This is a genomic window from Salibacterium halotolerans (assembly GCF_900115625.1).
GTDB lineage: Bacteria > Bacillota > Bacilli > Bacillales > Marinococcaceae > Salibacterium > Salibacterium halotolerans.
The window spans coordinates 57672-112732 of sequence record NZ_FOXD01000006.1 but is presented as its reverse complement, the minus strand read 5'-3'; the positions used below and the strand labels follow the sequence as shown (position 1 = coordinate 112732).

Below are 55061 nucleotides of genomic sequence, written 5' to 3'. Positions count from 1 at the left end.
TCGGTTTATACTTACGTTTTCGGTATCGTTCTGCCGCTTTTTGACCGTATGATAAGAAAAGCCGTCTGCTCTTCCACCGCCGTATCCACTAGATTAATAAATGCTTCACATGCCGCCTGCGAATCTCATCAACAGGCGCGCCTTCATATCGTTCAAGCCCTCGAAACGGACTGTCCAAATGAATATCCGCCGCATGAATAAACATATAGTCCTCCCCAACATTCTCTCCTCACAAATCCGTTTCTTTTTCCTTTTCATTAAGGTCCTTTCTTTAGCCGATGAACCTTCAAATGTCCCCACCCTCCACTTATGCCTGAGTTACATTTTCTTTTTCATAGGAAAGGGACTGTACTTCTTGATACAGCCCCAATGAAAGTCCTAGTCAATATATCGTCTTGCCCCGGCGAATTCTATTTCATAATTCGAAGCTTCCCAGTCCTCAATAATTTCTACCGTACTGCTGGAGTTTGGAGAATGGATCATGCTCCCGCCACCAGCGTACATGCCGACGTGATGGACATTTCCTTCACCTTCTTCATAAGCGAAAAACAACAGGTCGCCTTTTTGCAGGTTATCCCGGTCCACAGCCTCACCTTGGGTGGCTTGAACGGAAGAATCACGCGGAATCGTAATCCCGTAAGAATCATAGATGGTGTGGGTAAATCCGGAACAGTCAAAACCGAATCCAGAGGTTCCCGCCCATAAATAAGGAAGACCGAGAAACTGTTTTCCTGTTTCCACTAGATCACTGCCTTCCGGTGCCGGAATATCTTCTTCAGATTCATAGATAGAAACATCTGACGCCGGAATCCATTTATTTCCGTCGCTTGGAGTAGCAACCAGCACAGCTTCCTTTTTTTCATTTATGACGGGAAGCCGTGTATTATAGCTGAGTTCTTTAAAGTCGGAACGGAGTTTTTTATTCGTGTGAAGCTGAGTAGTTGGCTCTGTAACAAGGGCAAATGGTTCTTTGTCGGTATTATTAAATCGTTGATTATCCGCTAATTGTTCTTTTGGCATCCAAGCTGGGTACCCTGATTCATTTTTAGGGGTGGGCTGGCCGTCTGCTGCTACCTTCACCCAATCCTCATTTTCTTCTATAATTGTTACTTTACTTCCATACAACGCCTGGGTTTGCAGTTCACCGACAAGCCAAAGTTTTTCATCCAATGACATGCTTTCGGTCCAGGTCCATAAATCCGCAGGGTTGGATATGGCTGGTTCATCAACATCACGTAAATCTCCAGGAGTGGTCCAAAGGGAAGCCGCAGAAACATCAATATATGCTTCTTCCCCCTCATTAAATTTTTCTTTGGCACTTACATTTGCGTAAAATAGCATACTTGTTGTGACAACAGCGATCAGAGGAAAAATCAATGACTTAAAGAAATTTTGCATTAACAGCACCTCCAAGAATTAATGTAATCCAAGTCCCGGCCTATTAGACAGTTCAGCGGTGTTTCCCTGCCACTTCACCCCCCCTTGTACGACTTGATCCTGCAGCCAGAGCGCTGCATCAAGATCGTATCTTGTAATATTACTGTGGGCGTAAGCCAGATGGGCAGCCGCTGTAACGGATAGATGCGATTCCATCATGCTTCCGATCATACATTCCACACCAGCGCTTTGAGCCATATCTGCTATCTGCCTGGCCCTGCGGAGGCCTCCGCATTTCATCAGTTTAATATTAAGCAGATCCACCGCTTCTTCTTTTATTAATCGAAAAGCATCTGCCGGCGAAAAAACACTTTCATCCGCCATGATCGGAGTATTAACTCTTTCGCGGATATATTTTAAACCGGCTATATCACCGGCAGGGACCGGTTGTTCCACTAATTCAAGATTTGTTTTTTCTTCAAGAGCGCGAATAATTTTGACAGCATTCTTACTACTCCATCCCTGATTAGCATCCAAACGAAGCTTCACGCTGTCTCCGACCGCTTCGCGAATCTTTGTGATACGCTCGATATCCAGTTTTTCCTCATTGCCGACTTTTATTTTTAATACATCAAAACCCTGTTCTTTGGATAGTTTTGCACTGTCCTGCATTTTTTCAAGATTATCGATACTGATTGTCATATCGGTGACGGGAAATAGTGCACCCCCGCCAAGGTATTGATGGAGGGGCAGACCAAACATTTTACAATAGGCATCATGCAAAGCGATATCAACCGCGGCTTTAGCACTTGTGTTCGCTGCGCAGCTTTTCTGCACAGCTGTTAAAATGTCTTCCAACTGTTCAATATCCCGTCCAAGTAAAGCTTGTTTCATCGGCCCCTTCATGGCCGCTTCGATACTTTCCAGTGATTCTCCGGTGATCTGCCATGTGGAGGAGGCAGATCCGAGGCCGCTCTCCTCGTTTTCAAGCTGGATGGTTACATCCACCACTTCAATGGAGTTGATACTCCGAAGAGCTGTTTTAAAAGGCTTTTCCAAAGGCAGTGATGTTTTTTGTGTCAATAATTCAGTGATTTTCACGATGTCTGACTCCTTTTTTCCGATATCACCCACTCGGGCTTGAAGCTTGTTTACAAAAGGGACAATAATTGTGCGGTAAGCAGGCCGAAATAAGTACCAAAGAAGGAACCGGCCAGGGCCATTACCACCCCGATGGGAATGAGTGCACGGTTATAGGCACCGGCAAGCAGCGGGGCAGAGGCCATACCGCCGATATTGGCCAGGCTTGAGACACCAAGTGTAAATAAATCCAGCTTAAACACCTTCGCGGCCAAAGCCATGATAAGTCCATGGATAGCCAAAATGATAAAACCGGAGAGAATATAAACAGGCGCCTGCCAAAAATCAGAGAAATCAGCTCTGGACGCAATCAGAGCAATCACAATATAAAGAAAGACATTGGCTATATCCATGGACCCTGGGATTTTGGATACTCTCGTCATGGCAAGCAGCACCCCTGCTATAGAAACAATGAAAATAGTCCATGTGAGCGAACTGACGATATCACCGTAGGAGGGGAGCAAACCGCCAATACTTGCAGCAAGAGCAGAGCCGAATATACCAATAGCAATTAATCCCATTAAGTGAACGAAGCTTGTTTTTTCATCCTGCTTTTGTTCCTCTTCTTCTATCAGCTCTTTGCTTACTTCATCAAGATGAGAGGTGTTTGCTTTTGCCCAGCGGTTAAAGATGGCCGCAAACGGAACAAGCCAGAACATAGCCATTACCCAGGTGGAATAGTTAATCGTATCCATCACCAGCGCATAACCAAAAATATTTTCCGGAATGTCCAGGACTCCCTGGATGATTGCCATATTGGCAGAGCCGCCGGTCCAACTTCCCGACAATGCACCTAATGCCTGCCAGGTGTCTGTGACATAAAGGCCTTTAAAGATGAGATACGTTACAACAAATCCGAGAATGATACTGAACACCGCAGTAAAGTAACCAATCAGCATTTTGGGACCCAGCTTGATAAGCTTTCGTAAATCACAGTTTAATAACATTAAAAGAATCAAAGCTGGTAAAATCGCATCTCTTACGGTACCGTACGTATTGTCAACGGATTCACTGTCCCCCAGCACACCGATGGTTTTTAAAAAAGCACCAGCAAAATAAATGAGGATAATACCAGGTACATACTTGAAAAACCTGCTGTCCGAGCTTTTTTCTATGTAAGCAATAAGCCCGGCCAGTCCGATCATGATCCCTAAATACAAAAAACCCTCCTGAATCATAGAAAAACTCCTTTCTTTATAAAAAGTGTAATAATATAAGAAAAACCCAGCCAATAGGAAAAATAATTCCTATCAGCTGGGTTTTATCTACGTATCAATAGATAAAGCAGCGTAGTTGAAGTTATTCTGATTCAAAGGCCTGCTCGTATTTTTTCCGGGCATGCTTAAAAGCGACTATAATCGCTTTTTGGGAAGAACCTAGATAACGATTCATCACACTGTTTGTTACAGCATCACTGTCCCAGATATTATGACCGGTGAACAGGGTTTGTACAAACTTTTTAGTCAGTCCCAAAACCGAAGTACAGTCTGCATCTACAATAGTGCCGTCGGTGCGATCAATGACAAATCCTACAAAAAAAGTGTCGTACTGCTTCATAATGGGGTTGTTTCCAGGAGATTTTGCTTCTCCCACAACGTAAACTGTTTTCTCGTCATACATGGGCTCGTGCTCCTGAAAAGTCAGTCAGACTCCATAAGGGGTTTTATCCGGGCAGGATAAAGTCACGAAATGGAATGAACTGCTTTTGGAGATTTTTTTAAATATTAACACATCTAAAAATTATCCTCAACAGTAAAATATCATGTCTTCTAATACTTTATGCCGGGGCAGTGATTTTAATGTTTATATCTACGATTCTGAATGAAGGTTCAACCTAGGGAAGAGAAAACCCTGCATATCAATGAAATATAGATATTTATCTTTTGACTTATTATAAAGACCGATTGTCATACGCCTTGAGTTTGTGGGTATAGTCCTTCGAACAATATTGCGATCCCCGATCGGAGTGAAGAAGAAGACGGGGCCCAGGAAAACGGGTAATGAAAGCTCGGTCTAACGCCGGAAGGACAAGCTCTTTTGTTATGTGGGAAGCCATATTCCAACCGGTAATTTTCCGGGAAAATAGATTCATGATCGTGGCCGGATAGATCCATATACTCTTATATGGCTTGTTCAAAGTTTCCACGTCCTTGTGAAATAGCATTTTCATTATAAAACAATTCTCTTAAGAACTTGTTTACCTTTTAGGCTGACTCTACTAAGATTCCCAATCAATCACTTAGTGTCCTCTTCCTCCCCCTATAAGAAAAGTGCAAGCGCCCTGGTTTGCCGCGACAGGTTCTGGACCAAACCCTGAGCAGCTGGACGCTAAAGCTGGATCCAAAAAAAGACAGCTTCTAAAGCTGTCTTCTTCGAAATACATTAAAACTGATTTGATCGGATTTGAAAAAGTTAATCGAGTACAGCACCGGCTCATCCGCCATATCATAATGGACCTGTTTCAATACGAGGAGCGGCGAACCATTTTCGCACTGCAGCATCGTACTGATTTCTTCATGATAGCCCATCGTTTCAATATTGGCTTTGGCGTAGCTGATTGTCACGCCGGCCTTCTTCTCCAGCGAGAGCAGCATCGATTCTTCATCCAGGTTGTAATCATCTTCAAGGAGCCCTGCTGGAATTTTGTCCACACAGTAGACAAGCGGATCGTCATCTGCGGTCCGGATCCGCTTTATCAGATACACCTGCTCCTGTTCATCGAGTGTGAGCTCTTTTTTATCATCGCCATGCGGCTCGGTGAATCCGGTGAATAAAATATCCGTTCCCGGTGTTTTTCCTTCACGTTCAATCATGTCGGTAATACTAAACAACTCTTCAATACCGCCCGAAAACACCGGTTTTTTATTCACAAACGTGCCGATTCCGTGTTTGCGGACCATGATGTGCTCTTCTTCAAGAATCCGCAGCGCTTCACGAAGGGTGTTCCGGGAAACATGGAGCTGTTTCGCATACTCGTTCTCCGACGGCAGGCGCTCCCCGGGTTCCAGTTCCCCGTTTCTGATTTTCTCTTTTATTTCTTCAATAACCGTCACGTAGCGGGGATGTTGAAATTGATTTGTCATGATAAGCCTCCAGCATTCTTCTATTTATTATAGTATCAGACAACTTCAACACCCGTCTATCAGATATCGGCGCGCATCGATGCATTCTTACATCGCATGCTTCACTCCCTTTTTCACAAGCAGCCAGTTTGCCGGATAACTCGTAAGAAAGCCGAGCATCATCGCGATCTGCATCATAAACCAGAACACCGCACCGCTTGGTTCCGGAGGCTGGGCAAACAGGAGATAGTGGGACACAGCCATCCATCCGAACATGCCGACTTCAAACGCAATAAGCGACCACGTGTCTGCTTTGACTGCGTTTTTCAGCCTTTCTCGGGGACTTCCTTTTCCATGGGCCCCCATGCCGTAGTACTGAAAAGCGATTCCGAAAATATAGGCCAGCACAAATTCCACCGCGTACTCCGCAAACAGCGTGCTGCCCGCGATAGTCAGCCCGGTAAAAACAACCACCGGCACGCCGATCATATCACCAAGTGAACAGCCGCTGCTACAGTGGGTCGTAGATACAAAAACACTCTGCCAAAAGGGCTTGTTTTGATGTTCGTGGTGCCCGTGATGGACGTGATGGCCGTGCTGATGATTATGAGGATGGTTGTTCCGCCCCAGTTTCCAGTACGCCAACAAGCCGACTACCGGAAAATAGAGTCCGGTCAGCGGCCAGACGATGTTCATGATCGGCATCATCTGCTGCGGGCGCCGCACCACGTCTATCGTGATATAGACGGCCTGCAGCACACCCACTATAATAAACAGCCAAGATATGATTTCCATCGTACTCATCGTCAAAACTCCTTTGCAATCAAAAGATGCAAGTAAACTCCGTAAGAACAGGATACCCGGAGAATCATAGGAGCAAACAGTCCAGGAAGGAAAAAATAAGCGGAGATACCGGCGTCGTTTCTGGATTCTTTGAGCAGACAAAACAGAGTGTATTGTATTTAATGCAGTAAAGTATAGGAAAGGGGCTTTTATAATGAGTAACCACGTGACAGCGGCGGTGTTCACTGAATTTGGAGGACCGGACGTCCTGCATCTGCAAAACGACGTACCTGTCCCTGATGTAAAGCCTGGACAAGTGCTGATACATGTAACGGCCGCATCCGTGAACAACACAGATATATGGACACGGGAAGGCGCTTAGGGTCTCCCGGGAGAATCGGGCGCCAAAGCCCGCCGTACGGGGTTATTCCCGTACAGCTTCTTTATGATAGTATGGGGTGAAAGCTTTTGTTTAAAGAGGAGGCCCTATCATGGATGATCGTTTAAATAACGAAACATCAAACTCCGTCAAAGTAGAAAATATGAAAATGAAAATAACCCTTCTTTCTTTATTTACATTTGGTATACACTTTATTCTTCTGTACATAAGCGGTTGGCATCAACCTTCCAGCCACTCTGTAATGGGATCTATTTTTTTCAGTGCTTTTGTTACAGCCGTGCCATACGTGATTTTTGTTTATATCCCCGCACGATTCATATTCACACGGCAGATACGGGGATGGATGAAACATGCTTTATTTCTTCTTATCTCGTACGGCTTGTTCTGCCTATTATCCATGATGAGTGAGGAACTGGGGGATTTGATGGGGATAGACTATATCCCATTCACCTTACTTTTATTTTCAGCATTTTTGCTATGGGACAATATATCAAAGGCGCTGGACGAAGGGGGATAGCTCTCCTCCGGCGCATGATGTCATCTCTCCATTTTTCATTACCGTAAATGTGCTATGATGTATACAGGCAATTTACAGTCGGGAGAGTATCGTATGAATCGGGAGGATATTCAAAAGATTATTAAAATGACAGGAGAACGGGCAAAAATTGATGCAAAATTCAATAACACCTATATTGTAGACAAAATGTAAAATGGAATAGAAATTACCGTGGCTGTTTAATATATAATAGGCGGGGGGGGTGTGATGATCAATACAATGGCAATGGAAGAAGAAACGCTGCCCATTATAATAGTCGGTTTCTCTATCATGATGCTGCTTTCATTCGTCATAGTAATCTCTTTGTTTATAAAAAGTCACACCATTCGTGAGAAAAAAGCTATGGGATATTTTCTCGGTTTTCTCCTTTTATTCTCTACTTCAGTTTTGATTGCTCTAACTGTCATTGGTCCACCGGGTAAACCATCTGCTGTTACATCTATGAGACTTGCTGCCAGCGGAATTTTATGGTTTTTCAGCATGTTATCCTTTTTAGGCGGTGTGTTATCCACAAGACAGGATTCCATCTAGCTTGTTTTAAATAGTAATACCACATCTATATTACTTTCTCCAGGTAGTATCTGCTGCAGATAATGTATTCGTGCTGTCCAAACATTTAGAGCTGCTGCTTCTACTTTTTGAATAATATTCCATTTTCAGATGAAATGCGGTATCCTTTTGTATAATAAACTACAATGTTGGATCTACAGCTTGTATAGAAAAGCCATAAAAACAACGCCGGGCCGAGGAAGTCCCTCAAACCGGCGTCATTGGCGGAATTATGTATGTGTACTCCGAAGTACAACATCGTTTGCTGTCATCGATAATGTCACGATACAGCAGGTTTATTGGTTGGTGGAGCATATCGGGCTCGAACCGATGACCTCTTGGCTGCCAGCCAAGCGCTCTCCCGACTGAGCTAATGCCCCGCATCAAAACGACAATTTTCATTATAAGTACATTTGCTGAAAGTGTCAACACAAAATCATAATAAAAGTATCAGATCGAAGGCAGCCCATCCTGCAGCGCCGACAACGCCGACGAGAAAGGATTCCGCAACTTTTTCTTTCCGCCACTGCTTTTCTTTGGCGTAGTCCAATACAAGCCAGCCGATAAAAATGGCCAGGCCGAAACTGATCGATTCGAGCAGTATCATGGCATGTCCTCCTCCGGCGCTTCTTTTCCCTACGATACCAGACCGTGAATGAAACGGCAATCCTTTGGCTATATTGGTACCAACAGGATTCTTTTTGTGGGGAGGTGTACGTTCATGCTACATGCGGCTGTCCGTTTTTACGACCGGATTCCGGTTCTGGTCCGTCTTCTTTTTATTATTATGTTGATTCTGACTACGTTTTCCTATGTGCTGCATGTGTTGGAGCCGGAGGCGTTCCCGACATTTTTTGATGCGGTCTGGTGGGCGGTTGTCACCTCCACGACAGTCGGCTACGGGGATTTTGTGCCGGAAACAGTGACAGGCCGGATTTTTGCGATGATTTTAATTTTGTTCGGCATTGGTTTTGTGCTGTTTTTCGTGACGAATCTCGCCTCCAGTACGGTAAATGAGCAGCACCGATGGCAGAAAGGAACACTGCCGTCGAGCTTTTCGAACCATTATATCATCGTCAACTGGAATGAGCGGGCCCGCCAGTTTATCGATCAGATTCAGCGCGCGTATCCGGAGCGTCAGATTCTGCTGATCGATGACAGGCTGGTGGAGTCCCCGTTTCACAACAGTGCCCGCCTTCAGTTTTTAAAAGGAAGCCCTACGATGCAGTCTGTCCTGCGGCAGGCCAATGTCAGACAGGCCCGGGCGCTTGTCATTACATCGGGGCTCGAGGGGACGGAGCAGCAGGCGGATGCGCAGACCATTTTGACACTACTTACGGCTAAGCATTACTGCGATGACATTTATACCACCGCTGAAATTCTGACGTCGGAACAGCTGCCCAACGCTCGTCATGCGGGAGCTGATGAAATCATTGCTTCCAATATGATTTCCAGTCTCTTAATGACCGAAAGTCTCGAGCAGCAGGGTATCGCCGAAACCATCACCCTGCTGCTGGATGTGGAAGCCACTCCCTATCTCCGTTCCATGCCGTGTCCGGAAGATTGGATTGGTAGAACGTTCGAAGAAGTCAGCCGGCTTGCCGCCTCGATGGATATTCTGCCGATCGGGATCAGCGGGGAAAAAAAGACGAACCTGCATCCGGACAAAGAAAGTGTGCTGCAGGAAGATCAGTCGCTGCTTGTGCTGGAGTCCTCACGATAACAGCAAGTCCTCGAGTTCTTTATTCAGCCTCTCTCCCTGCTCCACCCATGGTTCGGACACCTCAGCGTCTTTGTTCTGGGGAGTCTGAAACTGATTTACGACGGCATTATAAGGTTCTTCGATATGATCCGAGCCGCGTTTATATTCATGAGACAACACAAACGGACGGCCGACAGCGACTTTTACCCCTTTTTGTTCCAGCTCCCCGTCCACCGCCTCAAACGGCACACGGAAAAAACGATATTCTCCCTCACCCGACATTTTATAATCAAAGCAGCCGTGGTCGTACTCCCAGCCTCCGCCGATATCATAGCCGAGCGGTTTCAGCTTCTTCTCAAGATCTTGAAGCACAAATCGATGCCCTTCCACTTTTGAAGGTATTTCAATCATAAGCTTCCCTGCCTTCTTTTTTGTTCTTACTTTTTCCCGACTGCCGTTTTTCATGCAAAAATCCCGGAGAACATTTCTCCGGGATTGTGCTTATTGATTCAATCGTTTCTCGAGTTCCTGCTGCTGCGCTTCAAAGCCGGGTTTTCCGAGAAGGGCGAACATGTTCTTTTTATAGGCTTCCACGCCAGGCTGGTCAAACGGATTAACGCCGAGCAGGAAGCCACTCACGGCGCATGCTTTTTCGAAGAAATACACAAGATATCCAAAGTAGTATTCGTTCATTTCCGGAATGCGCAGGACAAGGTTCGGCACACCGCCGTCTGTGTGGGCGAGGAGTGTCCCCTGGAACGCTTTTTCGTTGACGAAATCCATGGACTGCCCCGCGAGATAATTCAAACCGTCGAGGTCGTCCTCCGTTTTGGGAATGGTAACGTCTTCACCGGCATGCTCCACCTGAAGTACAGTTTCAAACAAGTGACGGCGTCCTTCCTGCACGTACTGCCCCATCGAATGAAGATCCGTTGAAAAATTCACCGAAGCCGGGAAGAGACCTTTATGATCTTTTCCTTCGCTTTCGCCGAACAACTGCTTCCACCACTCAGAAAAGAAACCAAGGCTCGGCTCATAATTAACGAGCAGTTCAATGGCTTTTCCTTTTTGATAAAGTGCGTGGCGCACAGCGGCGTACTGATACGCTTCGTTTTTCATCAGGTCCGGCTCGGCATAGGTGTTTCGCGCGGCGTCAGCGCCCTGCATCATCTGCTCGATGTCGAGTCCGGCCGCAGCAATCGGAAGAAGACCGACAGCAGTGAGAACAGAATACCGGCCGCCGACATCATCCGGCACCCTAAAGGTCTCATACCCCTGCTCATCGGCAAGCGTCTTCAAGGCCCCTTTTTCTTTGTCTGTCGTGGCGTAAATACGTTTCGCCGCTTCTTCTTTCCCGTATTTTTTCTCCAGAAAGTCGCGGAAAATACGGAACGCAATCGCCGGTTCGGTGGTTGTGCCAGATTTGGAGATAACGTTGATGGAGACGTCTTTTCCGTCCAGCATATCCATCAAGTGGCGGATGTAGGACTGGCTGATGTGATGGCCCGCGAAATAAACCTCCGGCCCGCCGCGCTCATCGTTTCCACGCTGGTTGTCGAACGTGTGGGTGAGGCTTTCAATAGCAGCTTTGGCCCCGAGGTACGAGCCGCCGATGCCGAGCACGAGCAGTACGTCGGAATCACTTTTGATCTTTGCCGCGGCCTGCTGAATACGCGCGAATTCTTCTTTATCATAATTTTTTGGGAGATCCACCCATCCGAGAAAATCACTCCCTGCCCCGGTCTGTTCATGAATAGCCGTTTGGGCTGTATGTACCTGGCCTGCGAGCTGCTCCAGTTCTTTTTCATCAAAAAACGGCAGCGCACTGCTGTAATCAAATTGAATGTCTTTTGGCATAAGATTTCCTCCAAAGTATTAGTCTCTTCTTCCAATGTATAGAACGGCGCTTTGGAATTCAAGCTATTTTTATGGAAGGAGAGCTTTGCAAACTGGAATGATTTCTTTTCGTGTCCATCATGTATAAAGCATGCTTTCTTTTCTCATGATAAGTCGTAAGCGTGACACAGGTGAAGGGGGGTGAAGGAGTATGAGCGGCATACAGCGTACGGCTCTTGTTCTGACCATTATAGGTGCGGTGAACTGGGGGCTAATTGGATTTTTTGGATTCGATCTTATCGCAGCCATCTTTGGCAGCCAGGCCCAGGCAATGTCCCGGGTGATTTACGCTCTGGTTGGGATTGCCGGCCTTTACAGCATCTCCGTTCTGTTCAAACCGGATGAAGAACTGGAGAGGAGCCCCGAACCTCAGCGGTAAGCCTGTCTTTTACGTAAAAAAAGAAGGGGGTGTTCCGGCTGTTCCGGAATCCCCCTTCTTTTCTTTACTTACGGATGCGTTTATTCAGGTCCGCCTGAATTTCGTTCGACTGCTTGAGCCAGTCTTTCAACTTATCTTCGAGGGTATTGAACCCTTGGTTTTTCTGCTGGCCGCCTTTATTGGATCCGCCTTTCGGACCGCCGCTGTTATTTGGCTTTTTGTCTTCCCGCTCCGGCGCTTCCTGCGTATCACGGATGGAAAGCGAAATTTTACCGCTGTCCGCATCCACGGATTTGATTTTTACTTTGACTTCGTCTCCGACTGATAGTTCATCATTGATATCTTTTACATACCCATGAGCGACTTCAGAGATATGGACGAGTCCCTGTTTATTTTCATCAAGAGCGACAAAAGCCCCGAACGGTTTAATTCCTGTGACTTTGCCCTCAACGATACTGCCTACCTCGTATTGCTCTACCGACATTCAAACATCTCCTAAAAAGTTATTAGCTAACAAATTATATCACATCCTCCCCCATTCAGCAATTTATTTATTTATAAATCCTGCTCCGTTTTTTCCCTTTGGTTATGAAAATGCGAAACAAGTGCAGCAATCTTTGAATCCGGTCCCAGATTTCTTCTTGAAATGTCCCGGGTTTCATTGACAGTACTCCTTGTTTTCCGATATGGTTTTTGAGATGTTTACATCGTTTAATGAAAGGAAGGGGCAGGCATGAATAGAGATCAATGGCATTCAAAATTAGGCTTTATTCTGGCTGCGGCGGGATCGGCTATCGGTCTGGGCGCGGTCTGGAAGCTTCCATATGTGACCGGAACGAGCGGAGGGGGAGCGTTCTTTCTGGTCTTCTTGTTGTTTACGATTCTTCTTGGGACCTCGCTTATGCTGGCGGAATTTGTGATCGGGCGCCGGACACAGAAACCGCCGATCGAGGCGTACAAAGAACTGGCGCCAAAGAGTTCCTGGCACTTGGTCGGCATCCTCGGCATTATCTCCTCCTGTTTAATTCTTTCGTTTTACGCCGTGGTAGGAGGTTGGATTTTCACCTATTTCATCCGCAGCTTAACCGGCGGATTGACGAATCCACCCGGCGGCGATTTCGGGGCGTTATTTAATTCCATCATCTCGAATCAGTGGGAAGTCGGCGCGGCTCATCTGGCCTTTATACTTCTTACGATTCTTATCGTCCAGGGCGGCATCCAGAAAGGAATTGAACGGGCGAGCACGATTATGATGCCGGCTTTGTTTCTTATCTTTGCCGTTCTCGTGGTGCGTTCTGTCACCTTAGAGGGAGCAATGGAGGGCATCCGCTTTTTCCTTCAGCCGGATCTTTCCAGTCTTGACGGCGGGACGGTTCTGTTCGCCCTCGGACAGGCTTTCTTCTCGTTAAGTCTTGGTGTTTCCATCATGGTAACCTACAGCTCTTACCTGTCCAAAAAAGAAAGCCTGGTCCGATCGGCGTTTTCGATTGTCGGTTTAAGTATTTTTATTGCGTTTCTTGCCGGTCTCGCAATTTTTCCGGGCGTGTTTGCTTTCGGTCTGGAGCCTAGTCAAGGACCGGGACTTATTTTCGCGGTGCTTCCCGCTGTTTTCAGTGAAATCGCGTTTGGCTCTGTATTTTTCTCGCTGTTCTTACTGCTCTTGCTGTTTGCCACGTTAACGTCGGCATTCTCGCTGCTTGAAATCGTGGTATCGACGGCTTCCTACCAGCGTCCTGAAAGGCGCAGAAAAGCAGCATGGATTGCCGGCATCGCGATCTTTCTGCTCGGCATTCCGTCGAATCTTTCGTACGGCTTGTTATCCGAATGGTTGATCTTCGGCGATATCTTTTTCAATCAGGTCGATTTTCTCGTCAGCAACATTCTGCTTCCGCTTGGCGCCTTTTTGATCGCGGTCTTTGTATCGTGGCGCTTGAAGCCGGACGTCCTGCAGGAAGAACTTCTTCGCGGCTCCAGTCTCTCCACCGGTTTCTTCCGGGTATGGCTGTTTGTGCTCCGCTATATCACACCGGCTGCGATTCTCGCCGCTTTTCTCGATGTCCTCGGCGTTTGGTGACAGCGTAACGATAATCCGTAAAAAAAAGGCTGCCCGGTACGTTTCCGGTGCAGCCTTTTTATTGATTTTTCAGGATGAATGCCGGCGCAGAAAACGCCCCATGCGGTCGAGTGCAGTTTCCAGCGACTCCATGGAAGTCGCGTAGGAACAGCGGATATGTCCTTCTCCGCCTTCTCCGAATACGCCACCGGGAACTACGGCCACGTGCTCCTCTTTCAACAGCCCTTCGGCAAACTGCTCCGAGTTCATGCCGGTGCTTTCAATCGAAGGAAAGGCGTAAAACGCCCCACCCGGCACGTGACAGGACAAACCGATTTCGGCAAAAGATTTCACAATGTAATTGCGCCGCTGCTTGTAGCTTGTTATCATGCGTTCTACATCATCCCGGCCGCTCCGCAGTGCTTCGAGCGCTCCAAACTGGGCGGGAGTGGACGCACACATGAGAATGTATTGATGAATTTTCAGCATAGCGGCTGTGATATCAGCCGGAGCGCATACAAAACCGAGGCGCCAGCCGGTCATCGCAAACGCCTTAGAGAATCCGGAAATAAGAATGGTGCGGTCTTTCATCCCGGGAAGAGCGGCAAGACTGCAGTGCTCGTTATCATAACTCAGTTCGGCATAAATTTCATCCGAAAAAACGAGCAGGTCGTGACGTTCGATGACATCAACAAGCGGCTCCAGCTCTTCTTTTGTCATAACAGCTCCGGTAGGGTTGTTCGGAAAACTGATCATAACCGCTTTCGTGTTCGGGGTAACGGCCGCTTCCAGTTCTTCTTTCGTTAATTTGAATTCATTTTCCTTTTTCGTTCCGATGGAAACCGGTGTACCTCCGGCAAGCGACACAACCGGCGCGTAGGATACAAAACCAGGCTCGACGATAATAACTTCCTCTCCCGGGTTCACGGTGGAACGGACGGCGATATCTATCGCTTCGCTCGCGCCCGCCGTGACGATGATTTCACGTTCCGGATCATACGGGGTTTCGAAGCGTTCATTGAGGTACTTCGAAATTTCCTGCCGGAGTTCGGGGATGCCGGGATTGGCCGTGTAGGCGGTGTAGCCTCTTTCCATCGAATCAATGCTTGCCTCCCGCACATTCCACGGGGTTACAAAATCCGGTTCTCCGACGCCGAGTGAAATCACATCATCCATCGTAGACGCCATATCAAAAAAACGGCGGATGCCCGACGGCTGGATATGCTGCACCGCATCCGACAACCGATTGGTTTTTCTTACGGAAGGGGTGCTCATGGCGACACCACGATCCTTTTATCATCGTCTTCCCCGTCTTCAAATACCACACCGTCATGCTTGTAGGTTTTCAGACGGAAATGGGTGGTGGTGGAAATAACTGATTCGAGCGTAGACAGTTTTTCCGAAACAAAGCCGGCTATTTCAGACATCGTTTTTCCATCAATAACGACGGATAAATCGTAAGCACCGGAGACGAGATAGAGCGCTTTGACTTCCGGGAAGCGGTAGATCCGTTCCGCCACTTCATCAAAGCCGACTCCGCGCTGCGGTGTCACTTTCACATCAATCATAGCCGTCACGCCTTCCTGCTCTTCCACTTTGCTCCAGTTTACGACGGCCGCATAGCTTACAATCACATTTTCTTTTTCCAATTTATTTAATACCGCCTGCACTTCCTCTTCTTTGCGGTCCACCATCTTGGCGATGGCAGGGACACCGAGGCGGCCGTTATCTTCCACCAGCTTCAGTATTTCCAGTTCATGCTTTTCCATCTCTGCCTCTCCTTTCAAGCGTGCAGTACTGCATTCACTTTTCTCATTACCGTCTATCTTATCATATGATCAGCCGGGGTGACATTGCATTTTAGATTAAACATGGTGGTGGTGCGGGAATGATAACAAGGAAAAGAATGGAGGGTTGATGATGACGGACAAATTACTGCATGTAGCGGAAAAATCTTCGACAGCGTTAATTGTACTGGACATGATCAATGACCTGGAATTTGAGGACAGGGATTATTTATTTCCGCATGCGCTGAAAGCCGCGGAAAACATCGCCTCGCTCAAAAAAAGAGTGAAAGAATACGGCATTCCCGTCATCTATGTAAATGACAATTACGGCCGCTGGCAGAGCGACTTTCAGGAACTTATCACCCACTGCAAGCGTGATGATGTAAAAGGAAAACCCGTCACGGAAATGATTGAACCCGACGATGACGACTATTTCGTGCTGAAGCCGCAGTTTTCCGGATTTTTTGCGACACCGCTTGATATTCTGCTTGATTACCTGGAAGTAAAAACATTGATTATTACCGGGGTGGCGGGAAACATGTGTGTCCACTTCACCGCCAACGACGCCTACATGAGGCATTATCAGTTATTTGTCCCCGGGGACTGCACCGCTTCCAACAGCTCCGAGGATAATGAGCTCGCTCTGCACTTGATGAGTCATGTGCTGAAAGCAGATATCACAAACAGCAGTGACTACAATGTAGAACACCTCATCGACCGCGCCCGGAAGTACGACCAGGAAAATCCATAATGACAGGGAGATGCCTATTTTGTTGACGACGTGCCGTCTTAGGAACACTGCACGTTTTCATCTCGTGTTTAGTGTCCGATAGAACGGTTCCAGGAGACACTGGAACACCGGAAGGAGCAGGTAGTGGACGATAGAAGCTTCTATCGTCCATTATGTTTTCATTTTCACCCGTTAGTGTCCGATAAACCGCTCCTACCGGACATCAGCTCCGGGAATTAATCTGACAGCGGACAGAGGCATAGATAGATTTCGTCCAACTAAAAATCCGAACGACAGAACAGGATGCCAAAGTGCAGCATCCCGTTCCACCATTCGGATGATCAATCGAGCGGTACTTTTTTGTTCCGGGCTCGTTTTCATTCTCTACTCTATTTCAATGAGTGTGCGGTGCCCTGATTCTTTAAAATACCTTTTTCAGTTCCTCTTTGTCCTGACCGAGCCAGTACTTCATCCATTCTTTGGCATTATCCAGATGATGGAGTCTTGCCTGCCCGCATTGTTCTTCGGTAGCGGCAGGTACTTCTTCGTACGTCAGCGAATCTTCCATTGTTTTCTCCAGAATATCAATCAACTCCGCTATTTCCGGTTCTCCGTTCATAATGAGATAGAAACCGGTCTGACATCCCATCGGTGACAGGTCGATTACTTCAAAATGGGAGTATTCTTCGGCGTATTTGCGGATGTTGATCGCAAGAAGATGTTCGAGCGTGTGAATAACCGGCGGCGTCATGTTTTCTTTGTTCGGCTGAGCAAACCTAAGATCAAATTTATTGACGATGCCGTCTGTACCGACCCGCTGAAATCCGGCGTGTCTGACGTATGGAGCTTTCACTTTGGTATGATCGAGCTCGAAACTTTCTACGCGTGCCATAAACCAACACTCCTTTATCATGTCTTTGTTCCATCATACAATGCCGGCGCTTCATTTGGCAATCCACAGCGGTTGTCAGATCAAGCGTTTCACCGCTTCCACATTGTCTGTAAAGACGCCGTCCACGCCGTATGTTTTTAATTTTTTCAGACGTCCCGGGTGATTGACCGTCCAGACATACACATGGTAGCCCTGCTCATGCAGCCGGGCTGTAAAACGCGGACCAGCCAGGCGGAAATGCGGACATACCATATCAGCCTGCGCCTCCTGCAGCCGTTTTTCAGGAAAATAGTCGCGCCACCATTGAAAAGGCCTTCTGCGCTCCTGCTGCAGATCAAACCTTCCAACAAGCAGAGCCGTGCGGCAGGAAGGGTCCAGCTGTTTGATAGTTTGGATAATCTCTTCATCAAAGGAAGAGAACAGAATATTGTCACGTTCAGGAATCTGTTCGAGCACCTTCTTTTCCAGGCCTTTTTCCTTCACTTCTACATTGAACGTATATTTTTTGTCGAGCAGAGGAAGAAGGTCCTGCAGCAGAGCCGGTTTCCAGCCTTCTTTCCGCTGTGTTTTTCTGCTCCACTCCTTGTAGGACATGTCCCGGATGGCTTTTCCCTGCCAGGAAGGATAGTGGACGCAGACCAGCTGTCCGTCTTTTGTCTGACGTATATCGGTTTCGATCATATCTGCGCCGAGTTGTACAGCCCGGTGAAAGGATTCGACCGTATTTTCTTTCATGCCGGTAGCCGGACTGCCCCGGTGAGCAATGATTATCATGCTGTGATTACGGACCATAACCGGTTTCCTCCGAATCATTAAGGTTGGTTACATACTATACAAACACCGCTTCGTTTCGTCAAGCTTTGTATTGTTAACCTATTTATATTTTAAGTTGACAAAAAAGGAACATTCGTTTATGATAATGACTCAGAAGAACAGATAATAGGAGGGCACATACGATGACATTTAAACCTTTTGAGATTGTTTCTGCGGCCCTTTTTGCCGCATTAATGGGAATCGGCGCCAACGTTGCCGCCTTTCTCGTCATTGGCGGAGTGCCTGTCACCTTGCAGCCGATCATTGCCATTGCGGCTGGTGCACTGCTCGGCAGCCGCCTCGGCGCTTTTTCCATGATTGTATACATGTTAATCGGTCTGGTAGGGCTGCCGGTATTTTCGGAATTTTCCGGAGGCTTCCGCGCGCTCGTCAGTCCTACGTTCGGATTTATCTTATCTTTTATCATCATGGCTTTCGTCACGGGAAAAATTATAGAAATGAAATCAAAGCCTGGGCTTCCGACATTTTTCACGGCTGCTTTCCTCAGCCTCATTATTAATTACGCCCTTGGAACGACGTACATGTATTATGCCTACATGACGATTGCCGATGCACCGGATGGGTTCAGTTACGGGCTGTTATGGACATGGATGGCTCTACCGCTTGTGAAGGACGTTATATTGACCGCATTGACCGCAGCGGCAGTGCCAAAGCTCTATTATATGCTGAACCGGCGGAATAAATCTCAAGCGTCCAAACAATCAGCGTGAACAGAAACAGGCGTGCATTCTACCGTTGTCAAAACAGCCCGGTCAGGCGCTACTGCGCCTGACCGGGCTGTTTTGTTTAGGATCCTTCATTTATTTCTGCGATTTCAGACTCCAGCTTATCTAGAATAGCTCCTGCCTGATCTCCGGCATTTTCCCGGTAGTAATCACGCATCGGCATCGCCAGTTCCCGGAACGCGTCCCGCTGCTCCGAGGTTAATTCTGTTACTTCCGTCGGCGTGTCTTCGTTATTTTTGATATCGGAAAGAAGCTTACTGTTCAGCTCATCCTGTATATCGAAGCCGACGTCCCGCATTTCTTCGACTGTCTCATCAATCATGCCTTGAATCTCTTCCGGAAGACCGTTGTAGAAGCCTGGATTTACCGTCATCATCGCAACATACGAGTTATGATTGGAAATCGTCATGTGATCCTGTACCTCATGGTAAGAAGAATCGGCGATAAAGAAAATCGGGTTCTCCTGACCATCGACTGTGCCGTTCTGCAGCCCGGTATACAGGTCGCCCGCGCTCATCACTGTTGCGTCCGCCCCGTACTGTCCGTAAGACTGCTGAATCAGCGGAGAATTCTGTGTCCGCATCGTAAATCCTTCGAAATCGGACGGTTCCACTAATTTCTTGTTCCCCGTCCACTGCATGAACCCTTCCGTGAAAAAGGACAGTGGCATAATATTCTGTTCTTCATACAACGCAGCAAGGTCTTCATTCAGCGCCTCGCTCGTCTCAAGCAGTTGGTGGACGTCTTCCTGGTTGTCCGGAAGCAGGAACTGCAGGGCGAAAACCTGTCCTTCTTCTACCATCGTTCCGGTGAATCCCGGGGAAATGATAGCCATTTCGACGGCCCCGCTCTGGAGCTGGCCAACCTGATCCACTTCCGTGCCCAGTCCACCGAATTCAAACACCTCTATCGAAATCTGTCCGTCTGATTTTTCCTCAAGACGGCTGGCAAATTCACTTGCATATTCATACTGCATCTGTCCTTGACTTTCTTCCGTGACAAAACGCCATTCGTATGTTTCCCCGCCGGCAGCCTCTTCTTCTCCACCGCCCCCGGAGTTCCCGCCGGCGTCTCCCCCGCTGTCACCACTGCTTTCTTCCGATCCCCCGCCGCCGCAAGCGGTAAGAACAAGAGAAGAACTTAACGCTGTACCAAGCAGCCATTTGAATTTGCTTTTTTTCATGTTTGTTTCCCCCTTAGAATGGTTAATCTATATCTCAACCTCCCGTTCACTCTGGAACCAGGAAGAGAGAAATCTCTGGAAATATAATCAAAAGCACACAGACAACAAGCATCATCACAATAAACGGCGGTGTGCCGCGTATCGTATCCAGGTAAGATCGGTTGAAGACAGCACTTGCCGTAAAGATGTCTACACCAAACGGCGGTGTTGCCGACCCGAGAGCAGCCTGAAAGGTGACAATAACCCCCAAATGAACCGGATCTACCCCGGCAGCTGTTGCCGCATCAATAAATATTGGTGTCAGAATCAGAATAACGACGATCGGATCCACAAACATGCATCCTACAAAGAAAAAAATCGATACAATAATCAACACTTCAATTGGTCCGGGACTCCCCGAAAGAAAAGTTTCAGCGATCATGCCCGGAATTCCTGTTATGCCGAGAGTGAAAGCAAATGCCTGGCCGCCTGCCACCAGAATAAACACAGCCGACGTTACCAATCCTGTGGAAAGAGCTATACCCGGTACCTTTTTAATACTGAATGAACGAAAAACAACCAGTTCGAGCACAAGTGCATAAAGCACAGACATGCCGGCAGCCTCCGTCGGGGTGAAAAATCCACTGTAAATACCGCCGATAATGATAACCGGAAACATCAGCGGAAAAACCGCCTTCCATGTGAACCGGAAACGTTCCGGCCAGGTTGCCTTCGCCGCGAGCGGTATATGAAACATATGGGCGTGCACATACGCATAGACCGCAAAGCAGCTGAAAATCAGCACCCCGGGCAGAATACCTGCTATAAACAAGTCACCGACAGAGGTCTGGGATATAAGGCCGTAAATGATCATGCCGATGCTCGGCGGTACGAGCAGGGCAACATCACTCGCGTTAATAATCAAGGCAATCGCAGTCGAATCTTTGTAGCCGATTTTCAGCAGCCGCTCCCGCATCGGCGTACCGATTGCAACAACCGTCCCCTGTGTAGATCCTGAAATAGAACCGAACAATGTACATGCCGCCGTCGTCGTAATCGCGTAACCGCCCCGCAGGTGCCCGACAAACGCGCCGACAAAATCAAGAAGGCGGTTCGATGTTTTTCCCATGGACATAATATCAGCGGCGAAAATAAACAATGGAACCGCAAGCAGGACAGGTCCTGATATACCGCTCATCATCTGCTGGATCATCAGAAACGGCTCTACCTGCGGCAGGAAAAACAGTACAATGACAAGCGGTGCCAGAATGAGCGGAATCATCATCGGAAAACCGAGCATTAAAAATAAAAACATAATGACCAGTAGTGTCGTAACCATCTGCCATTCCCCACTATTCTCTATAGTTTACGTCTTCTGCTGCTCTGCTGCTTCCTCTTCAGACTGGTAATCCTTGCGTTCCTCCGCCAGATACACGTCCTTTTTTCTTACATTCACCCAGAAGTTACGGAGGAACTGAATCCCGCCCAGGAAAAAGCCGATGGGAGCCCATATAACCATCCAGTAGTAAGGAATACGTAAAGCAGAAGTAACCCGTCCGGATGTCGACTGAACATATTCATAAGAGAAATAGGCCATGATAAACAGAATAACCGCGGTAATGAACGGAATAACAAGAGCCAGTGTTTTGCGCAGTGGAAAGGGAACATTATCAAAAAGAGCCGACATGGTGATATGTCTTCCCTTTCTCGCCGCATAGCTTATACCCATGAACGTCGCCGCGTAGAGGGAGAGTTCACTGATCTCCGAGGCAAACGACCAGCTTTCTCCGAAAAAACGGCTGACTGCATTACCGGCAACCATGACGGCAATTGTTATGATAGACAGGCTCAATATGCCCTCTTCCACCCGGGTCAGTCCTTTATCCAGCTTTTTTACTATGTTCATCATGAAGAACCCTTCCTTGATTGCTAATAATTCGAAAAGTCAGTATTTTTTATATTTTACCCTTGTCTTCTGCTTTATTCAAACTCCTCTTTGACGTATATAGCGTCGTATATGCCGGTAAAAAGGAATTATCATGGAAAAGGAAACCATATCTGTAATATGACTGAAGTATCCTCTTCTTATCTACGGAATCGGCGGCGAAAACAATGGAACGGTGAAGGACGTTCCTGTGATACAATACTATATGCAGGATTTTATGCTGACTTGTTTCTTATATGATGGTTCATCCTATATTAAAATGGAAGAGTATTTGACAATATAAAGCCGTTCATGATTATCATATATAACGGTCTCCGGGCCATCACCGGTATGAAATATCACGATGCCACCTACTTGAAAGGACGTACATAGACTATGGAAATACTGCAGAATTTTCCTCTTTGGGCCGCGCTCTGCTCTATTCTTTTCGCGCAGGTCGTAAAAATCCCCTTATCGTATATCGCATCCAGAAAATGGGATATCACCCTCATCACCAGCACAGGCGGTATGCCGAGTTCCCACTCCGCTGCCGTCACTGCCGTTTCTACAGCTATTGGTCTGGAACATGGTTTTGATTCCGGGTTATTCGCCATATGCATGGTTTTCGGAGTTATTGTACTGTTTGACGCCACCGGGGTACGCCGGCACGCCGGTTACCATGCGACCGTTTTGAACCAGCTCGTTGTGGACTTTAATAAGTTTGTCTCCGAAGCAAAATCATGGCAGAAAAAGCAGGAAACCGAAAAACGCGAAGAGCTGAAAGAACTGCTCGGACATCAGCCGATTGAAGTCTTTTTCGGCTGTGTCGTCGGCCTGGCATTTGCATGGGCAGGACATTATTACATGCCGATCTGGTAAAAGCCATAAAAAAACAGCTCGTCTATTCAGACGGCTGCTTTTTATCCTGTTTCTATATAGAAGAAGGGACCGGGTTAAACACCGGTAAAATCCCTTCTTTATTGATTGCTTCCATTTCCGGTTCGGTTAAGGAACCGTCCCCTTCTTTTAAAACAAAAACCTGGAGATTCCGCTTGCCCCATTCATCATATACATCTTTCACTGATTCATAATATAAATCGATCTTACTTCCCTTAATAGCCGATCCGGTATCAGCCACCATTCCGTACCCATAACCCGGAATGTACAAAAGGGTACCTATCGGAAAAACAGACGGATCCGCGGCAATGGTGGATACCCGGTCCCTCCGTGCTTTTACCCCGGAATACGTAATACCATACCCCGGGTGTGATGCTGTTTTACCGGTGGATTCATAACCGGCAGTATACCCGGTGGCTGTTACCATCTTTGTCAAACCGCCTTCTACGTTAAACAGGGACTCTGCCTCCGGTATCTGTCTGCCGGCATGCTTCACACCGCCTTTTTGCGGGAGTTCGATACTGCTTTTTTTCTCATTGGTCTGCTGAAAATAATCATAAAAATAGCGTGGTAGCTCTTCTGCTTTTACGTTCGTAATGTAGGAAATGGTAGTGACGAGTGCCACGGTAAACAGCACACCCATTAGCAATCTCCTGAAAATGCTGCGTTGCATGAGACCACTCCTCTCATCAACAAAGCATTTCCAGAAATTCATATGTTTATGCATACCCGTGCCGGCTGTAAAACTTAAAACATTTGATAACCCCGGTTTCGCAGCATTTTAATGACAATGCCGGACAAAATAGCGCCGGCAAGTCCAAACACAAGGATTAGAATGTCGACGGACTGCAGGTTTGCAACGTGTCCACCCAGCGCGCCGAAAGAAGATACAGGTGAAAATATATAATCAAAAATCCCTACTTCATCAATAATTAGAATAACGATAATCGGATAGGTTACAGCCATGATCCACGTGGAACGAAGAATCATGTTCAATAAAAAACCAATCCCGAAAAAAAGGAGTAAAAACAGCATCATGGATATAATGAGCTGAGGCAGGCTGGCAATTCCGGTCACTTTCTCTCTCACCTCCAACAGAGCAGTATTAGGCTGGTTCATTATACATTAAACCAATTGACAATTTTGTGACTTTTACAAGACAGATCCATCAGGGATTCCGGCGGTATGCAGGAACCATCACAAAGAAAAACCCTGCGGGGCAGGTTCCCGCCGCGCAGGGATGAAACACAGTTTATAACGGATTTTTTCCCCGTTTCAGCATCAGACCGGCACCGCCCAGAATCCACAGATACCGGTTATCGATCATCTTTTTCATGAAGTTCGCCGAGGAACCGTACAGCTTCTTGTTTCCAACGACACCGATCGCCTCTTTTCCACCGAGTGAAGCGACGGTTCCCTTGATGTCAGGTTTAAATTCCTTCAGTTCATTACCTTTAATGAGAGCGTGAAGATTTTCAGCCACGGTTTCCGCCTGCTGCATTGCGATCTGGGCGGTCGGAGGATAAGGCCGTTCCGTTTCTTCGTTAATGATAAGAGAACAGTCCCCGATGATGAAGATGTTATCCTCGCCCGGCGCGCGCAGGTCCAGTTCCACTTTTACACGGCCGCGCATATGTTCAAAGCCGGACTCTTCAATAACCGGGTGGCCGCGTACGCCGGTTGCCCATACTACCGTCTGGGATTTGATTTCTTCTCCGTCTTTGAGAACAACTCCTTCCGCGTTCACTTCACTGATAGGCTGGTTGATTTTGAACTCCACCCCGCGGTGTTCAAGCAGGTTCATCGCATACTCGACCAGCTCCGGGTCGAACCCGGGCAGTGCGGTCGGAGCTGCTTCAATCACATACATTTTCACTTTATTCCTCGGAACATCGTAGCTTTCGCACAGTTCCGGAATCCGTTCACTCAATTCACCAATGAACTCCATGCCTGTGAACCCGGCTCCCGCCACGATAAACGTAAGATAGTCGTCGCGTGGTTCCGGCTCATTGTTGTATTTGGCAAACAAGTATTCAATGTGCTCTTTCATTTCGCGCACACCATTTACCGTCCACTTGCTGAAGGCATGTTCAAACACACCCCCGACACCGAACGTTTCCGGGACAGCACCGAGTGCGGTAACGAGGTAATCATACTCCATGTCACCTGATTCCTTCAGGACGACTTTGTTTTCTTCTTTTTTAATTTCCCTTACTTCGTCCTGTACGAATTTGATTTTATTCGTATTAATGACGGAGTCGATCGGCATTCGCGTCCGCTCCGGATCCATCGTTCCGGCTGCCGGTTCATGCAGCCATGTCGTCTGATAATGGTAATTGTGCTTGCTGATCAGAGTGACATTCGCATCACTGTGCCCGAACTGTTTCGCAATTTTTGACGCTGTCACCATACCGCCGTAGCCGGCTCCTAAAATGAGTATGGTTGGCTTAACCGCCGCTGCCATGTTCATCACATCCAATATTAAATAATTTGATTATTTCACGTATTCCTTGTTCTTTATGTCCTTATATTCTGTATGTGATTCATTTCACGTATACAGTTTTAAAAAAACGTCTGTTTCACAAGACGGAGGCATATGAATGATAGGACTTTTTCTTCATTATGTTCAAAAAAACGTGCATAAACACGGTTCACACTTAACATGATATGTTTTTTTTATATGTTTTTCAACCTTTTCATTGAAAATTGCTGACAAAACGTGTCAGGTTACATTAGCTAAATGCCGGGTACGACATGTCCCGGCATCCAGCCTTCTGCATAAAAAAAGAATCGCTGCAGGAACGATTCTCAGGTGCAACCTTCGCATTCGAAATAATTGTCTGTTTCTTTAATAACACTGTCGAATGTGATGGACTGAACGTCTTCCGGCTCCGTAAATTCAATATCGGCAATCGCCTCGCGGATTCCGGCATCTGCTTCTTCCTGGCTCGAAGCCGGCACACCGAATCTGCTCTTCTCGTCTGTGGATATAATATGGTAGGAATAAATGTACTTATTCATGTTTTGTCCCCTCTCCCTGTTTCTTTGTTACCTGCTCTTCCCATGCCTTTTCACAACAAAACCTCCTTTCAGCGGGTTGTTCCGTCCGCTGAAAGGAGGCAGAACAGTTACCGGGCTGTAATCAGCAGTCTTCCGGTGTACCGGTTCTGGTAGCTGCTTTAAACGAACTTCCGCAGCCGCAGTTGGCAATAGCGTTCGGGTTGTCGATCGTGAAACCGCCGCCCATCATGTTTTGTTTATAGTCAATAACCACACCTTCGAGAACATCCGCGTCTCCCTTGTTCACAAGGACTTCGAGACCGTTCTGCTCCAGTTTGTGGTCGTTTTCCTCCACTTCTGTATCAAAGCCGAGTCCGTAGGAGAGACCGGAACAGCCTCCGCCCTTCACGCCGACACGAAGTTTCAGGTTCGGGTCTTCTTCTTCCTCTTTCATTTTCTTAACCTGCGCTGCAGCGGATTCTGTAATAGTAATCATACCCTGTACCTCCTTTTCCTGTACATTTATCATTGTGTCAGGACTTTGTTTTAGTATATCGTTTTTGGCAGCAGGAATCAAACAACCTGCCAGTGTCTGCGCGTTGGATAAATCGTTGAAGGTAATCTCGGCTGATGGTACTGAAGGCCAAGCAGTCGGTTGTGTTCCTGGTCCACTTCGTGGCTGTAGTAAAGCACCAATGGATGATAAAAGCCGTGAGTTCGTGCCGCTTCCATCATTTTCATACGGAGAAGTTCCAAATGCTCTTCGTGAAAATCGATATAACCATACCTATTCCCCATCACATTACCTCCCTTTCAGTAGGATCCCCTTCTTGATACGATGGTTGCTTCTATTCTACCTTTTTTTCCATAAAAAAACAATTGTTTTCACTTAAAATTCGATGTTTATTTCTTCCATTGCCTTTAATTTTCTTACAAGCGGTAGTATAATAAAGGGAATATAAGGGCAAAGGAGGGGGCTCCAATAAAGCTGAAACCGGATCAAATGCAGGCTGTTGCAGAAAAAGTCCATGCTGGTGAACGTTTGAGTTTTGAAGACGGAATGTTTCTCATGACGTCACCCGATCTTTTGAAGATCGGATCTTTAGCCGACCATGTGCGGCGGAAGTGGAATGAAGACCGCGTGTATTTTATCCAGAACACCCATGTAAATTACACCAATGTCTGCTACCTTGACTGCAAGCTTTGTGCCTTTGGTGTTAAACCCGGAAACAGTTCGTCCTATTCCCTTAATTTAAAACAGCTGGAAGAGAAGTTTATCGACATGCAGGGGAAAGGGTTCACCGAACTCCACATTGTGGGAGGAGTAAATCCCAGGCTCCCTTTTTCGTATTACGAAGATATGATGGCACTGGCTAAAAAACATAACCCCGGCATCCACATTCAGGCTTTCACTGCTGTAGAAATTCATTACCTCGCCAAAGTATCACGAATCCCTGAAGAAGAAGTGCTCCAGCGGTTGCAGGCAGCTGGGCTTGGTTCTATACTCGGAGGCGGGGCGGAGATTTTCGACCCCGGAATCAGAAGCATTATTTCAGGACATAAAACCGGAGCAAAAGACTGGTTTCATATCCACAGAACCGCCCACCGCCTGGGAATGCCGTCGAATGCCTCTATTCTGTATGGTCATATCGAGAAACCCGAGCATGTGGTGGACCATTTCATCCGGCTGCGTACGCTGCAGGATGAGACGAATGGATTCAACGCTTTTTTCGGTTTTTCGTTCCAGCCGGAGAACACGACGCTTGCGGAAGAATTCAATATTCAGCAGACGTCCACCGGGTGGTATGATCTAAAAATACTTGCCGTTGCGCGGCTGATGCTCGACAACTTCCCGCACATTCGTGCTTTCTGGATGCTGATCGGAAAGAAACTGGCCCAGATCTCCCTGCAGTTCGGCGTCGATGACCTTGATGGAACAGTGATGGAAGAACAGATTGTTCATGCCGCGGGAAACCGTTCGTCCCACATGGTGCCAAAACAGTGGTTCATTGATATGATTAAAGAATCCGGCAGCATCCCCGCGGAGCGGGACACGCTTTATCACATTCTGCAAACCTATTAAACCAGCCCACCCGGAAAGGAAGGATAAAATGGCAGTCACCTTAACGAAAGACACCCGTATGGAAGAAATCGCCGCTAAAGTCCAGACCGGAGAAAGGTTATCCATCGAAGACGGCCTTTACCTGTATGACACAACGGACCTGCTTACGATCGGCCAGCTCGCCGACCAGGTTAATAAACAAAAAAGCGGAGACAACGTCTACTTCATCGAAAACATGTACATCAATCCGACAAACGTCTGTGAAGCCAACTGCGGGTTCTGCGGATTCAAACGCAAACCGGGGCAGGAAGGCGCCTACACTATGCATGAAGAAGAGCTGCTCGAATATGTGGAAAAACGCTGGAATGATAACATACAGGAATTTCACATCGTCGGCGGTCACAACGTGGAAGTCGGCTTCGAATATTACCTGAATACCGTCCGCACGTTGAAAAAGCATTATCCACAGGCCGCTGTGAAAGCATATACCGCTGCGGAAATTGAATTCTTCGCTCGTATCTCCGGCCTTTCGATGAGAGAAGTCCTACAGGAATTGATGAAAGCAGGTCTGGATACTCTGCCGGGCGGCGGCGCGGAAATACTTACCGAACGCTACCGTGCCAAGATGAGTCCGGAAAAAGCGTCCACCTACGAATGGCTTGAAGCGCATGAAACTGCTCATAACCTCGGCATGAAAACCCATGCGACGATGCTTTACGGTTCCATTGATACATTTGAAGAACGGCTCATTCATATGGATCGTCTGCGTCAGCTGCAGGACAAAACGAACGGATTCATGGTCTTCATTCCGCTTGCCATGCAGCCGCGCAAGCTGAATGCCGGGTGGCACCAGCGCACTTCCCCGTATGACGATATGCGCACCGTTGCTATTTCACGGCTGATGCTCGATAACTTCGATCATATTAAAGCATACTGGATCAATATCGGCGCGCAGCTTACCCAGATGGCGCTCACGTTCGGTTCCGACGATATTCACGGCACGCTGATTGAAGAGCGGATTTCCCACTCCGTCGGTGCCCTGACATCCCAGGGACTGACAAGAAAAGAACTGATCCATCTCATCAAAGCCGCCAACAAACAACCCGTCGAACGGGACACCTTCTATAACCGCATCAAAACATACTAAAAGCCAGAAATGTCCCCGGAGATGGTTTTCTCCGGGGACATTTCTTAATGGAAAGCTATTCTTCATGGACACTATCAGAGGCTGTCACTGTGCCTGAGCATCTCCATTTCCACCCGTGTGGCCTTCCTACGTCGAGAGAACATATTCGCCGGAACAGATCGTTTCAGCCGGTCCTTTCATCCAGATGCGTCCGTCATGATCCCACGTAATCCAGAGATCTCCCCCTTCGAGATGAACAAGGACTTCATGGCCCCGTCTGCTTCTACCAGTCAGCACCGCCGCCACCACAGCGGCACAGGCTCCGGTCCCACAGGCCTGGGTGATCCCCGACCCTCTTTCCCAAACACGGAAATTCATTTCACGCTCCGACACCATGTCTACAAACTCAATATTGGCTCTGTCAGGAAACATGGAATGATGCTCGAGCACCGGGCCGATTTCTGAAACAGGTGCCTGTTTTACATTCTTTTCAAACACTACAGCATGTGGATTTCCAATCGACAGCGTCGTGAGATAAAAGGCACTCTCCTTTATTTCAAACGGCTCCTCCACTGTATGCGAGACCGGGTCCCCGGCTATAATCATTGGAACCTCCTGTTTCTTTAAGTGAGGTTCTCCCATGTCGACGGTAACGTCCGTTCTTTTTCCGCCGGCATCCCCTTCGTCCAAAACAGCTTTCATCATTCCCCCCAATGTTTCTACATTAATATGGGGAGAATCCACCCGTCCGTTTTCATAAGCGAGTTTCACGGCACACCTTATTCCGTTTCCGCAGTTTTTGGCCTCGGAACCATCCGTGTTAAACACTCTCATTTTTATATCTGCTGTATCAGACGGACCAATGAGAATTAGACCATCGGAACCGATACCGGTGTTTTTATCCGAAACGTCCCGTGCCAGGGTGGAAAGCCTGTCTTCTTCCAGTACTTCTTCAAACCCATCAACGTACACATAACTGTTGCCGAGCCCGTGCATTTTCGTGAACTTCATCCTCTTCTCCTCCTCACTGCCGCAGCTTTTCTGTCGTCCAGAAATAATCGTCGTCCGCTTCAACGATCATCATCCGGCCGTGACAGCAGGGCATGACAAGTCTTGTTTTCACTCGTTCTTTTGCCTGCTGCAGATGTTTTTCCTTCATATGTGTCAAAACACTCGTGCTGCCGCAGAAAGGGCATTCTTCAATATAAACGTCTTCTCCGTGTTTTTCGTACGGCCATGATTGTTCAAATGGAATTGGTTTCATCCGGCTCCTCCCATCGTGATTGTGGTACAAACAGGGCTGCTTCCAAACAGCAGTTGGTCTGTTAAGAAGCAGCCCCGTTCTTATTAAAACATCGGATTGTCTTCCAGATGTTGATAGACATTGCTTACAAGCTGATCTGCGTCTTCCCCTTGAACAACCTCACCGTTTACAAGTGCGTACATGGACATCGCACATTGCGAGCAATTTCCAAGGCAGTCGTATTCAATGATATCCAGGCTTGGATCTTTCTCAAGTTCCTCCATGGCATCGTGGGCACCGCTGGCCAGGTTGCTCATGCAGAATTCTATAATTGGCAGCATTGGTATTCACCCTTTTTATGATACTCTTATTTATCCTATCTCCGCATTATCAATTCGTCAACCTGTACGCTTGAACAGCACAATTGCACATTGTATTTTCCTGCTGTACTCGTTATAATCGAAGTGACCAGGGTCATTTTTTATATCTACGTCATTGTGGAGTTGATTCTCCTTGAAACGTACGGAAAAAAAACTACAGACACGACAGAACATACTGGATGCAGCAGCTGGTCTCTTTCGAATGCAGGGATTCGACAATACCACTGTACAAGAAATAACCGAAGCTGCTCAAGTCGGAAAAGGAACTTTTTTTAATCACTTTCCCTCCAAACAGTCGATCATGCAGACGCTTGCGAAGGACCGCCTGTTTCAACTGGATGAACATGTGGATACATACCGCTTGTGGAAACTGCCCTTTCTTCCAAAGCTGCGTGCTTATTTCAGCTTTTTTCTGAAGGAATATGAGCAGAACAGGGAATTAACAAGCCGCGCTTGGATGAACCTGTTGGAAACGGATTCTTATGTTCTGCAAAAATGGGAAGAACTATTGGAAGAGGGAATTAACAATCAGGATATCACACCTGATATTGCTCTGCGGACCTGGGCGCTGGTTATCAACAGCCATTTTTATTACACCCTGGCAGTCTGCAGAAAGGAAACAAGAGACGCATTTCTGGATGAATTAATGTTACTCGTACATGCAAGTCTGCAAAGTATCTTAACGCAAAGGGGACATCGCATGATGAAAAAATTAGTTGTGGTAGGCGGTGGTTACGGAGGAATGCGGATTCTGCAGAAGCTGCTTCCCAACGAGCTGCCCGATGACGTGGAGCTCGTTTTGATTGATAAACTGCCGTACCACTGTATGAAGACGGAATATTACGCCCTTGCCGCCGGGACAGAATCGGATCAGGAAGTGCGTGTGCCGTTTCCGAAAGAAGACCGTTTAACGCTCCGCTTCGGCACGGTGGAACGCATTGACAGACACAATCAGCTGATCCACCTGCTTGGAGAAGAACCTGTGTCGTATGATCACCTGATTATCGGACTCGGCTGTGAGGATAAATACCACGGTGTTCCAGGTGCCGACGTTCATACGTTCAGCATCCAAAGTATGGAAAAAACACGCCGCACCAGCGAAGCATTGAACAACCTTCCGCCAAACTCCGTCGTATCGGTAGTCGGCGCGGGACTCAGCGGCGTGGAACTGTCCAGTGAGCTCAGAGAAAGCCGCGACGATTTATATATCCGGCTGTTTGACCGCGGTGATACGATTCTGCCGATGTTCCCGAAAAGACTCAGCAACTACGTGCAGAATTGGTTTGAAAAAAACAATGTGGATGTCATCAGTAACTCCGATATCACTAAGGTAGAAGAAGACGGGCTCTATAACCACAATGAGTTTATGCCATCAGATGCCATTATCTGGACAGCCGGTGTCCAGCCGAATAAAGTAGTCCGTGATCTGGATGTGGAAAAGGATGATAAAGATCGCGTCATCCTTACCAACCATCATCACCTTCCGGACGATGAAAATGTGTATGTTGTAGGCGACTGTGCGAGTCTCCCGCACGCGCCGAGCGCCCAGCTTGCCGAAGGGCAGGGAGAACAGATCGCGTCCATCCTGAAAAAGCGCTGGAAAGGGGAAGAACTCCCGAACCGGCTGCCTCCGATTAAACTGAAAGGAGTGCTCGGCTCCCTCGGTAAAAAACACGGTTTCGGTGTCATGGGAGAAACAGCACTTACCGGCCGGGTGGCACGTCTTTTGAAGAGCGGTGTATTATGGATGTATAAACACCACACCGGGGTATAAAAGGGATCAATTAGAACTGGTGGACACATACGGTTATATCCCGTTTTGTCCTGGTTGCCACTCACGGGTGTTTCATAGTAGAATGTGTAGTAAGCCTTGCGTTTGGTAAAGGTAGAAGAAAGGAGAGATTGAATCATGCCGCAAACGACTGACAATATGTATGCACAGGTTAATGAAGTTCTCGAAAAACTCCGTCCGTTCCTCCTTCGCGACGGCGGGGATGTTGAATTAGTAGATGTTGAAGATGGCATAGTTAAAGTTCGGCTGATGGGAGCATGCGGTTCCTGCCCGTCCTCCACTATCACATTGAAAGCCGGTATCGAGCGCGCGCTGCTCGAAGAAGTACCAGGCGTTGTCGAACTCGAGCAGGTATTTTAAATACAGAACGAAAAAAGAGCGGAGTCCGGTTTTTACAGCCCGGACTCCGCTCTTTTTTGCGTATGGAAGTGTATTTTTTACCAGCTACATGCTCATGGTGCTGTCTTCGTTCATTTTCACGTACTTCGTACTGGCTCCGAATGCATCAGGCTGCGCCGTCTGCACATCGAAATCCGGAAAATCGAGCTGGATCTGCCTCCGGACATTTTCCCCTTCTCCGCGGGGAGCGAGGCACATCACTGTCGGACCGGCTCCGCTGAGCGCCGCGCCGTATGCTCCGTACTCTTTGGCATTTTCCATCATATCCACCAGACCCGGAACAAGCTTCGCCCGGTAGGGATGATGAAATACGTCCTGCCCCATCATTTTTCCGGCCAGTTCCCATTCTCCTTTTAACAGTGCTGCCACCAGAACATTGCTGACAGAGCTGCCCCGGATGGCCTGATGATAGTCCACCTGTCCAGGAAGAATCCCGCGCGCTTTTTTTGTCATAAGTTCCGTCGCGGGAACAGCCATGACAAGATCGACGCCCGGTACACCACAGTGAACCATATCCGTCGCTTCCTGGGAATGAGCCCCTACAAGCAGTCCGCCGTAAAGGCACGGTCCTACATTATCGGGATGGCCTTCCCAAAGACTCGCAAACCTCATTTTTTCCTTTTTCGAAAGAGAAGCACCCGTTAACTGATCAGCCAGTTCCACTGCGGCAATGATCGCTGCCGCACTGCTTCCCAGACCCCTGGCAAGCGGAATATCGCTGGTCATGGTTACACGGCATGGCGGCAGTTCCAGTCCAAGCTGTCCGGCGAGTTCCGCCGCAGCTACATAAATGAAGTTCTCTTTTCCCTGCGGAATATCCTGAAGCTCCGCGGATTTTGACGAGAAATGCCATTCCGGAGCCGGTTCTGCTTCGAGGGTCAGATAGCGGTTCACAGCCAGGCCGATCGAATCAAATCCCGGACCAAGGTTCGCGGAACTTGCCGGCACGGTAATGACCAGCTTCTCATCTTGCACCCGCGGCACCTCCTTTAATCTTCTCCAGAAACGCTTCTTCACTGTTTGGAATGACGGTCGGTTTCACTGTTACCGTATCGATGGCGGTGCTTGGATCTTTCAGTCCGTTTCCGGTGAGCACACACACCACCTTGGATCCTTGGGGAATCTCGCCGCTTTCCAGCTGTTTTTTGAGACCGGCGATGGAAGCACACGAAGCCGGCTCAGCAAAAATGCCTTCTTTCTGCGCCAGCAGCTGATAGGCGTTAAGAATTTCCTCATCGGTCACAGAGTGGATGGCGCCATTTGATTCCTCCGCTGCCTCAACCGCCCCGGACCAGCTTGCCGGGTTACCAATACGGATCGCGGTGGCCACAGTTTCCGGATCATCGATCACCCGGTTCTGCACAATCGCCGATGCTCCTTCTGCTTCAAATCCACGCATCTCGGGCAGAGCGGTTCCCCTGCTCTCATAATACTCTTTGAATCCTTTCCAGTACGCGGTAATGTTTCCGGCATTACCGACCGGGATAGAGAGCACATCCGGTGCTTCTCCCAGTGCATCACAGATTTCAAAGGCCGATGTTTTCTGTCCTTCAATCCGGTAGGGGTTGACCGAGTTCACGAGCGTAATATTTTCTTTTTCGCTGATGGAGCGAACAATCTCAAGAGCGTGGTCGAAATTACCCTGAATTTCAAACACTTCCGCTCCGTACATCACCGCCTGAGCGAGTTTGCCAAGCGCAATTTTGCCTTCCGGAATAACAACAATACACCGGAGGCCGGCTCTGGCGGCATAGGCAGCGGCCGAAGCCGACGTGTTGCCGGTGGAGGCACAGATGACAGCTTTGCTTCCTTCTTCTTTCGCTTTGGCCACCGCCATCACCATGCCGCGGTCTTTAAACGAACCGGTTGGATTCGTCCCTTCGGTTTTTACATATATATCGGCTCCCCACTGCTCTGACAGATTCTCGAGGCCGATTAACGGGGTGTTCCCTTCATTCAGCGACAGTTTCGGTGTATGCTCTGTCAACGGTAGTAATTCATCATAGGCATGGAGCAAACCTTCCCAGCTGCTCATGAGACTTTTCCTCCCTCTACACGGTACGTGCTTTTTACATCAATAACAACGTCCATGTTCTCCAGTTCATGGTATATGCGTTCATAGGCGGCCCGGTTGGTGCTGTGCGTAATAATAACGACTTCCGACGCCGCGCCGTTCTCTTCTTCCAGCGGCCACTGCTGCAGCTTGTCAAATCCGACATCTTCTTTTTTGAACAAGGAAGAAAGATCGTCGAACGTGCCGGTCTGGTCTTTCACATGAAGACGGATGAAGTATTTCGATTCCACTTCCTCATTGTTTTGAAGAGCTTTCGTGTGAAGCGGTTTGGAAACCGTGCTTCCGACTGCTCCCAGCATCATATTTTTCACGACTGCCGTAAGATCCGACACAATCGCCGTAGCTGTCGGAAGCGATCCGGCACCGGGTCCGTAGAACATCGTTTCCCCTACCGCTTCACCGTGAATATACACGGCATTGTATTCATCCTGTACGGAAGCGAGAGGGTGATCGTTTGGAATGAGCATTGGCTGAACAGTCAGTTCAATCCGGTCTTCCACCCGCTTGGCGAGCCCAATCAGTTTCAGGCTGTAACCGAGCTGGGCACAATACTGCATGTCTTCTGTAGTGACACCGCGGATGCCTTCCACTTCAACATCTTCAAGCTCCACATTCATGGAAAAACCGAGCCTTGCCAGAATCGCGATTTTTCTCGCGGCATCAAGGCCGTCCACATCCGAGGTCGGATCACTTTCTGCAAAACCGAGTTCCTGCGCCTCGACAAGAACTTCATCGTAGTCCCGTTCATCCTGAAACATTTTCGTCAGGATGTAGTTGGTTGTCCCGTTCATGATTCCCATAATCCGTGAAATCCGGTCACCTGCCAGTCCTTCAGTCATGCCGCGGATGACCGGAATGCCTCCGGCAACGCTTGCTTCGTACAGCAGCCAGCAGCCATTCTCCTCCGCTGCCTGAAGCAGTTCTGTTCCGTGCAGAGCCATGACGTCTTTGTTTGCGGTAATGACATGCTTTTTGCTTTGAAGAGACTGAAGAATGTAATTCCGCGATTCTTCAATGCCCCCCATCACTTCGATAACAATTTGGATCTCCGGGTCTTGCAGAACATCAGCCGCGTTTTCTGTCAAGGTCGTACCTTCCACGTTCACACTACGCTGCTTCGATGCATCCTGAACGAGTATTTTTTTCGCATATATTTCACACCCGGTCTGGTGCGTCAGTTCCTGCCGGTGATCTTCCAGTATCCGGATCACACCGCTTCCTACGGTTCCAAGACCTAATATACCAACCGCCGCTTTTTGTGCCATGTTCTCTCTCCTCCTGCTGCTTCTATCTGTTTCTATTCCCATCCTTTTGTTCTCACAGGAAAAACAAATGTCTTTTTATAATGGACATTATATAAGGTTTTGCGGTATTTTACAAGAGCGCTGAACGGACCTCTCACCAAAGTCATCCAGCCGCCCGGGTGTCACAGGGACCAATCCGACAGCGTCGCCACGGCATGGGTCGGCAATGCAGGTTTTGAGGAGAGTGCATGAATCGGCGTTACACCGGTGCCGACGTGCAGCGTGGATACTCCCGCACGAATTCCGGCGGTAATGTCCGTTTCGTAATTATCCCCCACCAGGAGAAGCTTGTCTTTTGGTACACCGAGCAGCTTCCGGGCCTGATCGATCATCATCGGTTCAGGCTTTCCCATAAAGGCCGGTTCCACTCCTGTAGTAAGTGCGACGATGGATGTTAAAGCGCCGTTTCCCGGGATAAATCCAGTTTCCGACGGCATCGCCTTATCAGCGTTGGTACTGATGAACACGGCGCCGTTCTGGACAGCGGCGGCCGCGGTGGCTGCTTTGCTGTAAGTGAGTTCCCGGTCCATCCCCATCACCACATAATCGGGATTGTCTTCTTTTTCCACAATACCGGCTGACTCCACAGCCTCTTTCAGACCTGCTTCTCCAATGACGTAAGCAGTGGGAGCAGACGGCAGTGTGTGTTCGGATTTTATGTAGGACGCCGCTGCCATGCTCGTCGTCAGCACCTGATCCTCCCTGCAGGGCACTCCCATCTTCACAAGTTTTTCTGCCACAGAACGGGGAGGGGTTGTTGAATTATTGGTGACAAATACATAGGGAATCCCTTTACCATAGAGTCTGTTTACGACATCCACTGCTTCAGGAATGGCGTCGCTTCCCCGGTAAATGGTTCCATCCAGATCGAAAAGATACGCCTTGTAAGATGCGTTGTACTCCTTCATTGCCCGCGTTCATCCTCCGGGAGAAAAGCCGATACGGTGCCCGGTTCTTTTTCCAGAAAGTCGCGCACGCGTCCCGGGAAATGTTCCAGTGCTTTCTCGTGGCGGAGCATTGTTTCATGAAGATCCTGCACCTGGATCGCGTAATAATCCTGCAGCAGCGTGCGGCGGTACCCTATAATGGTTTTCAGCCCTTCTGCCTCTTCGGCTGGCAGCACGTTTTCGTCCTCGAGAATATCGACAATATCCTCGTAACTCCCGGCGTCCCTCATCACAAATCCATCGATCAGCTGATTGCCGGTATCCGTTACGGCTTCCACCCAGCCCTGCGCCATTCTCTCAAGCGCCAGTTTCTTCAGCTCGGTATCCACCCTGCCGAGGCTTTTAAACGTTTCCGCCAAAGTTTCTGTGTACTTCAGTATCTCTTCGATTTGTTTCCGGTCTACAAAATACAACTCGAAACCTCCCCTTATGACATGTTCTCATCGTATTATACCACATGCTGTGCCCTTGTTTTCCATGAAAGAAATTATCCATTGACCTTACTTTTGTGATAGGATAATGACGGATTTATTCTCACATGGAAAAGATGGAGGAGGACATACTGTGGATAGAGAATTAGCGCTTGAAATCGTCCGGGTGACAGAAGCGGCAGGTATCGCATCCGCCCAGTGGTTCGGCCGCGGCGAAAAAAACGAAGCTGATGATGCGGCCACCACCGCAATGCGCACCATGTTTGATTCGGTCAGCTGCAGGGGCACGGTAGTCATAGGAGAAGGCGAAAAAGACCAGGCACCGATGCTTTATATCGGCGAAGAAGTCGGCAGCGGGGACGGTCCGGAAGTGGACATTGCCGTCGATCCTCTCGAAGGAACCAATATTGTCGCAGGCGGACGGGCCAATGCCATGGCGGTCATTGCCGCCGCGGACCGGGGCACCCTTCTTCACGCACCGGATATGTACATGGAAAAAATCGTCGTCGGTCCTAAAGCCGCCGGATTAATAAGAATTGATGATCCGATTGAAAAAACCATTGAAATAACAGCCAAAATGACGAATAAACGAGTTCGGGATCTGACGGTTATCATCCAGGACCGGGACCGCCACCAGCATCTGATTGACCGGGTACGGGCCAAAGGAGCAAGAGTGAAATTGTTCGGGGACGGGGACGTCGGTGCTTCCATTGCCACTGCGCTTCCGCAGACAGGCATTGATTTGTTTGTCGGAACGGGCGGCGCTCCGGAAGGTGTCATCTCCGCCGCTGCCATCAAAGCGCTTGGCGGCGACATGCAGGCCCGGCTGGCCCCAAGAGATGATCAGGAACTGCAGCGCTGCCGGGAGATGGGCATTGAAGATACAGATGAACCTCTGGAGCTCCGTGATCTCGTCAAAGGCGACGACGCCATCTTTGCTGCGACAGGCGTATCGTCCGGTGAACTGCTCGAAGGTGTCCGCTTTCTCGGAGGAGACTGGACGGAGACAGATTCCATCGTGATGCGCGCCAAAACACGTACGGTGCGGTTCATCAAGGCTCATCACCACCTGGAACATAAACCTCATCTGATTATGGAGGAAGAATAGCACCGGCTTTTTATCAAATGCTGCAACAGATATTCCCTCTCATGCCCGGCTGTTCAGCCGGGCATTTTAAAAAGGAGGAGGGAAAAACATGACGAACCGATACCAGAAAAACCGGGAACGCCATGAATCCGCAGAATACGAAGATTTCTCCAACGTTGAAGATGCGCGTGACACCGTGCTGCCGGAAATTTTTCCAGAGGGACCGTATGGTTCTCCTATTGAGAAAAAGCCGGGGAAAAGCACGCCCTGGAAAAAAGGACAGCATGCCATCAGCGCCTTTACGTATGAAAATAGGGATCTTCACAACGACAACCCGCGGCATTATCCAAACAGCCACCCTGTTCATTCCTATTCCCAAAAGAAAAAATAAAATACACGGGAGCTGAAAGACCGGGGCGGTTCATGAAAAAAGGCAGTGCCCCTCCAACGTTTATTGGTACTCTGACGTTGGAGGGGCACTGCCGCATGGTTCGGTGTTTCTTTTTTAATGCTTTTTCTCATTTTTTTATTCCGCCTGTTCTTCCCGCACCTGCTTCAGTACGAAATAGGCGCAGCCGAAATTACAGTATTCGAGAAGGTAATCCTGGAGGGTGCTGATTTTAAAATCGTATGATACCTTTTTCCTGGAATCTTCAAAAAAGCCCCGGAGGCGAAGTTGATTGTGCCCCCAGTCGCCTACAATATAATCATATTTATTCAGCACTTCGCTGTAACGTTCTTTAAAAACCTGTTCATCCCAGCCGTCCCTTGATTCTTCCAGCAGTTCGTAGTTGCGGCCGTGAACCTGAATCACAACCAAACACCTCACTTTACTTGTCTCTGCTATTATAGCACATCCCAGCTATCTCGTATATTACCGCTAATTCCCATCTTAGAATGCCGGATAAGCAGCCATACTAACAGCAGGACCATTGCAGGAAAGGGGGAAATGCATCATGAGAACAATCGTTTTTATTGTTATTCTTTTTCTCTTCATGCAGGGATGCAGCGGATTCACGAGCATGGATAAAGAAGATCTGGCTGCGGAATACGGCCCGGAGGATTCTCTGGATTATATCTCTGATAATAAAGATGACGCTCCGGAAGGCCGCAGTACCGGGAATTTGTTTGGATGGAACAAAAGCGACAGTACAGAACCGGATCTCGACGAGGATTTGTCCTTGCATGACCTCCTGGATCGTCAGGGTATTGCGGAAGGATTAAGCAAGATTCTCGTTAAATCACCGGATGTGAACAAAGCCGGTGTATTAATTACCAACGAATACGCACTGGCGGCTTTCGAACCAGGTTCCGACGACAGCAGCGAAGCAGCAAAACGCGTGAAAATGATGGTGGAAGCCGCTGTCCCGTATTTTTTTGTCACCGTTGTTACGGATAATCCGACAATGATCCAGGACCTCGAAGCATTTAAAGGTATGGATGCTCGCTCGAGTGAAGGCCGTGAAGCCCTTCGTCATACGATTGACACGATGCTGAAGATGACAGAACAACCAACCACACCCAAAGAAAAGACCGCCTCCATGCAGGAATAGCGGTCTTTTTTTCATTAAGCGCGGTATTTGTCGGCTTCTTCGAGCACCTGTGCTTCGTTGACCTGTTCGTCCGCGTGATAGGAAGAGCGCACGAGCGGACCGGCTTCACAGTGACTGAACCCTTTTTCCATCGCGATTTCCTTCAGCTCGGCGAATTCTTCCGGAGTATAATAACGCTGCACTTTCAGGTGCTTTTTGGATGGCTGCAGATACTGTCCAATCGTCAAAATATTAACGTCGTGAGCACGGAGATCGTCCATCGTTTCGACAACCTCTTCTTTTGTTTCCCCAAGTCCGACCATCAGACTTGATTTTGTCGGAATATCCGGATGCAGTTCTTTGGACTGCTGCAGAAACGTCAGAGTGCGTTCGTATGTAGCTCTGGCTCTTACTTTCGGAGTCAGACGACGCACGGTTTCCACGTTGTGGTTCAGGATGTTCGGACGCGCTTCCATCAGTGTTTCCAGGTTTTCCGGGCGTCCCATCATATCTGAGGGCAGCACTTCAATGGTTGTTCCCGGATTGCGGCGGCGGATGGCGCGCACGGTTTCAGCGAAAACTGCGGAACCGCCGTCTTTCAGGTCATCCCGGGCTACAGCGGTGATAACGACGTGCCGCAGTCCCATCTGCTCTACAGACTCTGCCACCCGTTCCGGTTCGCCCCAGTCGAGTTCGTTCGGCAGACCGGTTTTCACGGCGCAGAAACGGCAGCCGCGTGTGCAGACGTCCCCGAGTATCATGAATGTAGCTGTTTTCCGTTCACCCCAGCACTCATGGATATTCGGACACTTCGCTTCTTCACAGACGGTATGCAGGTTTTTCTCCCGCATCATTTTTTTCAAACCCTTATAGGATTCATTGGTATTTAATTTTATTTTGAGCCATTCCGGTTTACGCAGATACTCTTCTGTTTTTGCCACTTTTATCACTCCTGCTGCTTGTTTCGGTAGGAATTTCTTTCATGTAACAACTGTATATCCTTTACTTTAACATGTCCGGCACACCGCCGCCAAACTTCTTTTACCTTTCCAGTACCTGGGTGTTATGAAAAAGCGGATGTGGCACACACTATAAGCAGAAAATCAACGAGGAAAGAATGATAAAACATGAGAAAATTAATGATCATGACAATGGTATTGCTGATTGCCGGTGCAGCAGAAACAGTACCGGCTGATGCGGAAAAAGAGCCGGAACAGGATATGTACGCCGAACGCATGGCTCTGTATAAAAATATGGAAACCGTCACCCACATTCCGTGGTATTGGCTGGCCGGTGCCGACGCGTATGAGAGAGGGATACGAAGCGCCGGCACAGAGCGGGAAGAAGCCGAAGGGGCCATCAGCATTTATTACTCCCCGAAGGAATGGAGCGGCCCGCTGAATCCTGAATTTGATGCCGAAGATCCGGCGGCTGTTTCCATGTTTAACGGTGCCGGACTGGACGGAAACGGCAACGGCACGGCTTCCTTGTCGGAGGATGCGGATGTGCTGTACACTTTTGCCTCGTACCTTGCGGGATACGGGTATGATGACGATAACATCCGGCAGGGACTGTGGGATTACTACCACCGCGATCAGGCGGTCCGCAGCATCACCAATCATGCGCGGATTTACCGTAAATACGGTACCCTTGACCTGGATGACCATTCTTTTCCCGTGCCGCTTCGTTATAACTACAGTTACAACAGCACGTGGGGGGACTCGCGCGGCTGGGGCGGCCGCCGCATCCACGAAGGAACGGATATCTTCGCGGACTACCGCACCCCGGTCCTGGCCACGTCCTACGGTGTCGTAGAACTGACAGGCTGGAATAAATACGGAGGCTGGAGGCTTGGTATCCGGGATCTTACGAATACGTATCATTACTTCGGCCATTTGACCAGTTATGAAGAAGGACTGGAAAAGGGAGATATTGTCGCTCCGGGAGACACTATCGGCTACGTGGGAAGCTCCGGGTACGGCCCGCCGGGCACCGAAGGAAAATTCCCGCCGCATCTGCACTACGGCATGTACCGCGATAACGGATACAGTGAGTGGTCGTTTGACCCGTATCCTTCGCTGAAGTCATGGGAGAAACAGGCGAAGAAAGACGCCTCGGCGTGAAAAAGTGCTGAGAATACCGGGCCCGCCGATATTACCTCACGCACCACGCCGCGTCCCATATGAAAAGGCTGCCCGTATCAAACGGGACAGCCTTTTTTCTATTGTGCGTTATTTTCGTTGTTTGGCCTTACTCCGGGCATACAATATGCTTGAAATAAGACCGCCCCAGATAATAATCATACCGAGAATCATCATAAATATTGCGCCGCCTGTCATCTCTATCACGCCCCCTTGTCCGCTTCGGTTTCCGGATTACGTCTCCAGCGGATGAGAGCCAGAATGACACCTATGATCAGAGCTGCCGCCGGGACAGACCAGCCGTTTGTCAGGATGAACATATCTGGAAAGCCCGAATAGTTTCCAGTTTCAGTATCAAACTGCTTCATCAGGTTCTGGCGGAACAGATCAAACATCATATACCCAAGTACAATCGGGGTGATGAGGCCGAGACAGAGTTTCCACAATCCACCGACCCGGATATCGGAAATACTGTTGGCGTGATCCTGGAGCACACCGAGTCTGCGCATGAACCATGCAATAGTGACAACTTCCACCAGGCCGAGCAGTGCCACACCGAACTGGTTGATGAAATAATCCGCCGCATCAAGGAAGTGAAGGCCGCCGCGGGTCGCATACAAAAGCGAAATGAGCGCAGCCGCACCTCCCCCGAACAGGACGGCTTTGCCACGGGAGATGTTCAATTTCTCCGACAAGCCTTTCACGTATGTTTCCGTAATGGAAATTAACGAAGAAAGACCCGCCAGTGTCAGGGAAGCAAAAAACAGAAATCCGAACAATCCGCTGAGTACCGGGAACTGGTTGATAATCTGCGGAATCACAACAAAAGCAAGGCCTATTCCGTCAGATGCCACATCTTCCACCGGTACGCCCGACTGGGTGGCCATAAAACCGAGTGCTCCGAAAATACCGATGCCGGCGAGAAGTTCAAAGCTGGAGTTACTGAATCCGGTAATAAAGGCATTGTTCGTAATATCCGATGTTTTCGGAAGATAACTCGAATACGTAATCATAATCGCAAACGCGATCGATAGACTGAAGAAAATCTGACCGTACGCCGCCACCCAGACGTCGCCGTTCATAATAGCCGAGAAATCAGGCTCAAAGAAGGCCTGCAGACCCTGCGCCGCTCCGGGAAGCGTCACCGCACGGATAACGATAATGATAAAAATAATACAGAGTGTCGGAATGAAAATCCGGTTCGCAAGCTCGATTCCTTTTTTGACACCGCGGTAAATGACGCCGAGCGTGACGGCCCAGACGATGATGAGCGGAATCAGGATGCCTGGAACAAGACCTCCAACCTGCCCGGGATCAGCGGCCTGCAGAAAATCCTGAAACAGGAAGGTCTCTGTATCCTGCCCCCACTGCAGATTGAAAGAAAAAATACTGTAGGATATCGCCCAGCCGATGATAACCGCATAGTACGTCGAAATGACGAACGCGACAAGCACCATCCACCAGCCGATCCACTCTGACTTCGGGTTCATTCTGGCATAGCTCAGCGGCGCAGATCCGCGGTATTTATGACCTATTGTGAATTCCATAATCAAAAGCGGAATTCCCGCCGTAAGCAGGGCAAATAAATAAGGGATGAAGAAAGCGCCGCCGCCGTTTTCAAAGGCTGTTGCCGGAAAACGCCAGATATTTCCGAGCCCTATGGCGGAGCCGACCGCAGCCAGAATAAAGCCGGCGCGTGTTCCCCACTGCTCTCTCATACTCATGATTCTGTCTCCTTTTTAATATGTTGTACGCTGTTTATATATTCAAAATAGTGGTGCAATAACATGCAGCTACTGTCCTCCTTTTTTCTACTATTTTCTGATAATTCATTGTATTATTGTAATTTTTTCTGTGACATTTGTCAAAACAGGGTTTCATTCCATTGTCTGTTCTTCAAATGCAGGTTCTTCAGGCTCCTCGGTTTCTTCGACTGTCTCCTCACTACTGCTGTTATTATTCAGATCTTCTTCCTGTATGACAGCCGGGGCTGGCATTTCGCCGTCACCTGCATTGTAAAATTCCGGAACTTCCCCTGATATGAAGGCTACGCCGACAGGAATGGATGTCGCCACCACGGCAGTATCCGTCGCAAATGGAATGACGACCCGGACGTCAACTTTGATATCAATCGATACCCTGACATACGTGTTGTTGATGCCGGATTCAATAATCGACTCACTCATCGAAGCCTTCACGTGACCGATAGCGGTGAAACGTACCGGAACCCTGGGTCCGAGCTGGGCAAGCAGCGCATTGTTGGTAGCCTGCCCGAGCGGAATGACATGAATGATGCCGTCTTCGGTGAACTGATCGGTATTCAGTTCCTGCTCGATTTCCTGAGGCAGCCCGAGGTCCTTGATATTCCCTTCTTCCATCATCTGCAGGTACCGCTGCACCCGCATAACGGATTCCGACTGCACCCGGTTGTACATTTTGGAATTAAAGTTAATCGATGACACGTTACCCTGATTATCGTGCTGCATATCAATAATATCTTCCACATCAATATTCTCTACGATTTTATTGGAGATAGCATCATTGATAGCCTGTGTGGCGAGCTTCTGTGTTTCTGTATGGGCGATAGCCATCAACGTCGGCCGTATTCCTTTTTCAACCAGAATTAATCCCTGTACCGTGAACAATCCGAATAATACAAACGATATTAAAAACACATACCGGAAAGGGAGCGGTCCTCTTAGAAGCCGTGGTTTCTTGAAAATTCGTCCCCGTTTTTTCATGGGTGCCCCGTCCTCCTTTGCCTGCTTCATGTATATGCAGGAAAAGACAGGTTCAAACCATGATTTATTGTTTTCTCTCGAGCGTCAAAAACGTGTGGGGATGCTTGTTTTTCTCATCCATATGCCCCTGTTCTTCGCATACGACATGCCAGTCTTTTTCTTCCCATGGCGGGAAATATGTATCGCCGTTGAAATGTTCATGGATAATGGTGAGATGCATCCGGGATGCATGCGGAAGCAGCTCTTCAAAAAGTGCTTCTCCACCGATCACAAACCACTCTTTCTCCTCATCTCCATCACCGAGCACCTTTACTTCTTCCACAGTGTGCACCAACTCACAGCCCGCAGCATCCAGAGATGGGTTGGAGGTCAGAATGATATTCTGCCGCCCCGGCAGCGCTTTTCCTATCGATTCAAATGTCTTCCGTCCCATAATGACGGGAGCACCGTACGTCACCTGTTTGAAGTGTTTTAAATCGTTTGGAAGATGCCACGGCATCGAGCCGTTCAGCCCGATCACCCTGTTCTCATCCATAGCAGCGACAAAACTGATCATATCGATACTTCTCCTTTTATATGAGGATGTGGATCATAGTCCTGCAGTTCAAAATCATCAATCGAAAAATCAAAGATGGAATCGATCTCCGGATTGATTTTCATCTCCGGGAGAGAGCGGGGGGTGCGCTCGAGCTGCTGTTTCACCTGATCAAGATGATTCAGATAAATGTGGGCATCACCAAATGTATGGACAAATTCATACGCCTGCAGCCCGCATACCTGGGCGATCATCTTTGTCAAAAGCGCGTACGATGCGATGTTGAACGGTACACCGAGAAACATATCGGCACTGCGTTGATAAAGCTGACAGGAAAGTTTTCCGTCGTGTACGTAAAACTGAAACAGGCAATGGCACGGCGCAAGCGCCATGTCATCTATTTCCGCTGCATTCCAGGCGCTGACGATCAGACGGCGGGAATCGGGATTGGTTTTGATCTGTTCAATCACCTGTGAAATCTGGTCTACCGTTTTGCCGTCCGCTCCTTCCCAGGAACGCCACTGCTTGCCGTAAATCGGTCCGAGTTCACCGTCCTCCCCGGCCCACGGCTTCCAGATACGGACGTTGTTTTCTTCAAGATACCGGTTATTTGTATCTCCTTTCAAAAACCATAGTAATTCGTGGATGATTGAACGAAGATGCAGTTTCTTCGTTGTCAGCACCGGAAATCCTTCTTCCAGATTAAAACGCATCTGCCAGCCGAATGTGCTGATGGTGCCGGTACCGGTACGATCGTCTTTTCGAATACCATTGTCCAGAATGTGCCGGCACAGCGTTAAATACTGTTCCATCTCTCTTCCACCTTTCAAAATAGGGATACATCTATTTTCTCCTCATCATCTTCATTGTTGGTAATCGTAATGTCCATGCGAACAGACAGGTCGATATCATAAGGTTCGGACAAGGGTGTCCCGTCCTGTTCAACAATGCGTATAACCGGCCTCCAGGGAAGATTTCTGTTCTGCTTCACGACAACCGCTTTGCTGCCGTTACTCACATTGACACATACACCATTTGGAAACAGCGCAATCACTTTCTGAAACGCCGCAACGATATCATGATCAAAAAGGGTCCCCGCTCCTTGATACAAAATCTCAAGCCCTTCATGGGGAAGCATGGCTTTACGGTAGACACGATGGGACGTTACGGCATCAAACACATCAGCTACCGCCATCACTTTCGCATAGTCATGAATATCTTTTCCGAAGCGGCCGTGTGGATACCCGCTTCCATCGATACGCTCATGATGCTGAAGGGCGCAGTGAGCAGCGAGAATCGGGACGTTGGGAAGGTCTTTCAGCAGATAATAGCCGTCGAGTGTATGCTGCTTTATCATGTCGAATTCTTCATCCGTCAGCTTCCCCGGCTTATTCAATACGTTTTCCGGCACATTCATTTTTCCGACATCATGCAAAATGGCGCCCAGACCGATGTCACGCAGCGCTTTATCTGAAAAGCCGAGCTCCACCGCGAGACGGAGCGTGTATACGGTAACCTGCAGAGAGTGCGTAAAGACATAGGAATCGTAAAGCAGCACATCCGACAGCAGCCCGATGGCTTCATCGTGGCTTTTCACGTCGGTCAGCACCATATCCACAATATTGGAAAACGTTCTGCTCAGATTTCTCCCTCTGAATGACCCGGCCAGATTCTCTTCCTTTCCAATCCAGTGAAACTCTTCTTTCATTGTCTGTACAGCTTGAAGCCTTGTTTCATCCCGCAGCGGCTGCTTTACTTCGATATCACTAGTGAGGGGATCTTCCACATAAACATAGGTGAACGACTTTTCCATTAAACGCTTAATGAGCCCGTGCGTCAATTCCACTCCGCGGTGAAGCAGAATCTTTCCTTCATCATCGACCAAAGCTTTTCCAAGTTTTTCACCCGGGTTCAGAGACTGGACCCGCTTAACCCTCATGGCAATGTCACTCCTTTTCCTCCCCGGTTCCTTTTTTGATCAGCGGGGTTATCCCTCTTTGTGCTTCAATGCAAAAGCAAGTACATCGCGCATCATTTCCGGCATGTAATATGTTTTGGGACCGCAGTGGGCAAGACCCGGAAACAGCGGACCGAATGTGAACATATCTGCTGTAGCCAACTGATACGTACGCTTTGGGTCCAGACTTTCCCCGTGAATCTGAATATCCTTTATCTGTTCGCGGGTGCCGTTTTTTTCCCAGACGATATCCATACCGGAAAAAGCCATTCTGCCGAGCACTTCTCCGCGGAAACCAAGTCCTTTCACTGGAAGATGAATCATTTTTTCGGTAAAAGCGGCCGAAATCGTTTCTTTTAACACCGCTCCCGGCACGGGCAGGACGCACGGGTTGATAGGATGCGGACAGAGACGGTGCAGATCCGCGCGCCTCACCGTTCCGGACGGAAGGGACTTAAGCAGCAGACCGGAATTGACCATGGATATTTCTGCACCGCACCATTCTCTCAATCCTTGCGCCAGCTTGTCGGCAAAAGGGGATTCATCCGTCCAGGATACCGGAAGGGGCTCCTCCATAAAAGCAACGGCATGGTTCATCGTCGCTTCTGCATCTTTTTTCAATTGTTGAAGCAGGTGATTGGTTCCGCTGTCAGGTTCTTCCTTACTGATATCGACAGCTGCCCCTTCTTTATTGATAAGCTGCTTTGTTTCTTTATCAAATTCCAGTTTCACCTGGCCGGCATAGTAACCGCTTTTCCCGCACTGGGCAATCAGTGTGTCATTCTGCAGGATCGATGTTTTCAGAAGGTGGTGGGTGTGTGCCCCGAGAATCACATCAATATCCGAATACGTACGCGCAATCTCTTCATCCTGAGGATAGCCGAGGTGGGACAGAAGAACAACAGCATCGGCCTGCTGCTTCACTTCAGCGGCCAGACCGGGAAGAATGTCAAGAGGGTCTCTCACATCCCACCCCAGTTCACGGTAAAACGGATAGAAAGGCACCGTCATGCCGATCAGGCCGATCCGCACTCCTTCTTTTGTTTCGACAATGTCATAAGGCCGGGCCCAGGCAGGCAGGTGCCCGTTCTCGTCGAAAAGATTAGCAAGCAGCACTGTAAACTCCGCCTCTTCATATAAGGCTTCCAGCTCAACTTTGGATAACGTAATTCCCTCATTATTGCCGATGGCAGCATAATGAATGCCGCCCTGATTTAAGAGTGCCACATTTCCTTTCCCACGGGTCGCCTCCGTCACGGGGTGAACCCGGTCCGCATGATCACCGAGATCAAAAAACAGGGCGGTTTCCTCTTTTTTATCATGAAAACGGGCGCATTCTTTCACGTAGGACACCGCTGCCGGCCACTGCTCCAGGTTGCTGTGCAGATCATTCGTATGGTATAGGTAAATAGGTTGTAGAGAAGACAATAACGTGCACCGCCTTTTTATAACTGCAGCATGATACTGGTGCTAGGTTCCGGTTATTCCCTGCCATATTAATCGTATGCCTATAATAACAAGGAATATCCTGAGAATAAGGACAAGGGTATTACTTTTCAGACGCTGATTGACAACGGCTCCGATTTTCGCCCCGACCCACGCTCCCGGTATAAGCGCGAGCGCATACAGCCATTCCACATTTCCGAGGGCGATATGGGAAACAGAGCTGGTCAGCGCGGACAGCAGTACAAGGAACATCGAAGTCGCCACGGCTGTGTGAGGAGGAAAGCGGAACAAAAGAATCATAACCGGTACCATGAGCGAACCGCCTCCGATACCGAACAGACCCGAGCACATTCCCACTACAAAAGCGATCAGAACACCTGCGACCGGCTGAAAACCATATTCTCTTTCGTTTCCCTCTGCATCTATGTATGTTCTCTGAATCCCTTTTTTCCGGACTTTCACCTGAGGGAGCCGGTTACGGACAATCAGAATAAACGACATGAGAATCATGAAAAGACCGAACCAAACGAGAAAAGGATCCGTTTCCATTCCTTTATTCAACCAAACCCCTGTTAGTGCGCCCGGTCCGCTCCCGATAAAAAATACAGACCCGGCCACATAATCGATCCTTTTTTGTTTCATGTAGGCAAGCGTTGACGAAAGACCGGTAAAAATCATGATTAAAAGGGACGTACCAACCGCCGTCTGCGGCGTAACAGCAGAGAAAAATTCATCTATGCCGCTGTAAACCATCAATGCCGGTACCACAATAATACCGCCGCCAAGACCCATAAGGCTTCCGAGCACCCCTGCCAGCAGCCCTGTCAGGACCAACAGGATCCACACCATACTATCCCTCTTTTCCAGACCGCGTTCCTACCGTTTTTTCGGAACAAACGTATTCCTCTATTCTACTACGATTCCATATCATCAAACAATGACATTTGGCGGGAAGCCAGCCCGTCGTATGATATACCTGCCGTTTCCAGAAAGGTTTTAGCGTTGGGAGCTGCATGCCGGCCCGAATTATTATTGAAAATGAAAAAGATGTTCTCTGTTTGTTTCTCCAGAAGCTGCAGCCGTTCATGCCAGAATTTCAGCTCATCAAGGGAATAGTCATATAAATAACGGACATTCCGCCAGTTCTCCCCCTGCACCGGACGTCTCCATGCTTCTTTGTTGCGGCCGTGGAGGCGTACCAGTGTTTTTTCAGGATCGGTGGCACGCAGTACAAGCGGTACAGATCCTTCTTCGATCTGCGGCTCATCACAGATGCTGTGAATCCACTCTTCCTGTTTCATAAACGCCAGTGTTTTTTCTTTCCATTCCTCATGAAACCACGACGCATGACGAAACTCCAGGGCACAGGGAAAACCGGCCAGTTCTTCCCGCACGTAACGCAGGTAGGCAACGTTTTCTTTATTGCATTCAAACCAGGGCGGAAACTGGCACAGTACTACAGCTAATTTCTGCGCCTCCTTCATCGGCTCAAGCGAAGCCTTGAACGCTGCAAACATTTCTTTTTTGGAGGAAAACGGAATCTCTCCACGTTCATGACCGGTAATGCCTTGATACGCTTTCACAATGAACGAAAAACGCTCCGGCGTCTGCCGGATCCATTTCTCCATATTTTTTCGGGGCTGTACGGCATAAAACGAGGAATCCAGCTCTACGACCGGAAAGTGCGCACTGTACTCCTCCAGCTTTTCATGCTGCCGAATGCCCGGCGGATACAGCCGGTCATGGTCGCCCCAGCCTGTCAATCCAGTCAGAATCATATCAGTCTCCCCTTATGCAGATGTAGGAAAGGAAAAAGCGAACCCTTCGGACGGGTCCGCTTTTTGACAGTGTTCTTCTATTAACCAATGGATCCTTCCATCTCGAAACGGATAAGGCGGTTCATTTCGACCGCATATTCCATCGGCAATTCTTTCGTAAACGGTTCGATAAAGCCCATCACGATCATTTCCACCGCTTCTTCTTCGGAAATGCCGCGGCTCATCAGATAAAAGAGCTGCTCTTCTGATACTTTGGAAACCGTGGCTTCGTGTTCAAGCGCGATGTTATTGTTCATGATTTCGTTATACGGAATAGTGTCCGACGTGGACTCATTATCCATAATGAGCGTATCACATTCCACTTTCGACTTGGAGCCTTCCGCTTTCCGGCCGAAGTGGGCGATACCGCGGTACGTCACTTTACCTCCGTGTTTGGAAATCGACTTCGATACGATCGTGGAAGAGCAGTTCGGTGCCAGGTGCATCACTTTGGCGCCGGCGTCCTGGTGCTGGTTTTTACCAGCAATCGCGATGGAAAGGATGGTTCCTTTCGCACCTTCCCCGCGCATCAGCACCGACGGATACTTCATCGTGAGCTTGGAACCTATATTGCCGTCGACCCATTCCATGGTGGCGCCGGCGTCAGCGGTCGCACGCTTTGTTACAAGGTTGTATACGTTCGGCGCCCAGTTCTGGATTGTGGTGTAACGGCAGTAAGCGTTACGTTTCACAGAAATCTCAACAACGGCGCTGTGAAGGGAGTCCGTGTTGTATACCGGAGCAGTACACCCTTCCACATAGTGAACCGAACTGTCTTCGTCGGCAATAATGAGAGTCCGCTCGAACTGCCCCATGCTTTCCGAGTTGATACGGAAGTATGCCTGAAGCGGTGTTTCGGTCTTCACTCCTTTTGGAACGTAGATGAAGGAGCCGCCGGACCAAACCGCGGAGTTCAGTGCCGCGAATTTGTTGTCTGACGGAGGAATAACTTTACCGAAATGTTCTCTGAAGAGGTCTTCGTTTTCTTTCAGAGCCGTATCCGTATCTTTAAATACGATACCCATTTCTTCAAGGTCTTCCTGAAGGTTGTGGTACACCACTTCTGATTCATACTGTGCCGATACGCCGGCAAGGTACTTCTGCTCGGCTTCCGGGATTCCGAGTTTATCAAAGGTGTTCTTGATTTCTTCCGGTACTTCATCCCAGGATGTTTCCGAGCGCTCAGAAGGTTTTACATAATACGTGATATCGTCAAAGTCAAGACCCGACAGGTCACCGCCCCACTGCGGTGTCGGCATCTTATAGAACTGTTCCAGTGCTTTCAGACGGAAGTCCAGCATCCACTGCGGTTCTTCTTTCATATGGGATATTTCACGAACAACGTTTTCCGTAAGTCCCCGTTCGGAACGGAACACCGAGACGTCTTTATCATGAAACCCGTACTGGTACTCTTCCATTTCCGGCATTTGCTTAGCCATTATTAAATGACCTCCTTTTTAGGAAAATCCATAGATTTTTTAAATCTTCTGCCGTTGTACAAGGTTATCGGGTTGTACTCTCCATTATAGGGGCTAACCCCCCTATAATGAAAGACATACAGCTTTATTTCCTGCCATTCAATCCGTTTCTTCTTCTTCCTCATTATCAAGGCCTTTTTCCATGGCCTTCCAAGCAAGTGTCGCACATTTGATTCTGGCAGGAAATTTTGTCACACCCTGCAGGGCTTCGATATCACCGAGATCATATTTCTCATCATCATAATCCTCCCCCTGCATCATCTGTGAGAAGATGTTGGACATTTCGAGCGCATTTTCCACCGGCTGCCCTTTGACAGCTTCTGTCATCATCGAAGCGGAAGAGAGGCTGATGGAGCATCCCTCTCCGACAAACTTAGCGTCTGAAATTTTATCATCTTCTACTCTCAACTGCAGTTGAATGCGGTCGCCGCAGGTTGGATTGTTCATGTTGACATGGAGAGTTTCCCCTTCCATATCCCCTTTATTTCTCGGGTTTTTATAATGATCCATGATGACCTGACGGTAAAGAGTATCGAGATTACTATGCAAAGACATCACCAAAATACTCCTTTGTTTTTATTAGGCCGTCTGTGAGGGCATCCACATCTTCTTTCGTATTATAGATGTAAAAACTTGCCCTGGCCGTGGCCACCACGTTCAGCCACTTCATAAGCGGCTGCGCACAGTGGTGACCCGCCCGGACCGCTATCCCCCCGATGTCAAGCGCGGTGGCCGCATCGTGGGGATGAACGTCATCTATATTAAACGTAACCAAAGCTGCGCGTTCTTTCGGACCGTAAATGTGGAGACCGTCAATGCTTCTCAGGCTTTGCAGGGCGTACTGCGCCAGTTCTTCTTCATGGGCTTCGATGTTTTCCATGCCGATATCTTCGAGAAAATCAATCGCAGCACCCAGGCCTATTGCTCCTGCAATCAGAGGCGTGCCGCCTTCGAATTTCCACGGCGTTTCTTTCCAGGTGGAATCGTACAGATCCACAAAATCAATCATTTCTCCGCCGAATTCCACCGGTTCCATTTTTTCAAGCAGGCGCTTCTTACCGTAGAGGACACCGATGCCGGTCGGCCCTCCCATCTTATGACCGGAAAAAGCGAAGAAGTCACAGTCAAGATCCTGAACGTCCACCCTCATGTGCGGAACACTCTGTGCACCGTCGACAACGGTCACCGCATCATGCTGATGTGCAATCTGTGTGATTTCCTTAATCGGGTTGATGGTGCCGAGTACATTGGACACATGCGTGACGGCGACAATTTTTGTGTTGGACGTGATGGTACTCCGCACGTCCTCAAGGGACAGCGTTCCATCTTCCTGCATCGGCATGTACTTCAGGGAAGCTCCTGTCGCTTTGGCCGCCTGCTGCCATGGAATGATGTTACTGTGATGCTCCATCGGAGTCAGCACAATTTCATCGCCTTCCTGCAGGTTTGCCCTCCCGTAGCTTGAGGCAACTGTATTTACAGCGGTCGTGGTGCCGCGGGTAAATATAATATTGCGGGTGCTTGGAGCATGGATAAAGGACCGTACCTTTTCCCTTGCTCCTTCATACCCATCGGTTGCCATGCCTCCGAGGGTATGGACTCCTCTGTGCACATTTGAATTGTAGCGGCGGTAATAATCGCTCACCGCTTCAATGACATTATTAGGTTTCTGGGAAGTGGCTGCGCTGTCCAGATAGACAAGCGGGCTTCCGTTAACCTCCTGTTGAAGGATAGGAAACTGTTGTTTAATTTCCTTTACATCCATCAGTAGACTTTCCTTTCAATAACTTCCGTCAGTCGTTCTTTAACAGACTGAATAGGCAGTTCATTAACAACCGGCGCAAGGAAACCGTGAATAATCAAACGTTCGGCTTCCGTTCTTGAAATACCACGGCTCATCATATAGAACATCTGCATCGGGTCTACCCGGCCGACAGACGCAGCATGCCCTGCTGTTACATCATCTTCATCGATCAACAGAATCGGATTGGCGTCGCCGCGGGCACGTTCGCTCAGCATAAGAACACGTTCTGTCTGCTGCCCGTCTGCTTTTGTGCCGCCGTGTTTAATCTGGGTTACCCCGTTAAAAATCGAGGAAGCGTGGTCTTTCATGACACCGTGCGTCAAAATATGGCCGGTGGAATTTTTGCCGTAATGAATGATATTGGTCCAGAAGTTCTGGCTTTGATCACCGCGTCCGATGGAGACAGCTTTTGTATCTGCATGTGAGCCGTCCCCCTGAAGAACGGTCGTGTTGTCGGAAACGGTATTGCCTTCATTCATCTGGCCGAGCGCCCATTCCAGATATCCATCTCTTTCCACACGGCCGCGGCGGTTCACATAGGTCGTGACGCCTTTTTCAAAATGGTCCACACCGCCGTAAGAAACTTTGGCATTCTGACCAACGTATACTTCAGAAACAATGTTGGCTGCGGCCGACTGCTCTCTGTCGAAGGAAGCATAGTTCTCAAGATACGTTACTTCACTGTTATCTTCGGCAGCGATAATAACGTGATTGAAAAGACCCACTTCCGGATTATCCTGCCAGTAAATAGTCTGAAGCGGCGCTTCCACGGTCACGTTTTTCGGAACGTAGATAAAGGTACCACCGTTCAAAAGCGCTACGTGCAGAGCCGTCAGTTGATGCTCATCTACATCAACAGCACTGCCCATAAAATATTTCTTCAACAGATCACTGTAATCTCTTGCCGCCGTTTCTAT

At 48.6% G+C, this 55061-nt stretch carries 64 protein-coding genes, 1 tRNA gene and 1 pseudogene (1 of these 66 only partly in view); 18 read left to right on the top strand and 48 right to left on the bottom strand.

From position 1 onward, the window contains the following. Nucleotides 1-378 precede the first annotated feature (378 nt). The 7 genes from BM124_RS07015 to BM124_RS06985 form a co-directional block, all read right to left on the bottom strand. Entirely contained in the window at nucleotides 379-1398 is a 1020-nt protein-coding gene (locus BM124_RS07015) for a C40 family peptidase (protein WP_244504264.1), read from the bottom strand. An 18-nt stretch (nucleotides 1399-1416) separates the two neighbouring features. Further along, nucleotides 1417-2478 carry a dipeptide epimerase gene (locus BM124_RS07010; RefSeq protein WP_093336325.1) on the bottom strand — a complete coding sequence of 354 codons (1062 nt, stop codon included), beginning with the start codon at nucleotides 2476-2478 and terminating at the stop codon, nucleotides 1417-1419. 50 nt (nucleotides 2479-2528) lie between these two features. Continuing rightward, a complete protein-coding gene (locus BM124_RS07005; RefSeq protein ID WP_093336323.1) occupies nucleotides 2529-3695 on the bottom strand; it encodes a DUF819 family protein in 1167 nt (388 codons plus the stop codon). Nucleotides 3696-3816: 121 nt separating this feature from the next. Continuing rightward, nucleotides 3817-4137, bottom strand: a complete 321-nt coding sequence (locus BM124_RS07000) for a DUF3870 domain-containing protein (RefSeq protein WP_093336322.1) — start codon at nucleotides 4135-4137, stop codon at nucleotides 3817-3819. A gap of 271 nt (nucleotides 4138-4408) precedes the next feature. Beyond that, nucleotides 4409-4681: a DDE-type integrase/transposase/recombinase gene (locus BM124_RS19710; protein WP_425288579.1), complete on the bottom strand. Its 273-nt coding sequence runs from the start codon at nucleotides 4679-4681 to the stop codon at nucleotides 4409-4411. Between the two features lie 193 nt (nucleotides 4682-4874). Continuing rightward, nucleotides 4875-5600: a GntR family transcriptional regulator gene (locus tag BM124_RS06990; protein WP_093336319.1), complete on the bottom strand. Its 726-nt coding sequence runs from the start codon at nucleotides 5598-5600 to the stop codon at nucleotides 4875-4877. A gap of 87 nt (nucleotides 5601-5687) precedes the next feature. Beyond that, nucleotides 5688-6383 carry a DUF4396 domain-containing protein gene (locus BM124_RS06985; protein WP_093336317.1) on the bottom strand — a complete coding sequence of 232 codons (696 nt, stop codon included), beginning with the start codon at nucleotides 6381-6383 and terminating at the stop codon, nucleotides 5688-5690. Between the two features lie 193 nt (nucleotides 6384-6576). Here BM124_RS06985 and BM124_RS18835 point away from each other — a divergent pair, with 193 nt between their 5' ends. The 3 genes from BM124_RS18835 (at nucleotide 6577) to BM124_RS06975 (ending at nucleotide 7849) form a co-directional block, all read left to right on the top strand. Next, nucleotides 6577-6744 carry a hypothetical protein gene (locus BM124_RS18835; protein ID WP_170841017.1) on the top strand — a complete coding sequence of 56 codons (168 nt, stop codon included), beginning with the start codon at nucleotides 6577-6579 and terminating at the stop codon, nucleotides 6742-6744. A gap of 109 nt (nucleotides 6745-6853) precedes the next feature. Further along, nucleotides 6854-7279 (top strand): hypothetical protein, encoded by a 426-nt coding sequence (locus BM124_RS06980; protein ID WP_093336315.1) that lies wholly within the window; start codon nucleotides 6854-6856, stop codon nucleotides 7277-7279. A 243-nt stretch (nucleotides 7280-7522) separates the two neighbouring features. Then, entirely contained in the window at nucleotides 7523-7849 is a 327-nt protein-coding gene (locus tag BM124_RS06975) for a hypothetical protein (RefSeq protein WP_139217077.1), read from the top strand. A 322-nt stretch (nucleotides 7850-8171) separates the two neighbouring features. Here BM124_RS06975 and BM124_RS06970 read toward each other — a convergent pair. After that, nucleotides 8172-8247, bottom strand: a tRNA-Ala gene (locus BM124_RS06970). Nucleotides 8248-8303: 56 nt separating this feature from the next. Further along, nucleotides 8304-8474, bottom strand: a complete 171-nt coding sequence (locus tag BM124_RS18830) for a hypothetical protein (protein ID WP_170841008.1) — start codon at nucleotides 8472-8474, stop codon at nucleotides 8304-8306. Nucleotides 8475-8588: 114 nt separating this feature from the next. Between BM124_RS18830 and BM124_RS06965 the strand changes: the two genes are divergently transcribed. Further along, the gene (locus BM124_RS06965; protein ID WP_170841016.1) at nucleotides 8589-9590 is read left to right on the top strand and encodes a potassium channel family protein; all 1002 of its coding nucleotides are present in this window, start codon (nucleotides 8589-8591) and stop codon (nucleotides 9588-9590) included. On the opposite strand, the gene BM124_RS06960 is transcribed toward BM124_RS06965, so the two are convergent. Together BM124_RS06960 and BM124_RS06955 are read right to left on the bottom strand one after the other, a co-directional pair. Further along, the gene (locus BM124_RS06960; protein ID WP_093336418.1) at nucleotides 9582-9980 is read right to left on the bottom strand and encodes a YugN family protein; all 399 of its coding nucleotides are present in this window, start codon (nucleotides 9978-9980) and stop codon (nucleotides 9582-9584) included. The two genes, BM124_RS06965 and BM124_RS06960, sit on opposite strands and share 9 nt — an antisense overlap. Before the next feature lie 90 nt (nucleotides 9981-10070). Then, nucleotides 10071-11426, bottom strand: coding sequence for a glucose-6-phosphate isomerase (locus BM124_RS06955; RefSeq protein WP_093336310.1), 1356 nt, complete (start codon nucleotides 11424-11426; stop codon nucleotides 10071-10073). 190 nt (nucleotides 11427-11616) lie between these two features. On the opposite strand from BM124_RS06955, the gene BM124_RS06950 reads away from it, so the two are divergent. After that, nucleotides 11617-11844: a DUF378 domain-containing protein gene (locus BM124_RS06950; protein WP_093336308.1), complete on the top strand. Its 228-nt coding sequence runs from the start codon at nucleotides 11617-11619 to the stop codon at nucleotides 11842-11844. 64 nt (nucleotides 11845-11908) lie between these two features. Here the strand turns inward: BM124_RS06950 and yugI are convergent, their stop codons facing one another. Next, on the bottom strand, nucleotides 11909-12328 hold the full coding sequence (yugI, locus tag BM124_RS06945) for a S1 domain-containing post-transcriptional regulator GSP13 (protein ID WP_093336306.1): 420 nt from the start codon (nucleotides 12326-12328) through the stop codon (nucleotides 11909-11911). A gap of 249 nt (nucleotides 12329-12577) precedes the next feature. On the opposite strand from yugI, the gene BM124_RS06940 reads away from it, so the two are divergent. Then, nucleotides 12578-13918, top strand: a complete 1341-nt coding sequence (locus BM124_RS06940) for a sodium-dependent transporter (RefSeq protein ID WP_093336304.1) — start codon at nucleotides 12578-12580, stop codon at nucleotides 13916-13918. 69 nt (nucleotides 13919-13987) lie between these two features. Here the strand turns inward: BM124_RS06940 and BM124_RS06935 are convergent, their stop codons facing one another. Further along, nucleotides 13988-15172, bottom strand: a complete 1185-nt coding sequence (locus BM124_RS06935) for an aminotransferase (protein ID WP_093336302.1) — start codon at nucleotides 15170-15172, stop codon at nucleotides 13988-13990. After that, entirely contained in the window at nucleotides 15169-15666 is a 498-nt protein-coding gene (locus BM124_RS06930) for an Lrp/AsnC family transcriptional regulator (RefSeq protein WP_093336301.1), read from the bottom strand. Before BM124_RS06930 ends, BM124_RS06935 begins: the two co-directional genes overlap by 4 nt. 151 nt (nucleotides 15667-15817) lie before the next feature. Here BM124_RS06930 and BM124_RS06925 point away from each other — a divergent pair, with 151 nt between their 5' ends. Continuing rightward, nucleotides 15818-16435, top strand: coding sequence for a cysteine hydrolase family protein (locus tag BM124_RS06925; RefSeq protein ID WP_093336299.1), 618 nt, complete (start codon nucleotides 15818-15820; stop codon nucleotides 16433-16435). A gap of 400 nt (nucleotides 16436-16835) precedes the next feature. Here the strand turns inward: BM124_RS06925 and BM124_RS06920 are convergent, their stop codons facing one another. Further along, nucleotides 16836-17306, bottom strand: coding sequence for an S-ribosylhomocysteine lyase (locus tag BM124_RS06920; RefSeq protein ID WP_093336298.1), 471 nt, complete (start codon nucleotides 17304-17306; stop codon nucleotides 16836-16838). A gap of 75 nt (nucleotides 17307-17381) precedes the next feature. Next, the gene (locus BM124_RS06915; RefSeq protein WP_170841015.1) at nucleotides 17382-18098 is read right to left on the bottom strand and encodes a glycerophosphodiester phosphodiesterase; all 717 of its coding nucleotides are present in this window, start codon (nucleotides 18096-18098) and stop codon (nucleotides 17382-17384) included. A 164-nt stretch (nucleotides 18099-18262) separates the two neighbouring features. On the opposite strand from BM124_RS06915, the gene BM124_RS06910 reads away from it, so the two are divergent. Beyond that, on the top strand, nucleotides 18263-18850 hold the full coding sequence (locus BM124_RS06910; RefSeq protein ID WP_093336295.1) for a biotin transporter BioY: 588 nt from the start codon (nucleotides 18263-18265) through the stop codon (nucleotides 18848-18850). Nucleotides 18851-18926: 76 nt separating this feature from the next. Here BM124_RS06910 and dctP read toward each other — a convergent pair whose 3' ends face one another. From dctP to BM124_RS06895, 3 genes are read right to left on the bottom strand one after another with little or no spacing between them, the layout of a single operon-like run. Continuing rightward, entirely contained in the window at nucleotides 18927-20048 is a 1122-nt protein-coding gene (gene dctP, locus BM124_RS06905; protein WP_093336293.1) for a TRAP transporter substrate-binding protein DctP, read from the bottom strand. A 46-nt stretch (nucleotides 20049-20094) separates the two neighbouring features. Next, entirely contained in the window at nucleotides 20095-21366 is a 1272-nt protein-coding gene (locus BM124_RS06900; RefSeq protein WP_093336292.1) for a TRAP transporter large permease, read from the bottom strand. Between the two features lie 27 nt (nucleotides 21367-21393). Continuing rightward, entirely contained in the window at nucleotides 21394-21936 is a 543-nt protein-coding gene (locus BM124_RS06895) for a TRAP transporter small permease (protein WP_342028603.1), read from the bottom strand. A gap of 411 nt (nucleotides 21937-22347) precedes the next feature. Between BM124_RS06895 and BM124_RS06890 the strand changes: the two genes are divergently transcribed. Continuing rightward, a complete protein-coding gene (locus tag BM124_RS06890) occupies nucleotides 22348-22830 on the top strand; it encodes a divergent PAP2 family protein (protein WP_093336291.1) in 483 nt (160 codons plus the stop codon). A gap of 52 nt (nucleotides 22831-22882) precedes the next feature. Here the strand turns inward: BM124_RS06890 and BM124_RS06885 are convergent, their stop codons facing one another. From BM124_RS06885 to BM124_RS06860, 6 genes are all read right to left on the bottom strand, one after another. Then, a complete protein-coding gene (locus BM124_RS06885; protein ID WP_244504263.1) occupies nucleotides 22883-23491 on the bottom strand; it encodes a 3D domain-containing protein in 609 nt (202 codons plus the stop codon). 104 nt (nucleotides 23492-23595) lie between these two features. Further along, on the bottom strand, nucleotides 23596-23967 hold the full coding sequence (locus tag BM124_RS06880; protein WP_093336288.1) for a YuiB family protein: 372 nt from the start codon (nucleotides 23965-23967) through the stop codon (nucleotides 23596-23598). A gap of 133 nt (nucleotides 23968-24100) precedes the next feature. Beyond that, on the bottom strand, nucleotides 24101-25312 hold the full coding sequence (locus BM124_RS06875) for an NAD(P)/FAD-dependent oxidoreductase (protein WP_093336287.1): 1212 nt from the start codon (nucleotides 25310-25312) through the stop codon (nucleotides 24101-24103). A gap of 344 nt (nucleotides 25313-25656) precedes the next feature. Then, a complete protein-coding gene (locus BM124_RS06870) occupies nucleotides 25657-25869 on the bottom strand; it encodes a hypothetical protein (RefSeq protein WP_093336285.1) in 213 nt (70 codons plus the stop codon). Between the two features lie 121 nt (nucleotides 25870-25990). After that, the gene (gene erpA, locus BM124_RS06865; RefSeq protein WP_139217076.1) at nucleotides 25991-26377 is read right to left on the bottom strand and encodes an iron-sulfur cluster insertion protein ErpA; all 387 of its coding nucleotides are present in this window, start codon (nucleotides 26375-26377) and stop codon (nucleotides 25991-25993) included. A 44-nt stretch (nucleotides 26378-26421) separates the two neighbouring features. Continuing rightward, nucleotides 26422-26646: an aspartyl-phosphate phosphatase Spo0E family protein gene (locus BM124_RS06860; RefSeq protein ID WP_093336281.1), complete on the bottom strand. Its 225-nt coding sequence runs from the start codon at nucleotides 26644-26646 to the stop codon at nucleotides 26422-26424. A 205-nt stretch (nucleotides 26647-26851) separates the two neighbouring features. Here BM124_RS06860 and mqnE (BM124_RS06855) point away from each other — a divergent pair, with 205 nt between their 5' ends. Both mqnE (BM124_RS06855) and mqnE (BM124_RS06850) read left to right on the top strand, forming a co-directional pair. Beyond that, nucleotides 26852-27931 (top strand): aminofutalosine synthase MqnE, encoded by a 1080-nt coding sequence (gene mqnE / locus BM124_RS06855; RefSeq protein WP_093336280.1) that lies wholly within the window; start codon nucleotides 26852-26854, stop codon nucleotides 27929-27931. A gap of 28 nt (nucleotides 27932-27959) precedes the next feature. After that, nucleotides 27960-29057, top strand: coding sequence for an aminofutalosine synthase MqnE (gene mqnE / locus BM124_RS06850; RefSeq protein ID WP_093336278.1), 1098 nt, complete (start codon nucleotides 27960-27962; stop codon nucleotides 29055-29057). Nucleotides 29058-29183: 126 nt separating this feature from the next. Here the strand turns inward: mqnE (BM124_RS06850) and dapF are convergent, their stop codons facing one another. The 3 genes from dapF to BM124_RS06835 all read right to left on the bottom strand — a co-directional run bounded on the left by dapF (nucleotide 29184) and on the right by BM124_RS06835 (nucleotide 30620). Further along, nucleotides 29184-30047, bottom strand: coding sequence for a diaminopimelate epimerase (gene dapF / locus BM124_RS06845; RefSeq protein ID WP_093336276.1), 864 nt, complete (start codon nucleotides 30045-30047; stop codon nucleotides 29184-29186). A 13-nt stretch (nucleotides 30048-30060) separates the two neighbouring features. Continuing rightward, complete coding sequence (locus BM124_RS06840; RefSeq protein ID WP_093336275.1) at nucleotides 30061-30300, bottom strand: hypothetical protein; 240 nt, start codon at nucleotides 30298-30300, stop codon at nucleotides 30061-30063. An 83-nt stretch (nucleotides 30301-30383) separates the two neighbouring features. After that, nucleotides 30384-30620 carry a YuzB family protein gene (locus BM124_RS06835; protein WP_090926764.1) on the bottom strand — a complete coding sequence of 79 codons (237 nt, stop codon included), beginning with the start codon at nucleotides 30618-30620 and terminating at the stop codon, nucleotides 30384-30386. 172 nt (nucleotides 30621-30792) lie between these two features. On the opposite strand from BM124_RS06835, the pseudogene BM124_RS19705 reads away from it, so the two are divergent. The 3 genes and pseudogenes from BM124_RS19705 to BM124_RS06825 all read left to right on the top strand — a co-directional run. Further along, nucleotides 30793-30951, top strand: a pseudogene (locus BM124_RS19705) (TetR/AcrR family transcriptional regulator); the annotation flags it as partial. 411 nt (nucleotides 30952-31362) lie between these two features. Next, the gene (locus BM124_RS06830; RefSeq protein ID WP_244504271.1) at nucleotides 31363-32433 is read left to right on the top strand and encodes an NAD(P)/FAD-dependent oxidoreductase; all 1071 of its coding nucleotides are present in this window, start codon (nucleotides 31363-31365) and stop codon (nucleotides 32431-32433) included. A 135-nt stretch (nucleotides 32434-32568) separates the two neighbouring features. Continuing rightward, nucleotides 32569-32811, top strand: a complete 243-nt coding sequence (locus tag BM124_RS06825; RefSeq protein WP_170841014.1) for a NifU family protein — start codon at nucleotides 32569-32571, stop codon at nucleotides 32809-32811. Between the two features lie 84 nt (nucleotides 32812-32895). Here the strand turns inward: BM124_RS06825 and thrB are convergent, their stop codons facing one another. The 5 genes from thrB to BM124_RS06800 form a co-directional block, all read right to left on the bottom strand. Beyond that, entirely contained in the window at nucleotides 32896-33825 is a 930-nt protein-coding gene (gene thrB / locus BM124_RS06820; RefSeq protein WP_093336271.1) for a homoserine kinase, read from the bottom strand. After that, entirely contained in the window at nucleotides 33815-34885 is a 1071-nt protein-coding gene (gene thrC, locus BM124_RS06815) for a threonine synthase (RefSeq protein WP_093336270.1), read from the bottom strand. Before thrC ends, thrB begins: the two co-directional genes overlap by 11 nt. Continuing rightward, nucleotides 34882-36189 (bottom strand): homoserine dehydrogenase, encoded by a 1308-nt coding sequence (locus tag BM124_RS06810; protein ID WP_093336268.1) that lies wholly within the window; start codon nucleotides 36187-36189, stop codon nucleotides 34882-34884. The genes thrC and BM124_RS06810 overlap by 4 nt, the downstream gene beginning before the upstream one ends. Nucleotides 36190-36350: 161 nt before the next feature. Continuing rightward, a complete protein-coding gene (locus tag BM124_RS06805) occupies nucleotides 36351-37136 on the bottom strand; it encodes a TIGR01457 family HAD-type hydrolase (protein WP_093336267.1) in 786 nt (261 codons plus the stop codon). Further along, the gene (locus BM124_RS06800) at nucleotides 37133-37588 is read right to left on the bottom strand and encodes a DUF86 domain-containing protein (RefSeq protein WP_093336266.1); all 456 of its coding nucleotides are present in this window, start codon (nucleotides 37586-37588) and stop codon (nucleotides 37133-37135) included. Before BM124_RS06800 ends, BM124_RS06805 begins: the two co-directional genes overlap by 4 nt. 151 nt (nucleotides 37589-37739) lie before the next feature. Here BM124_RS06800 and glpX point away from each other — a divergent pair, with 151 nt between their 5' ends. Continuing rightward, nucleotides 37740-38714 carry a class II fructose-bisphosphatase gene (gene glpX / locus BM124_RS06795; protein ID WP_093336264.1) on the top strand — a complete coding sequence of 325 codons (975 nt, stop codon included), beginning with the start codon at nucleotides 37740-37742 and terminating at the stop codon, nucleotides 38712-38714. Between the two features lie 88 nt (nucleotides 38715-38802). Continuing rightward, a complete protein-coding gene (locus tag BM124_RS06790) occupies nucleotides 38803-39084 on the top strand; it encodes a hypothetical protein (protein WP_093336263.1) in 282 nt (93 codons plus the stop codon). 135 nt (nucleotides 39085-39219) lie between these two features. On the opposite strand, the gene BM124_RS06785 is transcribed toward BM124_RS06790, so the two are convergent. Further along, nucleotides 39220-39507, bottom strand: a complete 288-nt coding sequence (locus BM124_RS06785) for a YutD family protein (RefSeq protein ID WP_093336261.1) — start codon at nucleotides 39505-39507, stop codon at nucleotides 39220-39222. A 142-nt stretch (nucleotides 39508-39649) separates the two neighbouring features. Between BM124_RS06785 and BM124_RS06780 the strand changes: the two genes are divergently transcribed. Continuing rightward, nucleotides 39650-40246 (top strand): YhcN/YlaJ family sporulation lipoprotein, encoded by a 597-nt coding sequence (locus tag BM124_RS06780; protein ID WP_093336260.1) that lies wholly within the window; start codon nucleotides 39650-39652, stop codon nucleotides 40244-40246. A gap of 14 nt (nucleotides 40247-40260) precedes the next feature. Here BM124_RS06780 and lipA read toward each other — a convergent pair whose 3' ends face one another. After that, the gene (gene lipA / locus BM124_RS06775) at nucleotides 40261-41166 is read right to left on the bottom strand and encodes a lipoyl synthase (protein ID WP_093336258.1); all 906 of its coding nucleotides are present in this window, start codon (nucleotides 41164-41166) and stop codon (nucleotides 40261-40263) included. Nucleotides 41167-41352: 186 nt separating this feature from the next. Between lipA and BM124_RS06770 the strand changes: the two genes are divergently transcribed. Further along, complete coding sequence (locus BM124_RS06770) at nucleotides 41353-42348, top strand: M23 family metallopeptidase (protein ID WP_093336257.1); 996 nt, start codon at nucleotides 41353-41355, stop codon at nucleotides 42346-42348. Between the two features lie 108 nt (nucleotides 42349-42456). Here the strand turns inward: BM124_RS06770 and BM124_RS06765 are convergent, their stop codons facing one another. The 13 genes from BM124_RS06765 to sufD form a co-directional block, all read right to left on the bottom strand. Beyond that, on the bottom strand, nucleotides 42457-42564 hold the full coding sequence (locus tag BM124_RS06765; protein ID WP_093336255.1) for a methionine/alanine import family NSS transporter small subunit: 108 nt from the start codon (nucleotides 42562-42564) through the stop codon (nucleotides 42457-42459). Nucleotides 42565-42569: 5 nt separating this feature from the next. Further along, nucleotides 42570-44090 carry a sodium-dependent transporter gene (locus BM124_RS06760; RefSeq protein ID WP_093336253.1) on the bottom strand — a complete coding sequence of 507 codons (1521 nt, stop codon included), beginning with the start codon at nucleotides 44088-44090 and terminating at the stop codon, nucleotides 42570-42572. A gap of 153 nt (nucleotides 44091-44243) precedes the next feature. Further along, complete coding sequence (gene yunB, locus BM124_RS06755) at nucleotides 44244-45107, bottom strand: sporulation protein YunB (protein WP_093336252.1); 864 nt, start codon at nucleotides 45105-45107, stop codon at nucleotides 44244-44246. Between the two features lie 64 nt (nucleotides 45108-45171). Further along, complete coding sequence (locus BM124_RS06750) at nucleotides 45172-45663, bottom strand: dihydrofolate reductase (RefSeq protein WP_093336250.1); 492 nt, start codon at nucleotides 45661-45663, stop codon at nucleotides 45172-45174. Next, the gene (locus BM124_RS06745; protein ID WP_093336249.1) at nucleotides 45660-46454 is read right to left on the bottom strand and encodes a thymidylate synthase; all 795 of its coding nucleotides are present in this window, start codon (nucleotides 46452-46454) and stop codon (nucleotides 45660-45662) included. Before BM124_RS06745 ends, BM124_RS06750 begins: the two co-directional genes overlap by 4 nt. 14 nt (nucleotides 46455-46468) lie before the next feature. Next, complete coding sequence (locus BM124_RS06740) at nucleotides 46469-47581, bottom strand: HD-GYP domain-containing protein (protein ID WP_093336247.1); 1113 nt, start codon at nucleotides 47579-47581, stop codon at nucleotides 46469-46471. A gap of 48 nt (nucleotides 47582-47629) precedes the next feature. After that, a complete protein-coding gene (locus BM124_RS06735; RefSeq protein WP_244504262.1) occupies nucleotides 47630-49027 on the bottom strand; it encodes a bifunctional metallophosphatase/5'-nucleotidase in 1398 nt (465 codons plus the stop codon). A 42-nt stretch (nucleotides 49028-49069) separates the two neighbouring features. After that, nucleotides 49070-49894, bottom strand: coding sequence for a sulfite exporter TauE/SafE family protein (locus BM124_RS06730; RefSeq protein WP_093336246.1), 825 nt, complete (start codon nucleotides 49892-49894; stop codon nucleotides 49070-49072). Between the two features lie 65 nt (nucleotides 49895-49959). Continuing rightward, complete coding sequence (locus tag BM124_RS06725) at nucleotides 49960-50823, bottom strand: DUF72 domain-containing protein (protein ID WP_093336244.1); 864 nt, start codon at nucleotides 50821-50823, stop codon at nucleotides 49960-49962. A gap of 80 nt (nucleotides 50824-50903) precedes the next feature. Further along, nucleotides 50904-52301 carry a Fe-S cluster assembly protein SufB gene (gene sufB, locus BM124_RS06720; RefSeq protein WP_093336242.1) on the bottom strand — a complete coding sequence of 466 codons (1398 nt, stop codon included), beginning with the start codon at nucleotides 52299-52301 and terminating at the stop codon, nucleotides 50904-50906. 138 nt (nucleotides 52302-52439) lie between these two features. Further along, nucleotides 52440-52895 (bottom strand): Fe-S cluster assembly sulfur transfer protein SufU, encoded by a 456-nt coding sequence (sufU, locus tag BM124_RS06715; RefSeq protein WP_093336240.1) that lies wholly within the window; start codon nucleotides 52893-52895, stop codon nucleotides 52440-52442. Next, complete coding sequence (locus tag BM124_RS06710) at nucleotides 52882-54105, bottom strand: cysteine desulfurase (RefSeq protein ID WP_093336239.1); 1224 nt, start codon at nucleotides 54103-54105, stop codon at nucleotides 52882-52884. The genes sufU and BM124_RS06710 overlap by 14 nt, the downstream gene beginning before the upstream one ends. After that, a protein-coding gene (sufD, locus tag BM124_RS06705) for a Fe-S cluster assembly protein SufD (RefSeq protein ID WP_093336237.1) crosses the window boundary here: on the bottom strand, nucleotides 54105-55061 show its 3' portion. It continues 354 nt past the right edge of the window; 957 of the gene's 1311 nt are visible here — the last part of the coding sequence; its start codon lies off the right edge, out of view; the stop codon is at nucleotides 54105-54107. The genes BM124_RS06710 and sufD overlap by 1 nt, the downstream gene beginning before the upstream one ends.

Bases quoted from the DNA above. Each gene is read 5' to 3' on its own strand.
- BM124_RS07015 (WP_244504264.1), bottom strand. From the start codon at position 1,398: ATGCAAAATTTCTTTAAGTCATTGATTTTTCCTCTGATCGCTGTTGTC.
- BM124_RS07005 (WP_093336323.1), bottom strand. From the start codon at position 3,695: ATGATTCAGGAGGGTTTTTTGTATTTAGGGATCATGATCGGACTGGCC.
- BM124_RS07000 (WP_093336322.1), bottom strand. From the start codon at position 4,137: ATGTATGACGAGAAAACAGTTTACGTTGTGGGAGAAGCAAAATCTCCT.
- BM124_RS19710 (WP_425288579.1), bottom strand. From the start codon at position 4,681: ATGCTATTTCACAAGGACGTGGAAACTTTGAACAAGCCATATAAGAGT.
- BM124_RS06990 (WP_093336319.1), bottom strand. From the start codon at position 5,600: ATGACAAATCAATTTCAACATCCCCGCTACGTGACGGTTATTGAAGAA.
- BM124_RS06985 (WP_093336317.1), bottom strand. From the start codon at position 6,383: ATGAGTACGATGGAAATCATATCTTGGCTGTTTATTATAGTGGGTGTG.
- BM124_RS18835 (WP_170841017.1), top strand. From the start codon at position 6,577: ATGAGTAACCACGTGACAGCGGCGGTGTTCACTGAATTTGGAGGACCG.
- BM124_RS06980 (WP_093336315.1), top strand. From the start codon at position 6,854: ATGGATGATCGTTTAAATAACGAAACATCAAACTCCGTCAAAGTAGAA.
- BM124_RS18830 (WP_170841008.1), bottom strand. From the start codon at position 8,474: ATGATACTGCTCGAATCGATCAGTTTCGGCCTGGCCATTTTTATCGGC.
- BM124_RS06965 (WP_170841016.1), top strand. From the start codon at position 8,589: ATGCTACATGCGGCTGTCCGTTTTTACGACCGGATTCCGGTTCTGGTC.
- BM124_RS06960 (WP_093336418.1), bottom strand. From the start codon at position 9,980: ATGATTGAAATACCTTCAAAAGTGGAAGGGCATCGATTTGTGCTTCAA.
- BM124_RS06955 (WP_093336310.1), bottom strand. From the start codon at position 11,426: ATGCCAAAAGACATTCAATTTGATTACAGCAGTGCGCTGCCGTTTTTT.
- BM124_RS06950 (WP_093336308.1), top strand. From the start codon at position 11,617: ATGAGCGGCATACAGCGTACGGCTCTTGTTCTGACCATTATAGGTGCG.
- yugI (WP_093336306.1), bottom strand. From the start codon at position 12,328: ATGTCGGTAGAGCAATACGAGGTAGGCAGTATCGTTGAGGGCAAAGTC.
- BM124_RS06940 (WP_093336304.1), top strand. From the start codon at position 12,578: ATGAATAGAGATCAATGGCATTCAAAATTAGGCTTTATTCTGGCTGCG.
- BM124_RS06935 (WP_093336302.1), bottom strand. From the start codon at position 15,172: ATGAGCACCCCTTCCGTAAGAAAAACCAATCGGTTGTCGGATGCGGTG.
- BM124_RS06930 (WP_093336301.1), bottom strand. From the start codon at position 15,666: ATGGAAAAGCATGAACTGGAAATACTGAAGCTGGTGGAAGATAACGGC.
- BM124_RS06925 (WP_093336299.1), top strand. From the start codon at position 15,818: ATGACGGACAAATTACTGCATGTAGCGGAAAAATCTTCGACAGCGTTA.
- BM124_RS06920 (WP_093336298.1), bottom strand. From the start codon at position 17,306: ATGGCACGCGTAGAAAGTTTCGAGCTCGATCATACCAAAGTGAAAGCT.
- BM124_RS06915 (WP_170841015.1), bottom strand. From the start codon at position 18,098: ATGGTCCGTAATCACAGCATGATAATCATTGCTCACCGGGGCAGTCCG.
- BM124_RS06910 (WP_093336295.1), top strand. From the start codon at position 18,263: ATGACATTTAAACCTTTTGAGATTGTTTCTGCGGCCCTTTTTGCCGCA.
- dctP (WP_093336293.1), bottom strand. From the start codon at position 20,048: ATGAAAAAAAGCAAATTCAAATGGCTGCTTGGTACAGCGTTAAGTTCT.
- BM124_RS06900 (WP_093336292.1), bottom strand. From the start codon at position 21,366: ATGGTTACGACACTACTGGTCATTATGTTTTTATTTTTAATGCTCGGT.
- BM124_RS06895 (WP_342028603.1), bottom strand. From the start codon at position 21,936: ATGATGAACATAGTAAAAAAGCTGGATAAAGGACTGACCCGGGTGGAA.
- BM124_RS06890 (WP_093336291.1), top strand. From the start codon at position 22,348: ATGGAAATACTGCAGAATTTTCCTCTTTGGGCCGCGCTCTGCTCTATT.
- BM124_RS06885 (WP_244504263.1), bottom strand. From the start codon at position 23,491: ATGGGTGTGCTGTTTACCGTGGCACTCGTCACTACCATTTCCTACATT.
- BM124_RS06880 (WP_093336288.1), bottom strand. From the start codon at position 23,967: ATGAACCAGCCTAATACTGCTCTGTTGGAGGTGAGAGAGAAAGTGACC.
- BM124_RS06875 (WP_093336287.1), bottom strand. From the start codon at position 25,312: ATGGCAGCGGCGGTTAAGCCAACCATACTCATTTTAGGAGCCGGCTAC.
- BM124_RS06870 (WP_093336285.1), bottom strand. From the start codon at position 25,869: ATGAATAAGTACATTTATTCCTACCATATTATATCCACAGACGAGAAG.
- erpA (WP_139217076.1), bottom strand. From the start codon at position 26,377: ATGATAAATGTACAGGAAAAGGAGGTACAGGGTATGATTACTATTACA.
- BM124_RS06860 (WP_093336281.1), bottom strand. From the start codon at position 26,646: ATGGGGAATAGGTATGGTTATATCGATTTTCACGAAGAGCATTTGGAA.
- mqnE (WP_093336280.1), top strand. From the start codon at position 26,852: ATGCAGGCTGTTGCAGAAAAAGTCCATGCTGGTGAACGTTTGAGTTTT.
- mqnE (WP_093336278.1), top strand. From the start codon at position 27,960: ATGGCAGTCACCTTAACGAAAGACACCCGTATGGAAGAAATCGCCGCT.
- dapF (WP_093336276.1), bottom strand. From the start codon at position 30,047: ATGAAGTTCACGAAAATGCACGGGCTCGGCAACAGTTATGTGTACGTT.
- BM124_RS06840 (WP_093336275.1), bottom strand. From the start codon at position 30,300: ATGAAACCAATTCCATTTGAACAATCATGGCCGTACGAAAAACACGGA.
- BM124_RS06835 (WP_090926764.1), bottom strand. From the start codon at position 30,620: ATGCTGCCAATTATAGAATTCTGCATGAGCAACCTGGCCAGCGGTGCC.
- BM124_RS06830 (WP_244504271.1), top strand. From the start codon at position 31,363: ATGAAAAAATTAGTTGTGGTAGGCGGTGGTTACGGAGGAATGCGGATT.
- BM124_RS06825 (WP_170841014.1), top strand. From the start codon at position 32,569: ATGCCGCAAACGACTGACAATATGTATGCACAGGTTAATGAAGTTCTC.
- thrC (WP_093336270.1), bottom strand. From the start codon at position 34,885: ATGAGCAGCTGGGAAGGTTTGCTCCATGCCTATGATGAATTACTACCG.
- BM124_RS06810 (WP_093336268.1), bottom strand. From the start codon at position 36,189: ATGGCACAAAAAGCGGCGGTTGGTATATTAGGTCTTGGAACCGTAGGA.
- BM124_RS06805 (WP_093336267.1), bottom strand. From the start codon at position 37,136: ATGAAGGAGTACAACGCATCTTACAAGGCGTATCTTTTCGATCTGGAT.
- BM124_RS06790 (WP_093336263.1), top strand. From the start codon at position 38,803: ATGACGAACCGATACCAGAAAAACCGGGAACGCCATGAATCCGCAGAA.
- BM124_RS06780 (WP_093336260.1), top strand. From the start codon at position 39,650: ATGAGAACAATCGTTTTTATTGTTATTCTTTTTCTCTTCATGCAGGGA.
- BM124_RS06770 (WP_093336257.1), top strand. From the start codon at position 41,353: ATGAGAAAATTAATGATCATGACAATGGTATTGCTGATTGCCGGTGCA.
- BM124_RS06765 (WP_093336255.1), bottom strand. From the start codon at position 42,564: ATGACAGGCGGCGCAATATTTATGATGATTCTCGGTATGATTATTATC.
- BM124_RS06760 (WP_093336253.1), bottom strand. From the start codon at position 44,090: ATGAGTATGAGAGAGCAGTGGGGAACACGCGCCGGCTTTATTCTGGCT.
- yunB (WP_093336252.1), bottom strand. From the start codon at position 45,107: ATGAAAAAACGGGGACGAATTTTCAAGAAACCACGGCTTCTAAGAGGA.
- BM124_RS06750 (WP_093336250.1), bottom strand. From the start codon at position 45,663: ATGATCAGTTTTGTCGCTGCTATGGATGAGAACAGGGTGATCGGGCTG.
- BM124_RS06745 (WP_093336249.1), bottom strand. From the start codon at position 46,454: ATGGAACAGTATTTAACGCTGTGCCGGCACATTCTGGACAATGGTATT.
- BM124_RS06740 (WP_093336247.1), bottom strand. From the start codon at position 47,581: ATGAGGGTTAAGCGGGTCCAGTCTCTGAACCCGGGTGAAAAACTTGGA.
- BM124_RS06730 (WP_093336246.1), bottom strand. From the start codon at position 49,894: ATGGTGTGGATCCTGTTGGTCCTGACAGGGCTGCTGGCAGGGGTGCTC.
- BM124_RS06725 (WP_093336244.1), bottom strand. From the start codon at position 50,823: ATGATTCTGACTGGATTGACAGGCTGGGGCGACCATGACCGGCTGTAT.
- sufB (WP_093336242.1), bottom strand. From the start codon at position 52,301: ATGGCTAAGCAAATGCCGGAAATGGAAGAGTACCAGTACGGGTTTCAT.
- sufU (WP_093336240.1), bottom strand. From the start codon at position 52,895: ATGTCTTTGCATAGTAATCTCGATACTCTTTACCGTCAGGTCATCATG.
- BM124_RS06710 (WP_093336239.1), bottom strand. From the start codon at position 54,105: ATGGATGTAAAGGAAATTAAACAACAGTTTCCTATCCTTCAACAGGAG.